The 57671-nt window shown below is 45.8% G+C and carries 45 protein-coding genes, 4 tRNA genes, 3 rRNA genes and 1 other annotated feature (2 of these 53 running past the window's edge); of the genes, 19 read left to right on the top strand and 33 right to left on the bottom strand.

All coding sequences use genetic code 11. From position 1 onward, the window contains the following. The 6 genes from secD to QMG91_RS14510 form a co-directional block, all read right to left on the bottom strand. On the bottom strand, nucleotides 1-1667 hold the 5' portion of the coding sequence (gene secD / locus QMG91_RS14485; protein ID WP_004407205.1) for a protein translocase subunit SecD. Its footprint begins 190 nt before the window's first position; 1667 of the gene's 1857 nt are visible here — the first part of the coding sequence; it begins with the start codon at nucleotides 1665-1667; its stop codon lies off the left edge, out of view. Nucleotides 1668-1688: 21 nt separating this feature from the next. Beyond that, nucleotides 1689-2021 (bottom strand): preprotein translocase subunit YajC, encoded by a 333-nt coding sequence (gene yajC, locus QMG91_RS14490; RefSeq protein ID WP_004407206.1) that lies wholly within the window; start codon nucleotides 2019-2021, stop codon nucleotides 1689-1691. An 87-nt stretch (nucleotides 2022-2108) separates the two neighbouring features. Continuing rightward, nucleotides 2109-3239, bottom strand: coding sequence for a tRNA guanosine(34) transglycosylase Tgt (gene tgt, locus QMG91_RS14495; RefSeq protein WP_004407209.1), 1131 nt, complete (start codon nucleotides 3237-3239; stop codon nucleotides 2109-2111). Nucleotides 3240-3427: 188 nt separating this feature from the next. Next, a complete protein-coding gene (queA, locus tag QMG91_RS14500; protein ID WP_281827312.1) occupies nucleotides 3428-4480 on the bottom strand; it encodes a tRNA preQ1(34) S-adenosylmethionine ribosyltransferase-isomerase QueA in 1053 nt (350 codons plus the stop codon). A gap of 175 nt (nucleotides 4481-4655) precedes the next feature. Next, entirely contained in the window at nucleotides 4656-5831 is a 1176-nt protein-coding gene (locus QMG91_RS14505) for a S1 family peptidase (protein ID WP_022602380.1), read from the bottom strand. 182 nt (nucleotides 5832-6013) lie between these two features. Then, the gene (locus QMG91_RS14510; protein ID WP_281827314.1) at nucleotides 6014-7534 is read right to left on the bottom strand and encodes an alpha/beta hydrolase; all 1521 of its coding nucleotides are present in this window, start codon (nucleotides 7532-7534) and stop codon (nucleotides 6014-6016) included. Between the two features lie 317 nt (nucleotides 7535-7851). On the opposite strand from QMG91_RS14510, the gene QMG91_RS14515 reads away from it, so the two are divergent. The 3 genes from QMG91_RS14515 to QMG91_RS14525 all read left to right on the top strand — a co-directional run bounded on the left by QMG91_RS14515 (nucleotide 7852) and on the right by QMG91_RS14525 (nucleotide 10005). Then, entirely contained in the window at nucleotides 7852-8295 is a 444-nt protein-coding gene (locus tag QMG91_RS14515; RefSeq protein WP_022549747.1) for a CBS domain-containing protein, read from the top strand. Between the two features lie 185 nt (nucleotides 8296-8480). Next, a complete protein-coding gene (locus tag QMG91_RS14520) occupies nucleotides 8481-9005 on the top strand; it encodes a PadR family transcriptional regulator (protein ID WP_281827315.1) in 525 nt (174 codons plus the stop codon). A gap of 4 nt (nucleotides 9006-9009) precedes the next feature. Further along, nucleotides 9010-10005 (top strand): BtrH N-terminal domain-containing protein, encoded by a 996-nt coding sequence (locus QMG91_RS14525; RefSeq protein WP_281827316.1) that lies wholly within the window; start codon nucleotides 9010-9012, stop codon nucleotides 10003-10005. A gap of 6 nt (nucleotides 10006-10011) precedes the next feature. Here QMG91_RS14525 and QMG91_RS14530 read toward each other — a convergent pair whose 3' ends face one another. Then, entirely contained in the window at nucleotides 10012-10917 is a 906-nt protein-coding gene (locus QMG91_RS14530; RefSeq protein WP_004407235.1) for a hydrogen peroxide-inducible genes activator, read from the bottom strand. 188 nt (nucleotides 10918-11105) lie between these two features. Here QMG91_RS14530 and QMG91_RS14535 point away from each other — a divergent pair, with 188 nt between their 5' ends. The 4 genes from QMG91_RS14535 (at nucleotide 11106) to QMG91_RS14550 (ending at nucleotide 14514) form a co-directional block, all read left to right on the top strand. After that, on the top strand, nucleotides 11106-11714 hold the full coding sequence (locus tag QMG91_RS14535) for a peroxiredoxin C (RefSeq protein ID WP_004407238.1): 609 nt from the start codon (nucleotides 11106-11108) through the stop codon (nucleotides 11712-11714). A gap of 217 nt (nucleotides 11715-11931) precedes the next feature. Beyond that, nucleotides 11932-12675 carry a copper homeostasis protein CutC gene (locus QMG91_RS14540; RefSeq protein WP_281827317.1) on the top strand — a complete coding sequence of 248 codons (744 nt, stop codon included), beginning with the start codon at nucleotides 11932-11934 and terminating at the stop codon, nucleotides 12673-12675. 64 nt (nucleotides 12676-12739) lie between these two features. After that, a complete protein-coding gene (locus QMG91_RS14545) occupies nucleotides 12740-13663 on the top strand; it encodes a LysR family transcriptional regulator (RefSeq protein ID WP_281827318.1) in 924 nt (307 codons plus the stop codon). A gap of 164 nt (nucleotides 13664-13827) precedes the next feature. Then, on the top strand, nucleotides 13828-14514 hold the full coding sequence (locus QMG91_RS14550) for a YadA C-terminal domain-containing protein (RefSeq protein ID WP_022600279.1): 687 nt from the start codon (nucleotides 13828-13830) through the stop codon (nucleotides 14512-14514). A 175-nt stretch (nucleotides 14515-14689) separates the two neighbouring features. Here the strand turns inward: QMG91_RS14550 and phoU are convergent, their stop codons facing one another. From phoU to QMG91_RS14570, 4 genes are all read right to left on the bottom strand, one after another. Next, nucleotides 14690-15388: a phosphate signaling complex protein PhoU gene (phoU, locus tag QMG91_RS14555; protein WP_004407244.1), complete on the bottom strand. Its 699-nt coding sequence runs from the start codon at nucleotides 15386-15388 to the stop codon at nucleotides 14690-14692. Nucleotides 15389-15454: 66 nt separating this feature from the next. Next, on the bottom strand, nucleotides 15455-16276 hold the full coding sequence (pstB, locus tag QMG91_RS14560; RefSeq protein ID WP_004407245.1) for a phosphate ABC transporter ATP-binding protein PstB: 822 nt from the start codon (nucleotides 16274-16276) through the stop codon (nucleotides 15455-15457). Between the two features lie 2 nt (nucleotides 16277-16278). Further along, a complete protein-coding gene (gene pstA / locus QMG91_RS14565) occupies nucleotides 16279-17922 on the bottom strand; it encodes a phosphate ABC transporter permease PstA (protein WP_281827321.1) in 1644 nt (547 codons plus the stop codon). 23 nt (nucleotides 17923-17945) lie between these two features. Continuing rightward, the gene (locus QMG91_RS14570) at nucleotides 17946-20135 is read right to left on the bottom strand and encodes an ABC transporter permease subunit (protein ID WP_281827323.1); all 2190 of its coding nucleotides are present in this window, start codon (nucleotides 20133-20135) and stop codon (nucleotides 17946-17948) included. 195 nt (nucleotides 20136-20330) lie between these two features. On the opposite strand from QMG91_RS14570, the gene ppk1 reads away from it, so the two are divergent. Both ppk1 and ppx read left to right on the top strand, forming a co-directional pair. After that, nucleotides 20331-22424 (top strand): polyphosphate kinase 1, encoded by a 2094-nt coding sequence (gene ppk1 / locus QMG91_RS14575; protein WP_022591020.1) that lies wholly within the window; start codon nucleotides 20331-20333, stop codon nucleotides 22422-22424. Continuing rightward, nucleotides 22417-23913: an exopolyphosphatase gene (ppx, locus tag QMG91_RS14580; RefSeq protein ID WP_022600283.1), complete on the top strand. Its 1497-nt coding sequence runs from the start codon at nucleotides 22417-22419 to the stop codon at nucleotides 23911-23913. The genes ppk1 and ppx overlap by 8 nt, the downstream gene beginning before the upstream one ends. 85 nt (nucleotides 23914-23998) lie before the next feature. Here the strand turns inward: ppx and QMG91_RS14585 are convergent, their stop codons facing one another. The 3 genes from QMG91_RS14585 to phoB are packed head-to-tail and all read right to left on the bottom strand — an operon-like array spanning nucleotide 23999 to nucleotide 26961. After that, complete coding sequence (locus QMG91_RS14585) at nucleotides 23999-24943, bottom strand: PstS family phosphate ABC transporter substrate-binding protein (protein ID WP_281827325.1); 945 nt, start codon at nucleotides 24941-24943, stop codon at nucleotides 23999-24001. Further along, nucleotides 24940-26247 (bottom strand): phosphate regulon sensor histidine kinase PhoR, encoded by a 1308-nt coding sequence (gene phoR, locus QMG91_RS14590; RefSeq protein WP_281827327.1) that lies wholly within the window; start codon nucleotides 26245-26247, stop codon nucleotides 24940-24942. The genes QMG91_RS14585 and phoR overlap by 4 nt, the downstream gene beginning before the upstream one ends. Before the next feature lie 24 nt (nucleotides 26248-26271). Beyond that, on the bottom strand, nucleotides 26272-26961 hold the full coding sequence (phoB, locus tag QMG91_RS14595; RefSeq protein ID WP_004400020.1) for a phosphate regulon transcriptional regulator PhoB: 690 nt from the start codon (nucleotides 26959-26961) through the stop codon (nucleotides 26272-26274). A gap of 182 nt (nucleotides 26962-27143) precedes the next feature. Here phoB and rdgC point away from each other — a divergent pair, with 182 nt between their 5' ends. The 4 genes from rdgC to QMG91_RS14615 all read left to right on the top strand — a co-directional run bounded on the left by rdgC (nucleotide 27144) and on the right by QMG91_RS14615 (nucleotide 30952). Next, nucleotides 27144-28055: a recombination-associated protein RdgC gene (gene rdgC, locus QMG91_RS14600; RefSeq protein WP_281827330.1), complete on the top strand. Its 912-nt coding sequence runs from the start codon at nucleotides 27144-27146 to the stop codon at nucleotides 28053-28055. Nucleotides 28056-28232: 177 nt separating this feature from the next. Next, nucleotides 28233-29186: a hypothetical protein gene (locus QMG91_RS14605; protein ID WP_281827331.1), complete on the top strand. Its 954-nt coding sequence runs from the start codon at nucleotides 28233-28235 to the stop codon at nucleotides 29184-29186. A 122-nt stretch (nucleotides 29187-29308) separates the two neighbouring features. Next, entirely contained in the window at nucleotides 29309-30694 is a 1386-nt protein-coding gene (gene trhP / locus QMG91_RS14610) for a prephenate-dependent tRNA uridine(34) hydroxylase TrhP (protein WP_223096005.1), read from the top strand. A 3-nt stretch (nucleotides 30695-30697) separates the two neighbouring features. Next, nucleotides 30698-30952 (top strand): YfhL family 4Fe-4S dicluster ferredoxin, encoded by a 255-nt coding sequence (locus tag QMG91_RS14615; RefSeq protein WP_004400024.1) that lies wholly within the window; start codon nucleotides 30698-30700, stop codon nucleotides 30950-30952. Nucleotides 30953-31036: 84 nt separating this feature from the next. Here QMG91_RS14615 and QMG91_RS14620 read toward each other — a convergent pair whose 3' ends face one another. The 17 genes from QMG91_RS14620 to rluD form a co-directional block, all read right to left on the bottom strand. Continuing rightward, nucleotides 31037-31369 carry a DUF1904 domain-containing protein gene (locus tag QMG91_RS14620; protein ID WP_004400025.1) on the bottom strand — a complete coding sequence of 111 codons (333 nt, stop codon included), beginning with the start codon at nucleotides 31367-31369 and terminating at the stop codon, nucleotides 31037-31039. Nucleotides 31370-31435: 66 nt separating this feature from the next. Beyond that, nucleotides 31436-32641, bottom strand: a complete 1206-nt coding sequence (locus tag QMG91_RS14625) for a tetratricopeptide repeat protein (RefSeq protein ID WP_281827334.1) — start codon at nucleotides 32639-32641, stop codon at nucleotides 31436-31438. Between the two features lie 2 nt (nucleotides 32642-32643). Next, entirely contained in the window at nucleotides 32644-33258 is a 615-nt protein-coding gene (locus QMG91_RS14630) for an energy transducer TonB (RefSeq protein WP_281827335.1), read from the bottom strand. 10 nt (nucleotides 33259-33268) lie between these two features. Next, nucleotides 33269-33676 (bottom strand): ExbD/TolR family protein, encoded by a 408-nt coding sequence (locus QMG91_RS14635; protein WP_004400028.1) that lies wholly within the window; start codon nucleotides 33674-33676, stop codon nucleotides 33269-33271. Then, nucleotides 33673-34218, bottom strand: coding sequence for a MotA/TolQ/ExbB proton channel family protein (locus tag QMG91_RS14640; RefSeq protein ID WP_281827338.1), 546 nt, complete (start codon nucleotides 34216-34218; stop codon nucleotides 33673-33675). Before QMG91_RS14640 ends, QMG91_RS14635 begins: the two co-directional genes overlap by 4 nt. A 2-nt stretch (nucleotides 34219-34220) precedes the next feature. Further along, the gene (locus tag QMG91_RS14645; protein ID WP_281827340.1) at nucleotides 34221-35552 is read right to left on the bottom strand and encodes a MotA/TolQ/ExbB proton channel family protein; all 1332 of its coding nucleotides are present in this window, start codon (nucleotides 35550-35552) and stop codon (nucleotides 34221-34223) included. A 1-nt stretch (nucleotide 35553) separates the two neighbouring features. After that, nucleotides 35554-36339, bottom strand: a complete 786-nt coding sequence (locus QMG91_RS14650; RefSeq protein WP_022600297.1) for a DUF3450 domain-containing protein — start codon at nucleotides 36337-36339, stop codon at nucleotides 35554-35556. A 421-nt stretch (nucleotides 36340-36760) separates the two neighbouring features. Continuing rightward, nucleotides 36761-36837, bottom strand: a tRNA-Trp gene (locus QMG91_RS14655). A 36-nt stretch (nucleotides 36838-36873) separates the two neighbouring features. Continuing rightward, nucleotides 36874-36950: transfer RNA gene (locus tag QMG91_RS14660), tRNA-Asp, on the bottom strand. A gap of 94 nt (nucleotides 36951-37044) precedes the next feature. Continuing rightward, nucleotides 37045-37160 (bottom strand): 5S ribosomal RNA (gene rrf / locus QMG91_RS14665). Nucleotides 37161-37251: 91 nt separating this feature from the next. Beyond that, nucleotides 37252-40137 (bottom strand): 23S ribosomal RNA (locus tag QMG91_RS14670). Between the two features lie 304 nt (nucleotides 40138-40441). Continuing rightward, nucleotides 40442-40517, bottom strand: a tRNA-Ala gene (locus tag QMG91_RS14675). Nucleotides 40518-40558: 41 nt separating this feature from the next. Continuing rightward, a tRNA-Ile gene (locus QMG91_RS14680) sits at nucleotides 40559-40635 on the bottom strand. Nucleotides 40636-40700: 65 nt separating this feature from the next. Next, nucleotides 40701-42242 (bottom strand): 16S ribosomal RNA (locus tag QMG91_RS14685). Together the 16S, 23S and 5S rRNA genes with 4 tRNA genes alongside form the textbook arrangement of a ribosomal RNA operon. Nucleotides 42243-42703: 461 nt before the next feature. Further along, complete coding sequence (clpB, locus tag QMG91_RS14690) at nucleotides 42704-45280, bottom strand: ATP-dependent chaperone ClpB (RefSeq protein ID WP_281827343.1); 2577 nt, start codon at nucleotides 45278-45280, stop codon at nucleotides 42704-42706. Between the two features lie 126 nt (nucleotides 45281-45406). Further along, the gene (pgeF, locus tag QMG91_RS14695; RefSeq protein ID WP_281827345.1) at nucleotides 45407-46132 is read right to left on the bottom strand and encodes a peptidoglycan editing factor PgeF; all 726 of its coding nucleotides are present in this window, start codon (nucleotides 46130-46132) and stop codon (nucleotides 45407-45409) included. Nucleotides 46133-46163: 31 nt separating this feature from the next. Next, nucleotides 46164-47138, bottom strand: a complete 975-nt coding sequence (gene rluD / locus QMG91_RS14700) for a 23S rRNA pseudouridine(1911/1915/1917) synthase RluD (protein ID WP_004397956.1) — start codon at nucleotides 47136-47138, stop codon at nucleotides 46164-46166. 137 nt (nucleotides 47139-47275) lie between these two features. Here rluD and QMG91_RS14705 point away from each other — a divergent pair, with 137 nt between their 5' ends. From QMG91_RS14705 to yjjX, 5 genes are all read left to right on the top strand, one after another. Next, on the top strand, nucleotides 47276-48001 hold the full coding sequence (locus QMG91_RS14705; RefSeq protein ID WP_004397955.1) for an outer membrane protein assembly factor BamD: 726 nt from the start codon (nucleotides 47276-47278) through the stop codon (nucleotides 47999-48001). 365 nt (nucleotides 48002-48366) lie between these two features. Then, nucleotides 48367-48699, top strand: a complete 333-nt coding sequence (gene hpf / locus QMG91_RS14710; protein WP_004397954.1) for a ribosome hibernation-promoting factor, HPF/YfiA family — start codon at nucleotides 48367-48369, stop codon at nucleotides 48697-48699. A gap of 113 nt (nucleotides 48700-48812) precedes the next feature. Next, nucleotides 48813-48936, top strand: a sequence feature (Phe leader region). Between the two features lie 15 nt (nucleotides 48937-48951). Then, nucleotides 48952-50121, top strand: coding sequence for a prephenate dehydratase (gene pheA / locus QMG91_RS14715; protein ID WP_004397953.1), 1170 nt, complete (start codon nucleotides 48952-48954; stop codon nucleotides 50119-50121). Between the two features lie 281 nt (nucleotides 50122-50402). Next, nucleotides 50403-52730 (top strand): putative bifunctional diguanylate cyclase/phosphodiesterase, encoded by a 2328-nt coding sequence (locus QMG91_RS14720; RefSeq protein ID WP_022610288.1) that lies wholly within the window; start codon nucleotides 50403-50405, stop codon nucleotides 52728-52730. Nucleotides 52731-52749: 19 nt separating this feature from the next. Then, nucleotides 52750-53277 (top strand): inosine/xanthosine triphosphatase, encoded by a 528-nt coding sequence (gene yjjX / locus QMG91_RS14725; RefSeq protein ID WP_281827359.1) that lies wholly within the window; start codon nucleotides 52750-52752, stop codon nucleotides 53275-53277. Between the two features lie 64 nt (nucleotides 53278-53341). Here the strand turns inward: yjjX and trpR are convergent, their stop codons facing one another. Next, the gene (gene trpR, locus QMG91_RS14730; RefSeq protein ID WP_004397943.1) at nucleotides 53342-53644 is read right to left on the bottom strand and encodes a trp operon repressor; all 303 of its coding nucleotides are present in this window, start codon (nucleotides 53642-53644) and stop codon (nucleotides 53342-53344) included. 104 nt (nucleotides 53645-53748) lie between these two features. Beyond that, nucleotides 53749-55680 carry a murein transglycosylase gene (sltY, locus tag QMG91_RS14735; RefSeq protein WP_281827361.1) on the bottom strand — a complete coding sequence of 644 codons (1932 nt, stop codon included), beginning with the start codon at nucleotides 55678-55680 and terminating at the stop codon, nucleotides 53749-53751. A 435-nt stretch (nucleotides 55681-56115) separates the two neighbouring features. Between sltY and ettA the strand changes: the two genes are divergently transcribed. Beyond that, nucleotides 56116-57671 carry the 5' portion of an energy-dependent translational throttle protein EttA gene (gene ettA / locus QMG91_RS14740; protein WP_281827362.1) on the top strand. The gene runs 112 nt beyond the window's last position, so 1556 of the gene's 1668 nt are visible here — the first part of the coding sequence; it begins with the start codon at nucleotides 56116-56118; the stop codon falls past the right edge of the window.

The following is a 57671-nucleotide window of genomic DNA, read 5'->3' on the forward strand; positions in this document are numbered from 1 at the left end:
ATGGTACTGAATGCGTTCGCATAGCCCTGATGAATCGCTTGCTGAGGGTTACGCCCATCTCGCAATTCTTCTCGGATACGTTCAAATATCAGTACGTTAGCATCCACCGCCATACCAACCGTCAGCACGATACCTGCGATACCCGGAAGCGTCATGGTTGCGCCTGGGATCATCGACATCACACCAATGATAAGGATGATGTTGGCAATCAGGGCTAGGTTGGCAAACACACCAAACTTACGGTAGTAAACCAGACAGAACAGCATTACAGCGACTAAGCCGAAGATACATGCCTGAATACCCATATCGATGTTTTGCTGACCCATTGAAGGACCAATTGTACGCTCTTCTACAATAGAGATAGGCGCAATCAGCGCACCCGCGCGAAGTAACAACGCCAGGTTGTGTGCTTCGGCAGCAGAATCGATACCAGTGATTCGGAAGCTACGACCCAGAGCAGTCTGGATTGTTGCCTGGTTGATGACTTCTTCGTGCTTATCCAGAATGACTTTGCCTTCTGGAGTACGGCGACCACTGTCTTTGTACTCTGCAAATACGGTAGCCATCAGCTTGCCCACGTTCTTCTTAGAGAAGCTGGACATCTTGCTGCCGCCTTCGCTGTCCAGGTTAATGTTAACCTGTGGACGACCATATTCATCAGCGCTGGAGCTTGCATCAGTAATGCTTGAACCACCAAGAATGATGCGTTTTTTCAGGACAACAGGTCTGCCATCACGATCAAACTTGATTTCACTGCCTGCTGGCGCACGACCACGTGCAGCGGCTGCAAGGTCAGCTTTGTCATCGACTTCACGGAATTCAAGCGTTGCGGTCGCACCCAGAATTTCTTTAGCACGTGCCGTGTCTTGAACACCCGGTAATTCAACCACGATGCGGCTTGCGCCCTGACGCTGAACCAATGGCTCAGCAACACCCAGTTCGTTTACACGGTTACGAAGGATAGTGATGTTCTGTTCAACGGCGTAGTTGCGGATTTCCTGCAAACGCTCTTCAGTAAAGGTCGCACGAAGAGAGAAGCGACTGCTTGTACTGGTATCAATGAAAATCATGTCCTGATGCGTTCGTTTAAGAAGACGCTCAGCCTGTTCTAACTGTTCTTCATCTCGCAGAACAATTTCAACAGCTTCATTGCCAGATTTTCGAATTGCACGATAACGAATACGTTCTTCACGAAGCTCACTACGGAAAGCTTCTTCTTGCTGACCGACCAGCTTTTCCATCGCTGCGTCCATATCCACTTCCATCAGGAAATGAACACCACCACGCAGGTCCAGACCCAGCTTCATTGGAGTCGCTCCAATGGCATCCAACCATTCTGGAGTCGCTGGTGCCAGGTTCAGTGCCACGATGGCATCTTTGCCTAGCTCAGAATTGATCGCGTCACGCGCACTGATTTGAGTATCGGTATCTAAAAAGCGAACAAGAATGGAACCATCTTCAAGCGCGATGGATTTCTTAGGGAGATTTTCTTTTTCAAGAACTTCGGTAACAGCATCCAGCGTTGACATATCGACTGAGGCACCACGTGCCCCAGTAATTTGAATAGCCGGATCTTCACCATAAATGTTTGGAAGTGCATACAATGCGCTGACGAGGATGACGAGCACCACCATCAGATACTTCCACAATGGATAACGGTTTAACACAGCGAGGATCCTTTAGCTGTTTTATAGAGATTTCAGTGTACCCTTTGGCAGCACAGCGGTAACAAAGTCTTTCTTGATGGTTACTTCGTTATTGTCGTTCAGTGCAATCGAGATGTAGTCGTTGTCTTCAGAGATTTTAGAAATCTTACCAACCAGACCGCCATTCGTTAGCACTTCATCACCTTTCTGCATACCAGCCATCAGGTTCTTGTGCTCTTTTGCACGTTTGGCTTGCGGGCGGTAAATCATGAAGTAGAAAATCACCGCAAACATACCCAACATGATGATCATTTCAAAACCACCACCTTGTGGAGCACCCTCACCCGCGGCGTGTGCAACAGAAATTAAACTCATTGAGAAACATCCTCTATATTATTTTATTTAGTAGTCAATAAATTGGGACACACTGCCTGACTTTCAAGAGCCAGGCAGCACGAACAACTATTTATTTAACGGTGGCACTTCGCGATTGCGACGTGCGTAAAATTCTTCAACAAACTGGTCGAAGCGATCTTCATCGATAGCGTTTCGAATGCTTTCCATTACGCGTTGGTAGTAACGCAGATTATGGATAGTATTCAGCCTTGCACCCAGAATCTCATTACAGCGATCTAAATGGTGCAGGTATGCCTTTGAATAATTTTTGCAAGTGTAACAGTCACACTCAGGATCCAAAGGTGTTGTATCCGTTTTATGTTTCGCATTACGGATCTTGATCACACCACCAGTGACAAACAAGTGTCCGTTACGCGCATTTCGTGTAGGCATCACACAGTCGAACATGTCGATACCACGGCGTACGCCTTCCACTAAATCCTCTGGTTTACCAACGCCCATCAGGTATCTAGGCTTATCTATCGGTAATTGAGGGCAAGTATGTTCAAGCACTCGGTGCATGTCTTCTTTTGGTTCGCCAACTGCCAAACCACCAACTGCATAACCGTCAAAGCCGATGTCCGTCAGCCCTTTAACGGAGACATCACGCAGGTCTTCGTAAACGCCACCCTGAACAATACCAAACAGTGAGTTCGGGTTTTCCAGCTTATCGAAGTGATCACGGCTGCGCTGTGCCCAGCGTAATGACATCTCCATCGATTTCTTAGCTTCGTCATGAGTCGCTGGGTACGGCGTACATTCGTCGAAAATCATCACGACGTCTGAACCCAAATCTTTTTGAATCTCCATGGATTTTTCTGCATCCATGAAAATCTTGTCACCGTTGACCGGGTTACGGAAATGCACCCCTTCTTCAGTAATTTTGCGAATATCACCCAGGCTGAATACCTGAAAACCGCCTGAATCGGTAAGAATAGGACCGTGCCAGTTCATGAAATCGTGCAGGTCACCATGCATTTTCATTACTTCCTGACCAGGGCGAAGCCATAAGTGGAAAGTGTTACCAAGCAGGATTTCAGCACCAGTTCCTTTCACTTCTTCCGGTGTCATCCCTTTCACAGTACCGTAGGTACCCACTGGCATGAATGCCGGGGTTTGTACTGAGCCACGTTCAAAGGTCAGTTGACCACGACGAGCATTGCCATTTGTTTTTTTTAGTTCGTACTTAAGTTTCACGAAGCCTCCAATACGCCAGAGAAACAATCTGACTATTTACTTACTGTGCGCCAATCAGCTTTAGCTGGTCGCGCTCCTTCATACTCTATGGACGGAGTATGACAGGATTATCCTTTCCTAATGAATTTCACTGGCTCCTTGAGTGAAACAAACGGGAGTATATCGAAATACTCCCGTTGAATGTCTGATTAGCCACGCTTTTTGGAAATAAACATCGCATCGCCGTAACTAAAGAAGCGATATTTTTCTTTCACAGCATGCTCGTAAGCTTTCATTACGTTGTCGTAGCCAGCAAAGGCACTTACCAACATGATGAGAGTGGATTCAGGTAAGTGGAAATTAGTAATAAGACAATCCACCAACTGGTATTCGTAACCCGGGTAAATGAAAATTTCCGTGTCACCAAAGAAAGGTGCGAGTTCTGTTCCTTTCCTGATGGACTCTTGAGCTGCACTTTCTAGTGAGCGAACCGATGTTGTCCCAACCGCGACAATGCGCCCGCCACGTGCTTTGGTTGCATTAATGGCATCCACCACTTCCTGCGGTACCTCTACATACTCCGCATGCATATGGTGGTCATTGATGTTCTCTACGCGAACAGGCTGGAAGGTTCCTGCGCCGACATGCAAAGTAACATACGCAAATTCGACGCCTTTTGCTTTGATTTGTTCCAGTAATTCTTCATCAAAATGCAAACCAGCGGTTGGCGCAGCAACAGCCCCCGGTTTTTCGTTGTAAACCGTCTGGTACCGCTCTTTATCTGCATCTTCATCCGGGCGGTCAATGTATGGTGGCAATGGCATGTGCCCGATATCGTTTAGGATATCCAGCACATTTTTCTCGGACTTGAACTTGATCTCGAACAGAGCGTCATGGCGAGCCACCATTTCTGCCAGATATTCGTCATTTTCACCCAAATACAATTCTGTACCTGGCTTTGGCGGTTTAGAGCAGCGAACGTGCGCAAGAATGCTGTGTTCGTCCAGTACACGCTCAACCAACGCTTCGAGTTTACCTCCCGATGCCTTGCGACCAAACATGCGTGCCGGAATCACACGGGTATTATTGAATACCAATAAGTCGCCTGGCTGTACCTGTTCAAGTACATTTTTGAAAGTGCCATCGGTGACTTGTCCGCTGTTTCCGTCGAGTTGAAGCAGTCGGCTAGCCGTACGTTCAGGCTGAGGGTAACGAGCAATAAGCTCATCTGGAAGTTCGAAGTGAAAATCGGATACTTGCATTGCTTTTGGTCTTTATAAAAATGACTGAGAATTACGCAGGACAGGTAGTATAGGCGTGATAAAGTCAATAGCAAGCTTTGCGCAGTGCTTTATTGTAAACGGGCGTATCCCGTCATTGACAGTGCGTTGATTGGTCGATGAAAAACGCCACTCCAGAGAGCGGCGTTATGACGAGTTATTTTCGGCGAATCCAGCCAAGAAGACCGATTGCCATCAGGAACCACAGCCCTGGAACAGAAGCCCCGTCCGGCTGTTTAAAATTGCAATTTGCTGTAGAGATGCTGTTGTTGCATTTCGATTCTTTGTCTGCCTGCTCTTCCGCTTCAATCACAATATTGGGTTTAGTAACGGCACTACCCGGCAGGCTTGTGGCATTGACGTAGCCGTAGATCCAAGAATAGTAGGTGCTGACTTTAGAGTAAAACGCAGGCTTGGTGAACGCCCCACATGTTGGCGTAACGAAAGGTCCGCCACTCACTATGCCGACCTGAACATCGTCACCGTTGTTTTTCTTCGCCATCAGAGGACCACCGCTATCACCTTTACAGGTATCATTGCCGTAAACAGTACCTACATCCTCATCCAGCGTGAATTTTTGTGTTGGAAGAGTACAAATCTTGGTTTGGTTAGCGCCTGAATCAATAATAAAGGCAAGCTCTGGAATGGTGAGCAGTCTGACAAAACACTCCGCCGTTGGGTAAAACGCCAGGCGGGTTGTTAACAGCTCATCCGTACGCTTGCTGGCACTTGGGTCGGTGTATCCCCATCCAAATGCATCGGTATTGGATGGTCGGTTATTATTGTTTGTTGTGTTTTCGGGCGTCTGAGCATCTTCCCATTCTTTATTTAAACGAGTTTCTATTTCACTCATTTCTGCAGAAGATGCCAGTTTAACTGGTGTAACATCGGCAACAGGCAACTGCAGACGAATCAAAGCGACATCGTTATCCAGCGCCAGGCGCTCTACAATGCTGCTCCCATCTGATTTTTTGATGATTTTCGCTGCATCGCTGTATTGCGGATGCACAACAACATGGCTCGCCATGTAAAAATCACGCGCTACAGCCCCTTTCAAGGACTTGGATCGGACCGTAACCGTAATGTCGCTGGGGTGGCTGACTTTATATTGCCCGTTATCCAGTGGAAAAACGACACAGTGGGCAGCGGTCAGAACCCAATGTTCAGCCACTAATGTACCACCACAAAACGGCATTTCTGCCATGTCACCAGAACGAATCGAAACACGGTTTCCCGATGTCGCATCGGCTACCACTGTACCTTCAACTATGGCAGACGCACTTGTGCTTAATAAACCAGACGCTATAGCCATACTTGCTAGAATTTTTTTCATGTTTATGCCTTGAACTAACCTTTCTGGCCACAGTGTGAAAGATTCATTTTGAGCAAAGAACCATCAAAAAATACTTATGCGAGACGTGACATATAATCGCTTGTTTATAAAAAGAAAAATTTTCACAAAACCGTTTTATGAGTCGCAAAAATGCCCTCCTTTGGAGGGCATTGAAGATTGGTCTATTTCAACCATTCAATCATGTCTTTCAGAGTCTGCCTGGCTGCCGCAACACCAACCTCTCCACCAACATCACAGAGCCCGTTACCACAGGTATCAAAGTGATGACCTGCTTTCTCCAGCAAGTGCAGCTCACTGCCATTTGCACACTGAATCACTTCTCTTTGATCAACAAATTGCAAACTGGCTTTCTGCGCTGGTCCGTTCTCAATATCTCCACTTACTGCGTTACATAGCCTCAATGCCTGACTCACCGACACAATTTCATCCGCCATCCCATGCGTAATGAACATTGCTGGTGTGTTTTTAGGATCCGCTTCAACGGCTTGCAGCAGGCTGTTTTTCGTAATGATTGGCTCTGATCCCGTTAATTCATCCCAATGAGTCTTACGCGTTAGCGTTGTAATCATCCAGCCAATGTAGTTACAGTCCAGCGTATTTTCATCTACTGAGTCACAACGAGACAGATACTCGTTGTTCTGAACTTCTTTCAACTGATGCGCGAAATCGGGAACTGGGAACATTGGCGCAACTTTCTCAATCACGCCAGGGAATTGCTGAGCAAGCCATACAGACATGTGACCACCAGCCGACTGCCCCATGACCCGAACAGATTTGTCACTCTGGGTGAATTTGTGATTGTTTGCCTGAACCCATTGAAACGCGTCTTTAATATCCTGTTTACTGTCTTCAATGGTGACCCCATTACACGCAGGTCCCGCATCTCCAAGTTCGTCAGCAATTCGGTAAAACGGCATGTAAACCACAAAACCAGCTTTGGTAAAGTGAGCAATCTGAGTTTCAGCAGAACGACCTGTTTCGAGCCTTTGTAGCCATCCACCACCGTGAATCATCACAAGAGGTGTACCATTTTGCAGATCTGCATTTTTATACACACGCATTTCCAGATGACAGGTTCCACGATCACCATAAGTGGTTTTGTAGGTATTGCGTTGCAATAAAGGAAGTTCAGTAAGATCGTGCTCAAGCGTTGAAATTGGGAGTGCGGCGTGATGACCTGGCATCCACGCATCCTGAACGTAGTTTAAATCATGACTGTTACCGTAATTTTCACCTCGGTAGTCAAAGTCTCTGACGCAGTAATTTACCGCAGCTTCATTCTTGTACTCCAAGCTGTTCTGGCATTGGCCGTCAGAGTAGTACCAGTCTCGACCTGCATTTGCTGTATCAACTGTCAGGCACTGACCATGTCTTTGGTACAATTTAGGCAAAAATTCAGGTCCATTTTGAGCGTACACCGCACGAAAACAGTACGCCGCGTTCTGTTTCAGGTACTCAAGTTCGGGGTTGTTATCGGGGTTCTGAAGTAGCTCCTGCAAACGAGCATCATGGTGTTTCAGGTATCCCATACTGGCATCCCAATGCTTTTCTGGTGCTGTCGGTTGTCCAGACAGGTAAAGGTTAAGCAGTACATCAGGCAGTTGAGGTTCTTGTTCATTAGCGTAGACAGGTAAGCTGCTAGCGAGCACTGAGAGTGCCGCCAGTGAGAGTATCTTTTTCATGTCAGTCCTTCATAGTTACTGGGAGAGGTATTCCTTGAATCCACTTATTGGTATTGAATACGTGCTTTGTAGCACGTAGCCCCACCCCTTCAGAGTCTGATTTATCCCGAAGAACGCATCGAAGCACTGATACAAAAATATGCGATCAACTGCATGAAATTAATTGGGCTAATTGATAGTTTTGTTCGGTAAATTGATCCCGATTATCCCTCCCCAATTCTTTTGAAAAATTAACCTAAAATAGAGATTCACCTCCCAGTTCATATGCAGATTCCTACCTATATTGAAGGTAGGAAGACAATAAGCAGGAGGTCGAGATGATCAAAATTGAAGATATGATGACTCGCAACCCTCATACTCTTTTGCGGTCTCATTCCTTACTAGATGCCAAAAACCTAATGGCAGAACATGATATTCGACATGTTCCGATAATCGATACCGACGCCAAACTTTTAGGCGTTGTTTCCCAACGTGATGTGCTTGCCGCTCAGGAATCGGTGCTGACCAAAAAAGCCACATCGGATTCCTACACACTGACAACACCGTTAGACAAAGTGATGGCGACAAATGTCATAACGGTCGCTCCTAAAGCAGGATTAAAAGAAAGTGCCATTTACATGCAAAAACACAAAATAGGATGCTTGCCTGTTGTAGAGCAAGGCATCTTGGTCGGTATCATTACCGATACGGATTTTGTAGGCATTGCCATTAACTTGCTGGAAATTGAGGAAGAAACAGAGCCAGAAGCAGCAGACTTTTAAGTGCTCTCTTATACCTAGGGGTTGTTGACCCTAAACAACCTGCGCTGACACATCGTCAGCGCTCTTATCAACTTCACTTCTTATAAATGAAACAGTAAATCTCCATTTAAATATTTCACTAGTGTTATATTTAAATAGTGTATTAGTGATAAATTACGTGTTTTATGATTTCCAATGCAGAGCTGATGCTCCTACATCTTTTAGAAAGTGAAGGTTCAATGTCCGGCTATGAGATAAACCGGCTAGTTGAGCAGCGTGGTTTTCGTGAGTGGGCAGACGTAGGCATGACCTCCATTTACGTCAGCTTAAACAAGCTACTGAAAAAGGAATACGTCAGCTTTCAACTGGATACCAACAAGAAAGGCAAAGGACCGGTTCCAAAGATTTATTCACTGGAAGAGCCCGGTATTCGAACCTTAACCGACGAAGTGTATTCAGCGGTAACTACAGTTTCTCAGCAAAAATCACGATTCCGGTTGGGGCTGGCTGCCATATCCCTGTTCACCCCCGAAGCCAGAATGGAACTATTAAATTCGAGAAAATCGGCATTGGAATCGCATTTATATCATCTTCAAAACGAGATATACCCTCAACAAGGGGGCGACTCTCTCCCATTAGAAGCACGTTGGCAGTTTCAATATTCATTCGACACTCTGCAAATGGAAATCGCATTCGCAGATAAACTATTACGTGATTTGAGCGAGGCTTGATCCCATGGCTATTCTCACCCCTTTTGAATCTTTTGATGGCGTTCACTGTGAAACCAATACGATAGGCAATTTATTAAAGCACATTGATATTGAGCTCTCTGAACCTATGCTTTTCGGGCTTGGAGAAGGGCTTGGGTACATATACTGGAATATGAAAGGCATGGATTTTCCTTTCATTGGTGGTCGTACTAAACCCGCTGAAATCACTCAACGACTTGCGAGAAACCTCGATTTGAATGTCGAGTTTAAAGAGACTGGTTCAACCAAAAAAGCGTGGAAGAATGTCCAACAAGCGTTGGAATCGGGGTCTGCGGTTGGATTACAACTGGACTGTTATCACCTCGACTACTTTGGTGCCAAAGTCCATTTTGCTGGTCATTTCGCGGCCATGTATGGCTTTGATGATGACTTCGCTTACATGATAGATACTCAGCCCAAGCACGGAAAAGTGAAGTGTACGTTAAGTAATTTAGAGAAAGCGCGAAACAAAAAGGGACCCATGTCGGCGAAAAATCGCATGTTCACCATCTCTGCCAGTGATAAGCCACTGAAGATAGATGAAGCGCTACAAGTCGCGATTACCAACAACGCCAATACGCATCTTTCACCTCCGATCAAAAATTTTGGTTATCAGGGCATATTAAAGACCAGCCATGAACTAAAAAAATGGTTCAGGCAGAGTGACAACCTGGAATATGAATTCACGACAACCGCCATGTTGATGGAAAAAGCTGGCACTGGTGGTGCTATCTTCCGAAACCTCTACCGTGATTTTTTGCTGGAAGCTTATGAGAGGACTGGCATTGCTGCTATCAAAGACGCGCATAATGCCTTTAAAATCATCGCTGAAAACTGGACAGAAGTTGCGTATCACATTGACAACACAGGAAGAGAGAAAGATGAGCACCACTTACTGAAAGCTTGTTCTTTACTCGAACAGCTTTCAGACATGGAATTTCGCGTAATGAATGATTTGAAAGATGCGTTTAAGGGCGATTGACTGGTTCTAAAGCATTTCAGATACAAGATCCGCCAGAACATGGAAGCTTTCCAGGCGTGAGGAACTTGGTCGCCAGACAAGCCCAATATCTCTATACGCATGCTGACCTGGCGGCTCAATCACAACAAGGTTCTGGTTCTCAAGCAAACCATGTTCAATCGCCATTTGAGGAATAAAAGTGGTGCCCAAACCATTGGCAACCATTTGAACCAGTGTATGCAAACTGGTCGCGGTAAACGGATTGATTTTCTCTTTCTTGGTTAACTTACACGCAGACACAGCGTGCTCAGTCAAGCAGTGTTCGTTTTCAAGCAAAAACACAAACTCATCGGGCAATTCATCGTAACGAATAGGAACGCGAATGTTGGAAGCCTGATTGGCGCTGATGACCATTCTAAATGGGTCTTTGCCGACAATTTTACTTTCCATTCCGCCAATATCGACTGGCAGAGCAAGTATCAATACATCCAGTTCTCCATGTCGAAGGGCAGTAAGCAGATTGGAGGTGGTATCTTCACGTAACAGAAGGTGGAGTTGCGGATAGCGCTGATTCACTTCTTGAACCAGATCACTCAGTAGAAAAGGCGCGATGGTTGGAATACACCCAACTCTAAGCTGCCCTTGCATTGACTCTCCCTGACACAAGCTGCCCAGTTCAACTAAATCTTGCCCTTTGGCTAAAAGCTCTCGCCCTTGTTGCACAACTTTGTCACCAACAGGAGTAAAAACCAGCGGGCTCTTTTTGTCTTTCTTTTCATACAGTGGGCAACCGATCAACTCTTCAAGGTTTTGAATCCCTTTACTCAGCGTTGATTGGCTTACAAAACACTTCTCTGCAGCTTCGCCGAAATGTCGGGTTTCAAAGAGTGTAATCAGGTAATGCAGCTGCTTTAAACTTGGCCACTTATTCATATGATATGTTTACGTTTTTATGAGAGTTTTATGAATTGATTACGAAATGAGCTCATCGTTTTTTTCGATTAACTTAATCTATTTATTTCGCTTTTTTCTATCCTACTTTATGTACTATAGTTTGTCTCGTTGAAACATGGAGCCAATTCACAATGGTTGGCAAATAACTCTATTTTAGGAGCAAAAAAATGGTACTAGTAGGTCGTCAAGCCCCGGATTTTACTGCTGCAGCTGTTCTAGGTAATGGTGAAATCGTTGAAAACTTCAACTTTGCAGAATTCACAAAAGGTAAGAAAGCAGTAGTATTCTTCTACCCTCTAGACTTCACATTCGTTTGCCCATCTGAGCTAATCGCTTTTGATAAGCGTTTCGAAGACTTCCAAGCGAAAGGCGTTGAAGTAATTGGTGTATCTATCGATTCTCAATTCTCTCACAACGCATGGCGTAACACTGCTATCGAAGATGGCGGTATCGGTCAAGTTAAATACCCTCTAATCGCTGACGTTAAGCACGAAATCTGTAAAGCTTACGACGTTGAGCACCCAGAAGCTGGCGTTGCTTTCCGTGGTTCTTTCCTAATCGATGCTGAAGGCGTTGTTCGTCACCAAGTAGTGAACGATCTTCCTCTAGGTCGTAACATCGACGAAATGCTACGTATGGTTGACGCACTGAACTTCCACGAGAAAAACGGTGAAGTTTGCCCAGCACAGTGGGAAGAAGGTAAATCTGGTATGGACGCATCTCCAAAAGGTGTTGCAGCATACCTGTCTGAGCACACTTCAGACCTAGAAAAGTAATTGCCACTTAACCTCACCAAGCTCAACGGTGAGTGTGGCTGGAAAATATAGCAAATAGCAATCAGCCAAATATAAAGTCGTAGTTAGCCTAATTTAAGCCCAGAGTGAGAACTCTGGGCTTTGTTTTTTATGACCATGAGCCCCAACTCACATCCTCAATATTTTGATTTGGCTATGCTAAAAATTCCAATCCTTAGCTATAGGTGCCTCTTCACTTATGACCTACCAACTTGAAGTCTGTATCGACAACCTGGAATCTCTTCAAAACGCTTTAGAAGGCGGAGCCACCCGAATTGAACTTTGCTCGTCGTTATCCCTTGGAGGCTTAACACCCAGTGCAGGACTTATGAAACAAGCTTCCCGCCTGTCGAGTGTTCCTGTATATGCCATGATTCGCCCCAGACAGGGGGACTTCTTATTTAACGAAGCTGACGTTGAGTGCATGTTGGATGACATCGAAATGGCAAAAGATGCAGGTATGGATGGCATAGTGATAGGAGCATTAACTGCCGATGGACAGATCGATATGGAGACGTGTGAAAAACTCGTCTCTGCAGCAGACCGGATGGGCATCACCTTCCATCGTGCAATTGACCAGTGTCGAGACGTGGAACAAGCTATTGAGCGCATTATCGAATTAGGATGCGAGCGAGTATTAACGTCCGGACAGGCTAAAGACGCGTTATCAGGCATTGATATGCTGCGAAAGATGAGAGACTTAGCCGGAGACAAGTTAAACATAATGGTTGGTGCTGGTGTGAATGCTCAAAACGTCAGTCAAATTCTCTATGAAACTGGCTCGTCTGAGGTTCACCTTTCAGGTAAATCCAGCCGTAAAAGCCATATGGAGTTTATCTCCAGTGCAGCGCAGATGGGAAGTGAAGAGGTCGACGATTTCGCTATCCCCGTTACCAGTATCGACGCGATACGTGCCGTATCGGAAATACTGCAATCGCGTTAGCCCTTTAATTTCTTGATTCGGCTGATACTATGAAGCCCAAGCAACGGTAAGGGCAGCGTTAGACATGGCAAAAGATTTATTCGCGTCTCTGGATCTCAATCTATTGAGAACCTTCCTGATATTGTCTCAGGAACTGAATATGCGCAAAGCGTCCGAGAGGCTTTTCGTTTCTCAACCCGCGATTAGTCAGGCACTTCAGAAGCTGCGTAACCATTTTGATGACGAACTGTTTGTAAAAAGTCGCAATGGCATGAAAGCAACGGCGTTTGCAGAAGAGCTGGCTGAGCGCATCACGCCACACCTAGATGGGCTGGCGAACGCAGTTAACCTTTCGCATGAGTTCAATCCTCGCGAACTTGACCACACCATAAAAATTGCGCTGTCTTCTCCTGTTTTGTTTTCAGTCGCAGGAAAGCTGTATCAAAAACTCAATGAAGAAGCCCCGAATGCCGATATCCAATTTCTAAACTGGGGTAAAAACACCTGTCAGGAAATAGAAAAAGGTGAGGTTCTTTTTGGGGTGAACTATCAAGATATAAAAACGTCCAAGACCATTTACTCACGGCATCTAGCGGACACAAAAGCAGTGCTTTTAGTTCGACAAGAACATCCTTTAAAAGCTTCAACAGTGACTCCGGAAGAAGCCGTCCAATATCCGCTTGCGTCATTGATCATTCCTGACGTCAGCGACAATGAAGCGGCATCATCGAGAATTCTTAAGGCTCGAGGTCTAAAGCACCATATTGCCTTCAGAAGCGAGTTCCCCTTTGCGGTCATTGATGTGGTCAGAAACACCGACATGTGCTTTCCATCTATTTCTCTTTTTCCGGTCGAGGAATACCCCTACCTTCGCGCTATTGAAATCGATATCGAGGACAAACACTTATATGGCTACCCTCTAGAGGGCTACTATCACCTAAAGAACCGCAACAACCCAATTGTTAACTGGCTGCAGGAGTGCCTGAAAACATTATTGTCAGAACGATAACTCACTTAATTAATAAGAAATACTTATTATCACAATAACACTTAGTGATTAGTGATAAGAGTTAGAACTCCTTAAGATTCATCCCATAGGAAAGACAACGACATACAAATGTCGCCAAGCAGGATGCTGATGACCTTTCACATGAATTTTAAGAGAGTTACATTATGAAAAAGACGATTCTGACCATCACTATTTCTGCCCTTTTCCCAGCGGTTGCCTTCGCAAGCCCTAGCCACTTGCCAGAGGTTGACTTGCCAAACAACGGAATTGAACTGCCTGTAGACAGACCCCAGCCAGCGGATCCTGATTTCGGTATTCAAGTTCCGGTGCACTTACCTGGAGATGAACCTTCTTTACCTGAAGTCGACAATACACCTGAGCGACCACATCCTGACACGTCGCCGGATCGCCCAGAACCAGCTGACCCAGATTTTGGTGTCGCAGTGCCTGAGCAACCACCAATAGACAATTCTCCTGAACGACCTCAGCCAGATTTCGGTGACACACCAGACTGGGGAGTGCCAGCTATCGGAGTGGGTGACTTAGAAGTTGCTTTCAACGAACTTGCTCAGGAGATGAACGAAAGATTTGATGAACAATCTGAGCAGATTCATGGTATTCGCGCTGGCTTGCACGCCGTAACCAATGCTCGTCCTTTTGTTACAACAGGTGAGTTTGCGATGGGTGCTGGTGTTGGATTCTCTGGAAGTAAAGAAGCAGTAGCGCTGGGTGGAGCTTACGGTTTGTCTGACAGAGTCAGCATTTCAGGCACCTTCCACTACGAGTCAGCAGGCAAACATTCTTCATCAGAAGTAGCAGGCGGAGTCGGCGTTCAATTCAAGTTTAACTGATTTATTTTGTAGCCTGGCTCGGAGGGGAGCCAGGTTTTATTTTCTGTATTTTGTGCTGTGACACCTTTGAGTATTTTACCTATGGTAGCTCTCGCCTCTGCCCTTCCAGAGGTTCTTTTTATTCTTCCCTACCCTCAGAACTCAACTTGCCAAGATCACTTAACCCGAGATCGGATTACTTAATAATATCGTCGATATCCTGTTCACTCAGATGACGAACATCTTTACCTTTCACGAAATAGATAATGTATTCACAGATATTCTGGCAACGATCACCAATTCGCTCGATAGCCCGAGCTGACCACATCACCTGAAGCACAGCAGGAATGCAGCGAGGATCTTCCATCATGTAGGTCATCAACTGGCGAATGACCGCCTCATACTCGGCGTCCAGTTTGTCATCTAGCTTGTAAACTTCTGCCGCTGAATCCACGTCCATTCGGGCAAAGGCATCCAGCACCTGATGGAGCATACTGATTGCCTGACGACTTAATGGTTCCAGAGAAACCTGCCAGGTTCTTTCTTTGCTCGATTCGGATTCCAGCGCGACACGGGCAATGCGGGTTGCGACATCACCAATGCGCTCAAGGTCGGTAATGGTTTTGATGATCGCCATAATCAAGCGTAGGTCTTTGGCGGTGGGTTGGCGCTTGGCGATGATGCGGGTGCACGCTTCATCTATTGCCACTTCCATGGAGTTTACTTTGTGGTCATCTTTTACCACTTTTCTCGCCAGCTCCAGGTCTTGTTTGTGCAACGCCTGCATTGCAAACGACAACTGCTGCTCGACCAAACCTCCCATGGTTAAAACGTGGGTACGGATGGACTCAAGCTCAACGTTAAACTGACCGGATATGTGGCGACCAAACTGCATAGATGTATGAATTCCTTTCTTGAATGACGTGTTTCAATTTTACGGCGAAAAGTGAGCAACCACCAATTAGCCGTAGCGACCTGTGATGTAGTCTTCGGTTTGCTTTTTAATTGGCGATGTAAAGATAGAATCTGTATCGCCATATTCCACCAGCTTACCCTGATGAATAAACGCGGTGTGATCACTGACTCGCGCTGCCTGTTGCATGTTATGAGTAACAATCACGACCGTGTATTTGGTTTTCAACTCGTTGATCAACTCTTCAATGGTCAGAGTCGAAATAGGGTCAAGTGCAGACGTGGGTTCATCGAGAAGGAGAACTTCAGGTTCGATAGCAATGGCACGCGCAATCACCAGCCTTTGTTGCTGACCACCAGACAAACCAAACGCATTTTCGTGCAGCCGGTCTTTAACTTCATCCCACAATGCAGCCGCGGTAAGGGCCTGCTCAACGGCATCATCCAGAGTCCGGCTGTTGCTGATGCCCTGAAGCCTCAGACCATAAACTACGTTCTCGTAAATGGATTTAGGGAACGGGTTAGGTCTCTGGAAGACCATTCCCACACGGCGGCGTAAAGTTGGGACATCCACCTGCGGATCATAGATGTTTTTGCCATGCAGCCTCACCTTACCATTTACCGCGCAACCTTCGACAAGGTCATTCATACGGTTAATGCAACGCAGCAAGGTCGATTTACCGCAGCCAGACGGTCCAATGAAAGCGGTGACCTGCCCCTTAGGGATGTTCATGGTGATATCAAACAGAGCCTGCTGGGTTTGCTGATAGAACAAGTTTAAAGACTCGATAGAAATGGCGGTTTGCTCCGGAGTCAGGTTGTTTACATCCAGAATATTCTCGTAACCAAATGTCGAGTTGATTGAAAGCATGTTTAATCTTGTCCTAAGGTGCGATATTTCTCGCGTAAGTTGTTACGTATACCAATAGCGGTTAAGTTTAGCCCGACAATCACCGTTACCAGCAGGAATGAAGTGGCGTAAACCAATGGTCTGGCAGCTTCAATATTTGGAGACTGAAAACCGACATCGTAAATATGAAATCCAAGATGCATGAACTTGCGATCCAGATGGATAAACGGAAACTCACCATCAATCGGTAAACTCGGTGCTAGCTTCACCACGCCCACCAGCATAAGGGGAGCGACTTCCCCGGCAGCTCGTGCTACCGCCAGAATCAGTCCAGTCATTATCGCCGGACTTGCCATAGGTAAAACGATACGCCACAAAGTCTCAAACTGGGTAGCCCCCAACGCGAGAGACCCTTGTCTTACGGAGCCGGGAATTCGAGCCAACCCTTCTTCAGTTGCGACTATCACCACTGGCAGTGTTAACAACGCTAATGTTAATGCAGACCACAACAGACCGGGTGTACCAAATGTCGGAGAAGGGAGTTTTTCTGAATAGAACAAGCTATCTATCGAACCACCAATGCTGTAGACAAAGAAGCCAAGCCCAAATACACCATAAACAATGGATGGAACGCCCGCCAAGTTTATCACGGCAATACGAATCGTTCTGGTCAGAGCGTTGTTTTTGGCATATTCATTCAGATAAATAGCGGCAATTACACCTAACGGCATGACGACAATCGACATAACGATCACAAGAAAAACCGTACCGAAAATAGCGGGGAAAACGCCCCCTTCTGAGTTGCCTTCTCGCGGATCTTCTGTCAGGAACTTTTTCACCTGCCCCAGCCAGTGAACAAACTTGTCAATCACTGACATATCATTTGGATACCAAACGTCTAAGATGTCTGTCAGTGGCAGTTTCACCTGAGTGCCATTCATGTCTTCGACAATCAGGGTTTCACCAACAAACTGATTTCTGAGCGTCGTCAGTTTTTCTTCAAGGTGAGTTAAGTGCGAATCGATACTCTGCATTCTTGCAGCGAGCTCAGCCGCTTTTTCATCGTCCAGTGTGCCGTTGAGCTCGAATTTTTTCTTCTCCAGACGCAGCTTTTCCAACTGAAGATTGTAGTACCTTAGCTGAGAATGAGTCAGCGACGCCACTTTACTGCGCACATCCTCAACGGCTGAAATGCCTTGTTCTAAGAAAGACTCAACAGACTGATTGGTAAACAGCTTGCTTTCAAAACCGACTGGGCGCCCATAGAAGTCTCCTTCCTGACTGCGCTCTATCACTGCCCAGCCAGCAGGTTTAACTGGCTCGCTCAGTTCGAAATCGAACACAGAAATGAAATCGAGTGTGTTTCGGTCTCGGTTGGCAATTTTTATGCTCAACCTTTCAACGGTATCTTGCTCATCAGGCAATAACTCTGCCTGAGCAGAGTACTGACTCAACCGCACGACTGACATCGACTCGCGCTGATACAACTGACCGATCAACTTCTGACCGTTTGGCGTACTCCACTCGTATAGAGGAGCGGGCCAGAAGTAACTTAACCCCTTCCAGCCAATCAATAACAGCACCGATAACACAGAAACCAGACTAACGCTAACAGCACCAGCCGTTAGCCATATCCATGGGGCTCCTGATTTAAACCAATTTGACACCAAAATCTCTCTTAAACGCACCTTTAAAGTGCGCTGTATTTGTCCCTCAATCGCTGTCTTACCCATTCAGCCAGAGAGTTAACAAAGAACGTAAACATAAACAGAATCAATGCCGCCAGGAATAGCAATCGGTAGTGGGAACTGCCCACATCCGATTCCGGCATTTCTATCGCAATGGTCGCGGACAAACTGCGCAACCCTTCAAAAATATTCCAGTCCATGACAGGGGTGTTACCCGTTGCCATCAGAACAATCATGGTTTCGCCTACCGCTCGCCCAAGCCCCATCATGACCGCTGAAAATATGCCTGGGCTTGCCGTCAGTAAGACCACGTAAATCAGCGTTTGCCATTTGGTGGCTCCTAACGCCAATGAACCATCCGACAAATGTTTGGGTACAGAAAATATCGCATCTTCCGCGATGGTGAAGATGGTCGGGATGACAGCGAATCCCATTGCCAAACCGACAACCAGTGCATTTCGCTGATCGTAATCGATCCCAATATTCGCCAGATAAACACGCACATCGCCACCAAACAATGCGCGCTCTAAGTCATGGCTGAATGAAATGATCACCAATGAAAGCGCCAGCAGTGCAGGAATCAATATCAGCCCATGCCAGCCGCTCGGCACTCGGTCTAACCACTTCGCAGGCAAATTATGCCAAATCCAGCCAATCAATATGGTCGAAGCAGGGAGCAGTACTATTAAAGCAATGGTCGATGGCAAATGTGTTTCAATGACAGGAGCCAGCCAGAGGCCCGCTAAGAATCCAATGATAACCGTTGGCAACGCTTCCATTATTTCGATGGCTGGCTTTACGACTTTGCGCATCGGAGCAGACATAAAGTAGGCGGTATAAATCGCTCCAAGAACGGCAATAGGAACGGCAAATAACATGGCAAAAAACGCCGCTTTCAACGTGCCAAACGCAATGGGTACCAGGCTGAACTTGGCTTCAAAATCATCGCTGCCCGATGTGGACTGCCAGACATACTGAGGTTCTGGATAGCCTTCATACCAAACCGATTGCCACAAGGCAGACAAAGAAATTTCTGGGTATTCGTTATCAACAGTAAATACTTGTAGTGAGTGTTCACCCACCGTAAGCAGTCTGTCCTCGTTGCTGGAAACAGCCGCTATCACTGGCGCTTGCTTCAACAACAATTGTGTCAAGGTACGCTCTTCACTGGTGGTGTAAAAGCTGTCTACCTGCCCTCTATCAGAGAAAACGTAAAACCCTTTTCTGTAGTATTCCGGGACAATTAATGAAGTAGCATCAGGTAGTGAGAATTCGCGTATGTAGGAAAGGGTTCTCTGGCGTTCTTTCAACACATCAAACCATTGAGAAACCGTATTGTTCTGATGATGAACCAATAGTGATTGCGCACCCGCTAATAGAGTCATGCTTTTTGCTAGCGCACTTTCATCGCCCTGCGTGATGTCCACCACTTCCCGAACCACAAACCCTTGATTGTGCTTCCACACCATGACGGCAAGGTCATTCTCAGACAACAGGAATAACTGCCTGCCATCTGGCGTCATATTCATGCCAATGAGGTTTTCAAAAGGTCCCTGAATCACCTTACTGGTGTATAAACCATCAAACTCCTGCCACGTAACCAGCTGATTTTGCTCATTCACAAAAGCAAATGTGGCACTTTCATTATTGATAGCAAACGCAAATTGCTGAACACTCAATGGTGCTGCTGCCAAATTCTCTGGCATCCGATATTCGCGTGACTCTACCCTTGGAGAAATACTTCTTCCCTGACCATTAAATTGCACCGCAAAGTTGGGCTTAACCGACTGAATTTCGCCATCTGAATTCAAAAACGCAAACCAACCAGAACTTGCGGGCATTCTGGCGTGTGCTAAAGGAGAAATTTGGATTGAGCGCGACTGCTCGGTAATACCACTTTTCAGGTCTACATAAGTCAGCGTACCTGATTCAGAAAGCACGTACCCAAGCTGACCGTAGTCATCAACACCTGAAGCAAACGTCTGGCTTGGAGCATCAAAAGGAACTGAGGAGATTTGTTCAATTTTCGCGGAGGAAAAAACAGGCAGAACCATGAGTAAAAGATAGAAAAATATCAATAACAGGGCGACTAATACACTGATGCCACCAGCTTTCACTACGTATCGCATAAAACGGTCTTTTATCAACCGTTTACGATCACGTTCTTTTAATGAAAATTCGGTGTGGAGCATCTCTTTGTTCTACCTTTTTATAGTCAATGCCATAATATGTCGATTGGATGACAAAAATATTACAGAAATCCGATAAATCCTTGAAATCTGCTAAATCGCGCCTAATGCAATTGTATGCTGAAATAAAAATGTCATAAAAACATTTTACTTTCATTGAGTTCATTCTCAACACGACGTCAACGTTGGAACAGTACTATGAGTGCGGAAAAACTGTATATAGAAAAGGAACTTAGCTGGCTTTCGTTCAACGAGCGTGTCCTTCAGGAAGCCGCAGACAAAACTGTACCTTTAATAGAACGGGTACGCTTTCTTGGGATCTTCTCCAACAATTTGGATGAATTCTACAAAGTCCGTTTTGCTGACGTTAAACGCCGAATTCTCATCAACCAGGAGCGCGGCGGCAACGACAACTCGCGCCACCTGCTCAGCAAAATGCAGTCGAAAGCCCTCAAGCTTAATCAAGACTTTGATGAACTGTACAACGAACTGATTCTCGAAATGGCGCGCCGCCGGATTTTCTTAGTCAATGAAACTCAACTGAATGAACATCAGGAAAAATGGATTCGAAAGTATTTCCTCAAAGACGTTCTTCCGCACATCACTCCGCTTCTGATTACTGAAGAAATCGATGTCCTGCAGTTTTTAAAAGATGAATACTCTTATTTAAGCGTCGAAATGAAGCGGGATGAATCTTCCCTTTATGCTTTGTTAGAAATCCCAACCGACATTCTTCCTCGCTTTGTGATGGTGCCTGAGCAGAAAGGAAAACGCCGCAAAACCATAATCCTACTCGACAACATCATTCGCTTTTGTCTGGACGACATATTCCGAGGATTTTTTGAATATCAGGAACTGAACTGCTATGCGATGAAGATGACGCGAGATGCAGAGTACGACCTAAGCCACGAGCTTGAACACAGCTTGCTGGAACAAATGTCAGAAGGCTTAAGTCAGCGCCTGACTGCAATGCCAGTACGATTTGTTTATCAGAGAGACATGCCGGAAGAGATGCTGAGCATCTTGTGTAAAAAGCTACAAATGTCGAGCTTCGACAGCCTTATTCCTGGTGGACGCTACCATAATTTCAGAGACTTTATCGGTTTCCCGAACGTGGGTCGTGAGTATTTAGAAAACAAAACGTTACCGCCACTCCGTTGCACGGATTTCGACCGCTTCCCTAACGCATTTGAAGCCATTCGCGCTCAGGATATTTTGCTCTACTACCCTTACCATACGTTTGACCACATGACTGAGCTGGTCAGGCAAGCATCCTTCGACCCGAAAGTGCTGTCCATCAAAATCAATATCTATCGGGTAGCCAAGAACTCCAAGCTCATGAACTCGCTGATCGATGCGGTTCATAACGGCAAGCAAGTTACGGTAGTGGTAGAACTTCAGGCTCGCTTTGATGAGGAAGCTAATATTGAATGGTCTCGGGTACTCACCGAAGCCGGTGTACACGTGGTGTTTGGTGCACCAGGTTTGAAGATTCACTCCAAGCTGCTGCTTATTAGTCGCCGGGAAGGTGAAGACATCACCCGTTATGCTCACATCGGCACAGGCAATTTCCACGAGAAGACAGCCCGAATTTACACCGACTTTTCTTTGCTTACGGCGCAAAAAGAAATCACCAATGAAGTTCGCAACGTATTCGGCTACATAGAGAACCCTTATCGTCCAGTGAAGTTTACAGAACTGATTGTGTCGCCGCGAAACTCTCGCCAGCAACTTTATCGTCTGATCGATGGTGAGATTGCCAATGCCAAGATGGGCAAAAAAGCAGGTATCACCTTAAAAGTGAACAATCTGGTCGATAAAGGTTTAGTCAATAAACTCTATGGCGCAAACAACGCAGGTGTAAACATTCGAATGGTCATACGAGGTATGTGTTCGCTGGTTCCAGGAATAGAAGGGGTTAGTGAAAACATTAAGATCATTAGCATTGTCGATAGGTTTCTAGAGCACCCGAGAGTATTCATCACTGAGAATGATGGCGATCCTTTGGTATACATTTCGTCGGCAGACTGGATGACCCGAAACATTGATCATCGCATTGAGGTTGCAGCCCCAGTTCAGGACCCAAGGCTGAAACAAAGAATTATCGATATAGTGAATATACATTTCACCGATACGGTGAAAGCACGGTGGTTCGATAAAGAAATGAGTAATGCCTACGTACCGCGCGGAAATAAGAGAAAAGTCCGCTCACAAATTGCTATTTATGAATATTTGAAGCACATTGAAAAACAGGAAAGGAAAAAATGGCAATCAACAATAAGTCATGACTGAGATTGAATCACGCGATATCGCAGCAATAGACCTTGGCTCAAATAGTTTTCATATGGTCGTCGCCAAGGTTGTCGGGCAAGACCTGCAAATAGTCAGCCGACACAAACAAAGAGTACGACTGGCATCTGGCTTAGATAGCCTCAACAACCTTGACAACAGCGCCATCCAACGAGGATTAGACTGCCTCAAAATCTTTGCGGAACGTTTGCAGGGGTTTGAACCAGAAAACGTTCGGATAGCCGCCACTCACACACTTCGGCAAGCCAATAACGCTCACATTTTCATTCAGCGAGCGGCTGAAATACTCCCTTTTCCCATTGAAGTGATCTCTGGTCTTGAAGAAGGACGTCTTATCTATACAGGTGTCGCCCATACTCAACCTGAATCGGAAACCAAGCTGGTTATTGATATTGGCGGTGGCAGTACAGAGATGATCATCGGAACCGGGTTTGAACCTAAGATGATCAACAGTAAGCGAATGGGTTGCGTGAGCTTTACCGACAAATATTTTGCAAACGGTAAGCTAAATCGGAAGAACTTCAACAAAGCTGAAATTGCCGTTGAGCAGCGGCTAGAGTCTCTCACCAACAAATACATAAAACACGGATGGGATGTCGCCATTGGCTCTTCTGGCACCACAAAAGCAATCCGTGAAGTACTGATCAATATGGGCTTTGAAGATGGCATCATCACCCTTAAACGCCTACAAAAGCTGATTGATGAGCTGCTTCAGTTTGAGCAAATTGATGATGTGTCGCTGCCCGGTCTGACTGAAGAGCGGCAACCCGTCTTTGCAGCTGGCGTGGTTATCTTAGAAGGTATTTTCAAAGCGCTGTCCATAGACAAACTTCACTTCTCTCCGGGCGCTTTGCGTGAAGGGTTGCTCTATGAGATGGAAGAGCGTTTCGAGCGCAGTGACATTCGAATGCGTACCACTGAAAACCTCGCCCGCAAGCACTTAGTGGATCTGGAACACGCGGATAAGGTGCGCAAACAAGCCCGAAAATTTCTAGAGCAGTTAGCTCCCGATTTAGGTATTAAGAAGTCTAGCGAGTTGTTTGACCTTCTGGAATGGAGCGCCATGCTTCATGAAGTCGGTCTCAGCATTAGCTATCAGGGGTTTCATCGCCACTCTGAGTACATTCTGAAGAACACCAATATGCCAGGGTTCAATCAGGAGCAACAATTGGTATTGGCTTCATTAGCTCGTTTTCAGAGAAAAGCACTAAAGCTTCATGAACTGCCGGAATTCGCACTCTTCAAAACCAAACATATCTTGCCGCTTATTCGAATTATGCGCTTAGCTGTTCTCATTAATGGGCAGCGCAATGACACGCCATTACCTGACATTCAAATACAAGTGAATGACGATACGTGGACATTGAGCTGTGATGAGGAAAACTGGCTAGAGGACAATAAACTCCTTGAGGCAGACTTAGAGTTAGAAAGAGACATATGGAAAACGGCAGACTGGACTCTGAAATTCTGACTCTTTCAGAATCAAAAACGCCGAGTGGTTAGTGTCTGTTGACCTTAGACTCGGCGTTTTTCTATTTCATACTGGGGTTTTGACTCTAAAGCCCAACTTTCTCTAATTCTCGCTCAGCCATTTCTGGAGAGATAGGAACGTAGCCATCCTTAGAGACCAGAGCTTGCCCTTCTTCTGAAAAAATAAAGCGAATGAATTCTGCTTCCAGTGGGCTGAGCGGCTTAGTGGGGTGTTTATTCACGTACACGTAGAGGAAACGAGATAACGGGTAGACCCCAGACAAAATATTGCTTCGGCTAGCAGAGATGTATTCTCCACCGTTTCCTGAAATCGGTAATAATCGAACACCGGATACCAAATACCCTACACCAGAGTAACCAATGGTATTGATTGAAGATGCGACTGACTGAACAACGGATGCACTGCCGGGCTGTTCATTCACATTGCGTTTGAAGTCACCGCCACACAAAGCATTTTGCTTAAAGTACCCATATGTCCCTGAAACCGAGTTTCGCCCGAACAATTGTAGCCTTCTCTTTGCCCAGTCTTGCTCAATACCCAACTGCTTCCAGTTCTCTATAGATTCATTTGAACCACAACGAAGGGTAGAAGAAAAGATGCTGTCTATCTGTGTGAAATTCAGCCCTTCAATAGGATTGTCTTTATGGACAAAGATTCCGATAGCGTCAATCGCGATTCTCAGTGCCGTTGGTTTGTAACCATGCTGACGCTCAAACGCCTCTTCCTCTCGCGCTCGCATCGGACGGCTCATAGGACCAAACTGCGCCGTTTCTTCCACCAGAGCGGGCGTTGCTGTGGAGGAACCTGAAGCCTGAACCTGAACGTTTATGTTGGGGTAAATGTCGTTAAACTCTTCGACCCAGAGCGTCATCATGCTGGCTAGTGTATCCGACCCTACAGACGAAAGGTTACCCGAGATACCATTGACCTTTTGGTAGGGTTCGAGTTTTTCCTCGGCTTGAGCAAATGGCATGAAGAATCCAAGTAAAACGAATATCAGAAACTTCATAGTCTAGACTCTACCGACAGCCTTTTAGGCAGAACAAACGAGAAGCAACTGCCTTTGCCTACTTCACTTTGAATATTCAGATGCGAATCGTGATGGCTTAGAGCGTGTTTTACGATGGCGAGCCCTAATCCGCTGCCGCCTGTTTCGCGAGAACGTGCTTTGTCTACCCGATAGAATCGTTCGGTCAGTCGATGGATATGTTGCGGTTCGATACCATCACCTGTGTCTGCCACTTTCAATTCCGGTCCTTCCAGAGTTTGATGCCAGAGCACAGACACCTCTGCACCCGGAGGGGTGTACTTCACTGCATTGTAAACCAGATTAGAAATGGCACTGCGAAGCTGATCTTCATCGCCATACACATGGAGCTTGTCATCCACTTCAAATTTAAATACATGTCCATCTTCACCGCTGAGCGTGGTTGCCTCTTTCTCTAACACTTCCAGCATGCCGGGCACATTCACCACTTCATCCAATTCGTGCATTGGTGCAGCTTCAATTTTGGATAGAGTCAGTAATTGGTTAACCAGGCTATTCATTCTGTTGAGTTGCTCGGTCATTACTCCGTGCGCTTTACCCCACATCGGACCCACCAGCATCTCAGGGTCTTGAGTCATTTCCAGATAACCCTGAAGCACGGTCATTGGTGTGCGCAGCTCATGGGAAACATTGGCAAAGAAATTACGACGCATACCCTCTAGCTGCTTAACCTGAGAAACATCACGCACCACCATCAGGTGCTCACCTTCGGTGTAAGGCACAATACGAAGTTCCAGAATACGCTCCACATTAAGCGGAGAGCGCATTTCTAAAGGCTCTGAAAAATCTTGCTTATTGAGATATTTGATGAAATCAGGGGTTCGGATCAGATTCGAAATAGGCTGTCCAGAATCGTCTGGCCAACGAAAACCCAAAAGGTGCTGAGCCAACTTGTTGCACCAGACAATGTTACCTTCACCTCGAAATACAACAACCGCATCGGGTAAGGATTCCGCACCATTTCGGAAACGGCGAATCAGGTTGGTCAACTCTTTGCGTTTTTTTCGCTGACGTTGCTGAATGCGGTAAATGCCGTTGAATAACGACTCCCACATTCCTGTACCAGCAGGAGGGGTGAGCCTCTTATCATCCCAGAGCCAGGTCGACAGTCTTACCTGGTTATGTAACTGCCACCCAAGCTGAATCGCCGTGGCTGCTAACAGCAACCACGGCATGTATCCGAATATCCACCCTATCACTACCCAAGGGAGGTAAAAAAAAGCCAGCGACCAGGCTAGCTTTTTCCAGGTTAACCTTTCTACCATTCGCTCTCCACGTGTCTTTTGACCTTATGCTCGTGTAGAGAATCGATAACCCGCGCCACGCACGGTCTGTACTAATTTGTCATGACCCGCACCTTCTAACGCCTTTCGCAGGCGACGAATGTGAACATCTACCGTGCGGTCTTCTACATAAACGTTGGTTCCCCAAACATTATTTAGAAGCTGTTCCCGGCTGTAAACACGTTCTTGGTGGGTCATAAAGAAATGCAGCATCTTGAATTCAGTTGGTCCCATATCCAACGCCTGTTCATTGGCAGTTACTCGGTGAGAAACCGGGTCTAACTTCAGACCCTGAACATCGATTACGTCTTCTAAGGCAGTTGGAGTGACGCGGCGAATAACCGCTTTCAGACGAGCGATAAGCTCTTTCGGGGAGAAAGGCTTGGTGATGTAGTCATCCGCACCGACTTCCAGACCGCGAACTTTGTCTTCCTCTTCACCGCGAGCGGTAAGCATCACAACTGGAATATTCTTAGTCAGCTCTTCACGTTTCAGATGCTTGATAAAGTTAATGCCAGAACCGCCTGGCAGCATCCAATCCAGTAAAATCAGATCTGGGTAGGGTTCGCAAAGTTTGCTGATAGCAGTATCGTAATCTTCTGCTTCGACAGCTTGGTAACCTTTTTGCTCAAGTACGAAACACAACATCTCTCTGATAGGTGCTTCATCTTCAACAACCAGAATCCTTCTAGACATAATTGAATTACCTTTAAATTTAATCAACGTCATGCATTATCGTGATTAATTATGACACTTTTGTGACCCTTGAAAACAAATTTTCACATAAGTTTCATTGTGCAATTTCCAGTTTCGTTCAGGACAAACTCGGAAAAATCCCCTATCATCAGCCCCCTAAACAGAATAAGACGAGAATGGATATGTGGTTTAAAAACTGCCTGGTATATCGCTTTAATCGCGATATCGAATTTAACGCCGAAAAATTAGAAGAACAGCTGCAAGAGTTTCGCTTCACACCGTGTGGCAGCCAGGACAAACAAAAGTTTGGCTGGACAACAGCCATGGGCAGACACGGCGATATGATGACCCACGTGTCTGACAATCAGATCCTTATCTGTGCCAAAAAAGAAGAAAAGATGCTGCCCGCTTCTGTCATTAAAGAATCGCTCAATGCCAAAGTTGAAGCGATGGAAGCCGAAGAAGGTCGCCCTCTTAAAAAGAAAGAGAAGGACACGCTAAAAGAAGACATCATCATCGATCTTCTTCCGCGAGCGTTCAGCCGCAGTAATGTCACGTTTGTACTTATTATGCCTAAGGATGGCTTTATCCTTGTTGATGCAAGCAGCTACAAGAAAGCAGAAGATGTGCTGGCATTACTGCGTAAAACCATGGGCAGTTTGCCCGTTGTTCCAGCCATTCCAGAGCAGGCGGTTGAATCCACCATGACTGAATGGGTGAAAACATCGAACACCGCGACAGGCTTCACTATGCTAGATGAAGCTGAGTTAAAATCCGTACTGGAAGATGGTGGTGTGATTCGCTGTAAGAAGCAAGAATTGTCCGCAGATGAAATCCTGTCTCACATTGAAGCCAACAAGCTGGTGACCAAGCTTGCACTGAACTGGGAAGACAGAATCGAGTTCATTCTCGCCGATGATGGCAGTATCAAGCGCCTGAAATTCAGTGATGAGCTCAAAGACCAGAACGAAGACATTCCAAGAGAAGATCAGGCGGCACGATTCGATGCAGACTTCTCACTGATGTGCGGAGAATTCAGTGCTTTCCTTCCATCACTTTATGACGCTTTGGGCGGCCTGCCACATAGTGAGTAACAAGCAAACTTTCTAGGTATAAGGTGCTTGCAACTATCTGTTTTAATATGAGTAGCTTGCACCTGCTTTTCAAATGTGAATCAAGTCGAGTGTTTATGTAACTATTCTAGAACAGACATCTCATTACATGTAGCTTACGCGCCCTCTGACTTTCGCAAAGCTATAAAGGGAATGAATGTGAAAATAAAAGTTGCATTGGCGTGTATTACTACACTTGTACTATCTGGTTGTGGTGGCGGTAACAACGGGGATAATAATGTCGAGGCAACAATCTCTGAACCTGTTTCATCACGTATATCTAAGAAGTTTGTAGATTTTGATAGTGATGGTGTACCTGAGTTTGAAACTCTATATACCTACAATAGCGACGGATACGTTACTTCAGAGCTCACCCGTCGGCTCACAACCGACAAGGATCTATCGTATGGTTCATTACGTACAAAGCAAGATACATTCGAGGTTGTAACAAACTTTGATGACCAGAACTTTCCCACATACATAGAAGAAATCATAGATGGAGTAAGTAGATCGAAAGCTGTGTTTACATTTAGTGGTTCAAATAGAATAGGTGATATCGTCGAGGGAGATAAAACATATCGTTTTTTCTATGACTCAGAAGGGAAAGCACAAAAAGCTGAGCTTTATGATTCTGATAACAATGTGTCAGATACCTACACATATACTTACAATGAACTTGGCCAGCTAATTAAAACTCAATCTAATAATATGAGTTTGGATTTCAACTGGAACAAAAATAACTTAGTCAGTGAATTACATTTGTCTTTTAACACTAATCATCTGAAGGTTTCCCAAGATAGGTACTACACATACGAAAGTGGAAGACTTAAAACGGAAAGCATTGACAGTTCCACTTCTCTCGGTAGTCAAAAAACTGAAAAACATTCCACTCTTGTTGAGTTTATAATTGATGAAAAAGCGGGCAAGACTGTCGGAGAAAAACGGACATCTAAAGATGAAAAAGGTGACATTAATAGTCCCTTTTCATACGAAACTTCTTATGAAACAGAGGAAGGTGAATGCATGGAAGTCGGAAGATTACACTCACAACTGTATAAGTCTCCAATTAAAAGCGGTAAGACCACACAACTGCTTAACAACTGTAGCCTTTAACTTCTCGGCTAATACCCACACAAATTTACTGGTAAGAACCTTCCAGAAAGCGTAAAATTTGCGCCCTCCGATGCCACTGGGTGGCATCGGTCTGACTTGAAATCAGAAATAGAGAAGAAGCAATGTTCAAACCAGAATTACTGTCGCCGGCAGGAAGCCTTAAAAATATGCGTTACGCATTTGCCTATGGAGCCGATGCGGTATATGCCGGTCAACCCCGTTACAGCCTTCGTGTTCGTAACAATGAATTCAATCATGAGAACCTGAAAATAGGCATCGACGAAGCCCATGCTCAAGGCAAAAAGCTTTATGTCGTCTGCAACATTCAGCCTCACAACTCTAAGCTCAAAACCTTTATCCGCGATTTAAAACCAGTTGTGGAGATGAATCCCGATGCGCTTATCATGTCGGACCCTGGTCTTATTATGATGGTGCGTGAAGCGTTTCCTGATATGCCAATCCATCTGTCGGTTCAGGCTAACGCGGTAAACTGGGCAACGGTAAAATTCTGGGCAGCAAATGGCGTTGAACGCGTGATTGTATCTCGTGAGTTGTCGTTAGAAGAAATTGAAGAAATTCGTGAACATTGCCCTGAAACAGAATTAGAAGTCTTCGTCCATGGTGCATTATGCATGGCATATTCCGGACGCTGCCTGCTGTCTGGCTACATGAACAAACGTGATCCTAATCAAGGTACCTGTACTAATGCGTGCCGATGGGAATACAACGTAGAGCAAGGAAAAGAAGACGAATCTGGTCAGATCGTAGAAAAATTTGACCCTACAGAAGCGCAAAGCATTGAAGTACAGGATGAACGCCCAGACAACACTCTAGGCCTAGGTAAGCCAACGGATGAAGTAGTTCTTTTATCTGAAAGCCATCGTCCGGAAGAAAAAATGGCGGCATTCGAAGATGAACACGGCACCTACATCATGAACTCGAAAGATTTACGTGCGGTTCAGCATGTCGAGAGATTGACTAAAATGGGTGTACACTCACTGAAAATCGAAGGTCGTACTAAGTCTTTCTACTACTGTGCGCGCACCGCTCAGGTATACCGCAAAGCAATCGATGACGCCGTCGCGGGTAAACCGTTCGATGAAACACTGATGGGCACATTGGAAAGTCTTGCTCATCGTGGTTACACAGAGGGTTTTCTTCGCAGGCACACTCACGATAGATACCAAAATTATGACTACGGATACTCAGTCTCTGATTCTCAGCAATTTGTGGGAGAGTTTACGGGTAAGCGTCGTGGCGATCTGGCTGAAGTCGAAGTGAAGAATAAATTTGTACTCGGCGATACGTTAGAGCTAATGACACCGCAAGGAAACGTTACCTTCACGCTCGAAGCGATGGAAAACCGTAAATCCCAAGCTGTTGATGACGCCAAAGGTAATGGGCACTTCGTATTTATTCCGGTTCCGGAAGAAGTGGACCTGGACTATGCACTGCTTATGCGTAATCTAAACTCAGGACAAGATACCCGTAACCCAACAGGTAAGTAAGCAATGGCGTTGCTGATTAAAGACAGCTGCATCAACTGCGATATGTGTGACCCGGAATGCCCGAATGGTGCTATTTCCATGGGTGACAGTATTTACGAGATCGACCCTGACTTGTGTACTGAATGCAAAGGGCACTATGAAAAGCCAACGTGTCAGTCCGTTTGCCCAATCACTAAATGTATCGTGGTAGACCCCAATCATGTCGAAACGGATGAGCAGTTACTTGAAAAGTTTGTCATCATTCAAGGATTGGCGTAACCGCTATTGAAACAAGCTAAATAATAAAAAATAGCCCGGATTTAACCGGGCTATTTTTTTGTGTCCATTAAATAAAGTAAACGCTTAATAGTGTTCTGCGTTGTCGTAATATTCATTTGACTTCAATGCTGTAAATATCACCGCAACATCCACATCACTTCCAACAACTTGACGCAGACGTTCAGTAACGACTTTAGCCACTTTATCTTGCGTTTCCTGACCACGATCGAACCATAAAATTTCTACAAATGGATAAGCAGGTTCAACTTTGCCACTGTGGAAGAAAGTTGAGTAGATGTATTCGAAGGTAAAATCTTCGTTTGGGCAATCCATTAGAGGTTGTAGGTCCTCTAATAAGACTTCGGAAAGTGTTTGTACAGTTTGTGGCTCTACAGCTCGAAAACGCAAATGCGGCATGACATGCTTCCTATTATTAATTTGGTAGAAAGCATATCACGGTTCTATTCATGAGTTATCAGATTGTTATGAAGAAACCTTGTTACTGAGATAACTGATCCAACCCTTGGCGGAATCGGAAGGAATTTTTTCATTCAGCCTTTTGGCTTCTGCTAAGGCGTCTTGGAATCGGTTTAATTTGTACAATAAACGAATCTTTGCCAGAGAAAAGTCGCGTCTATCTGCGTAAGGTCTCGCTTTATCTATAATCCCGATTGCCTGTTGGTAACGAGATTGCTGAATCAGCAATTGCGCTAATCGCCAGTGGTACTTCGGATTTATTTTCGAAACCGTCTGCCATGCACTGATGGCATTATCCCACTCTTTGGCCACTTGCCAGTAATTTGCCTGCATCCTCAAGTTTTTTTCACTCTTCGACTTCGGATACTTAGCAAACATTTCTTTTAGGATTCGTGCAGCTTTCTCAGGCATTCTATGTTGCCCGTAGAGCTGCGCCATCACGATGTATTCATTTATGGTGAAATGAATACCCTGATACTTACTTAAAGCGTAAGTTTCGAGCGCGCTTTGCTGTTTTCCTTGCTGCAATTGTGTCGAGACTAATTGTTGCCACCAAGACTTTTGATTCGGTTCGAATCGGAGTATTCGATTCACCGTTTTCTCGGCGTCTTTCCATCTCTCTAACTGAAGCTCGGAAACGACTCGAATCTTAAGTGCTTGTAATGTTTCACGCGAGTTGCTCGGCTTGTACTGCTTAATTCTAGCAAGTGAAGACTTCCAGTTTTGCTGCTGGTAGTACGCCATAGACATTCTGAGCTGAATGGCATTTTTATCTTTTATTAACTGTTTTTTTACGTTGTTATCTGACGCTGGATAATCCGTTTTCAACAACACCAGATAATGCGGTATGGCTTGTTTAAATTTTTGCTCTGAGAACAAAATATCAGCCAACATTTGACGTGTCTTCCACTGGTCTACAGGTTGCAAAGCATTCACTTTTACAGACACATCCAGTGACTTTATTGCTTTAGCCGCATTTTCAGCTTGCCAGTAATATACACCCAGAATTCGCTTGGTGAATGCTTTGTCGTAATCAGATTTTAAGGACATACCTTCCAGAAGAACAATAGCTTCATTAAGCTTGTCCTCCTGTTGAAGTTCGCTGGCCTGATGCAGTTTTTTACCGGCATAATTAGAGAGCTTACTGGCTTGAACACTAAGGCTCGAGAACAGTAAACAGGTTCCTAATGTCACTGCAAGAATGCGTTTCATACCTATTTGCTCATCTTAAATTCAATTTTCACACGCTGATCAAGCTGCTTGACGGCTTTCCCACCCTCGAGCTTAGGTTGATATTTCCAACGTTTTAGGGCGTTCATTGCCTCACGTACAAAAATTTTGTTCGGGTGGACTTCAACCAAATTGATGTCTTCTGGTCGTCCTTGTTCGTCAATGGTAAAACTCAGGACAACATAACCTTCCATTCTGCGCTTTTGAGCTCTAGGCGGATATCTAGGCTCAACCCTGTATAAAGGTAGAGCTTGCTGATCCTGACCGATTCCATCCAAAGAAGGCATAGATACCGCGACACCTAAATTAGCCAGAGCCAGTTTGGGGGCGGTTAATGTTTGGGGAACCTGAGCCTTTGCTACATTCGGTGTAGAGGTTGGTAAAGGTTTAGGTTGGTCAGGTAACTTAGGCGGCTCAGGAAGCTCTCTCTGACGTCTCTGAACATTAGCCTCCGGCTCCTGCATGACAAGATCAAACATGACCGAAGGTTTGGATTCCTCTAGCTTTCCGTTCTGGCTGCTGACCATCCATGCCATAAAGTAAAAAAGCGACGCTGAAACGACGAAAGCAAGAGGTAATGCGAGAAACAGTCTTTTCATGACTTCGAACTTACCTTTTCTCTTCTGTCGCCAAAGCAATTTTATCGACACCCGCTCCTTTGGCGGCATCCATCACTTCCACAACCGTGCCGTTATAAGAGTGCTTATCAGCCTGAATCACTAAACTTGCGTCAGGCTTATCTAAAAGAAGCGTTTCCAAAGCAGCCTGAACTCGTTCAACATCGACTCGACGTTTATCAATAAAGACGTCGTTGGATGCCGTAATAGCGATAAAGATACCCGCATCTTTCTGGCTGCTGGCGTGCGCTGCCTGTGGTCGATTGACTTCAACCCCAGACTCTTTTACAAACGAACTGGTTACAATGAAGAAGATCAGCATGATGAACACGATGTCCAACATAGACGTTAAGTCGACCGTTGCTTCTTCTTTTGCTTTAGCGGGACGAACCAATCTCATTCGCCACTCCTTAATTGTTGTTCAAGTTTTAATGCTTTTTTGTTTGCCATCTTAACCAAACGCGAATGGGCAAACATCCCTGCTAATGCGGCTACCATTCCGGCCATTGTTGGCAATGTAGCCATCGAAATGCCGGAAGCCATAAGCTTTGGCTCACTGCTGCCCGCCAGAGCCATAAGATCAAAAACGGCGATCATTCCAGTAACGGTTCCTAACAAGCCGAGCATAGGACATAAGCTCACTAATGCTTTGATGAAATCCAAATGCTGATTCAACTGGAGCGAGGCCTTATGCATAACACCATCTTTATGAGCTAATGCGTACCAAGACTCATGTTCAACACGTTCATTCCAATCCTGAATCCACTTCTGCTTTTGTTTGCCAAAACTGAAACTGAGAAACAAAACGCGTTCGATGATCAGTAACCAACATAGGAATACAACGCCCGCCAGCCACCACAGAACCTGACCACCTCTTGCCATAAATTCAGCAAGGGTGTTGACTTCGGTCTGGTGATAAACGAGTGCTAGGTTCTCAATCATACCTATGCTGCCTCGGCTAGCGTCTCTGATTCTGCACGTTGAGCAACCAGGCTTACACCTTGTTTCTCTAATGTGCCTTTAATCGCTTCAGCGCGGCTAGAAAGAATGTTATGTGCCAGCAGTAATGGCATTGCGGCTACCAACCCCATGACTGTCGTGACAAGTGCCATAGAAATACCACCGGCCATCACTTTAGGGTCACTATTGCCGAATTGAGTAATGACCTGGAATGTTTCGATCATTCCCGTCACTGTACCCAGCAAGCCAAGCATTGGTGCCAGCGCAGCCATCAACTTAAGCATTGACAACCCACGCTCCAGACCATGTTGCTCATCCAGAATACGCTCCAATAGCCGCAGCTCAATAGAGTCAATCGACTGTTGTTTGTCGCTTTCAAACGCCTGAAGGATACGCCCCATAGGGTTGTTACCCGGTTGATCAGGTTTCTTCAATTGACTAGAAATCTTAGCTTGAGTAATAAGAAGAACAATGCCTCGATAGAGCGCAATAATTAGACCCGATGCTAGTAAAGCAATAATAATCTTACCGACAACGCCACCTTGTTCAATGCGTTGCCACAAGTTGGGCTGATTGGCATACTGCTCAAGTAACAAGCCACGGGTAGGATCAAGCAAAACATCTGAACCTTGAGTCACTTGGGAGGCCACAGTCGAGTTCTTTGGAAGAACTTGATATTGAGTAGCAAACTGGTTTTGTGAGTCCCACTTAAGATGACCAAACTCGGAAACTAGTGCCATATCACCCAGTTGGATCGCTGTTTCCTGAGATTGGCTACCATCCCCATTAACAAATGGCACTTTGACTTCAGAAATATAACCACTGGCTGAAATCTTGTATTCAACCGCTTTCCAAAACCCTTCAAGCATATTGAGCGATGGCAAAGCTTCCGTGCTGATTACTCGCTCAATCAGAGCGAGCTCTTCAGAAGCTTCAGGAATAAAGGAGTTCTGATAGTCTTGCTTCACTTCTTTCGCAGATTGTCTGACAACTCCAAACAATTCGCCTAGGCTGCCTGTTTCAATCTGGAGCTGTTTTTCCTTTTCAGAAAGCAGCCGCTCGTTTTCACTAAACTGCTCACTTAAGGCTTGGTTTTCTTTTTCCAAAGCAGCCAGCGCTTTTTCGAGCTGTAATTTCTTCTTGGTAAGTGCTGCTTTCTGTTCCTTGGTAAGTTGTACCCTCTCAGCACTGTTAGCACGCTCAGCTTGATACACCTTATTCGCAGTATTATCGATCTGAGATAAGCTTTGCTCCGCATTAACTGATAATGTCACTGACAGTGTTGCAATCGCTAGGGCATTAAATAAGTGCTTCATATTACAGCTCCTTCTCAGACGTAGTGATAGACAGAGGTAATGTCACCACAGAAGGTGCCTGCTGTTTTGCAGCCATCGCAAATGCTTTATTGATTTCTATACCCTTTTCTTTTGGAAGTTCTTCCCACGTTTTATTTTGTTGTCTCCACACCCAATATTTTTGGTTGTCGAGACTACGGGAAACCAAGCTAACCCGACCAAAGTAGAGTTGCTCGACCTGACGAATCCCATCGTTGAGTTCGATTTCTGCCGGATAAGCGCCAAGCTTTGTTCCGTAATCAATCTCGATTTGGTACGCCTCTAGGATCCTACGGTATTTTTCTGCTTCGGCTACATCAGCCCTTCCCATAAGAAGTTTGATATCGTCCAGGCGTTTTTGGCGGGCTTCATGTCGAAGGGGAACATCGCTAGTCAGTACAGACTCAAGCCCATCAATCATTCGGTACATTAGCGGTACAATGCCCTGACGAGTGTCTTCAATGTCTTTTAACTGCTGCTCAAGGCTATCCAATTCAGTGTTCTGACTTGTTACTAGTTTGCGAAGATGATTTCTATAAAGCGTTAGGTTTTCAATCTGAGTTTCCAACTGCTCTATTTCCGATTGCAAGGTAAACGATGCTTCAACATTGGCATCAACATTTGCCTGAGCCTTTTGCATAGTCTTGTTGGTTTTTTTCTCAATTGCTCTGGCTTTATCTAGATCATCAGCCAGCGATGTAGTGGAAACACTCATAGCAGCAATAGTGACTGCCAAAGCTTTAACCCCTTTAGAAACGATATCTTTCATTAGTAACTCTTAGACGAATCCATGTCGTCTACCACATATGATATGAATGGATAACAATTCCAAGCTCACAGCAATTTCCTGAACAGGTCATTGAGTTTAAGAATTGGTGTATAACAATAAGGCGATTATTAAATCAAAGATGGGAATAATTTTCATTAACTTTCTAAAGTTTTACATTTGACAGATTTGTAAAGATAACTTCCAGAGATATGGACAGTTTTTCAGAGCTCTGTAAAACACTAAGTTTTTGGGAATGTAGAGGTATAGAGAAAAACTTCTGATGTGTTCTTATTAAAGACTCACTTGATTACAAAAGTGACTAAGCGACAAAGATTGGCTGATATCGTCTATTGTCAGAAGAGAAGTATACAAAAGCAATAGATGCAAAAAAGCCCCAGCATTTCTGCTGAGGCTTTCTATATGGCAGGGGTGGAGAGATTCGAACTCCCAACACGCGGATTTGGAATCCGCTGCTCTGCCAATTGGAGCTACACCCCTATAGTTCGATTTTAAAGAGTCGACACTCTGAATAAATGGCGGAGTGGACGGGACTCGAACCCGCGACCCCCGGCGTGACAGGCCGGTATTCTAACCAACTGAACTACCACTCCGCAGTGGTATCTCTTACTAAATAAAGTCTTATGGTTAGATTGCTTTATCTAGTTTTGCCTTCAGATTTTTCAAAATCTGAAAACAAGGAAACAAGCCTGGCGATGTCCTACTCTCACATGGGGAAACCCCACACTACCATCGGCGCTATTGCGTTTCACTTCTGAGTTCGGCATGGAATCAGGTGGGTCCACAACGCTATGGTCGCCAAGCAAATTCTTAATTCGGAAAGCTGTTTTTTTAGTTCTGATTCTTACACATTCAATGTTCTTATCTGAGCCCACAAAACCCCTTGGGTGTTGTATGGTTAAGCCTCACGGGCAATTAGTACAGGTTAGCTCAACGCCTCACAACGCTTACACACCCTGCCTATCAACGTTCTGGTCTCGAACAACCCTTTAGGATACTTAAAGTATCAGGGAAGACTCATCTCAGGGCTCGCTTCCCGCTTAGATGCTTTCAGCGGTTATCGATTCCGAACTTAGCTACCGGGCAATGCCATTGGCATGACAACCCGAACACCAGAGGTTCGTCCACTCCGGTCCTCTCGTACTAGGAGCAGCCCCCTTCAATCTTCCAACGCCCACGGCAGATAGGGACCGAACTGTCTCACGACGTTCTAAACCCAGCTCGCGTACCACTTTAAATGGCGAACAGCCATACCCTTGGGACCGACTTCAGCCCCAGGATGTGATGAGCCGACATCGAGGTGCCAAACACCGCCGTCGATATGAACTCTTGGGCGGTATCAGCCTGTTATCCCCGGAGTACCTTTTATCCGTTGAGCGATGGTACCTTCCATTCAGAACCACCGGATCACTATGACCTGCTTTCGCACCTGCTCGAATTGTCATTCTCGCAGTCAAGCGGGCTTATGCCATTGCACTAACCACACGATGTCCAACCGTGTTTAGCCCACCTTCGTGCTCCTCCGTTACTCTTTGGGAGGAGACCGCCCCAGTCAAACTACCCACCAGGCACTGTCCTCACTCCCGATAAGGGAGCCAAGTTAGAACATCAAAGCTACAAGGGTGGTATTTCAAGGACGGCTCCACGCAATCTGGCGACTGCGTTTCAAAGCCTCCCACCTATCCTACACATGTAGGTTCAATGTTCAGTGCCAAGCTGTAGTAAAGGTTCACGGGGTCTTTCCGTCTAGCCGCGGGTACACTGCATCTTCACAGCGATTTCAATTTCACTGAGTCTCGGGTGGAGACAGCGTGGTCATCATTACGCCATTCGTGCAGGTCGGAACTTACCCGACAAGGAATTTCGCTACCTTAGGACCGTTATAGTTACTACGCCGTTTACCGGGGCTTCGATCAAGAGCTTCGTCCAAAGACTAACCCCATCAATTAACCTTCCGGCACCGGGCAGGCGTCACACCGTATACGTCATCTTACGATTTTGCACAGTGCTGTGTTTTTAATAAACAGTTGCAGCCACCTGGTATCTGCGACTCTCGTCAGCTCCATCCGCGAGGGACTTCACCGATAAGAGCGTACCTTCTCCCGAAGTTACGGTACCATTTTGCCTAGTTCCTTCACCCGAGTTCTCTCAAGCGCCTTGGTATTCTCTACCCGACCACCTGTGTCGGTTTGGGGTACGATTCCTTACAATCTGAAGCTTAGAGGCTTTTCCTGGAAGCATGGCATCAATGACTTCATCACCGTAGTGACTCGACATCGTGTCTCAGCCTTAAAGAGAGCCGGATTTACCTAACTCTCAAGCCTACGCACTTGAACCTGGACAACCGTCGCCAGTACCACCTAGCCTTCTCCGTCCCCCCATCGCAATTGTAAGAAGTACGGGAATATTAACCCGTTTCCCATCGACTACGCTTTTCAGCCTCGCCTTAGGGGTCGACTTACCCTGCCCCGATTAACGTTGGACAGGAACCCTTGGTCTTCCGGCGAGGGAGTTTTTCACTCCCTTTATCGTTACTCATGTCAGCATTCGCACTTCTGATACCTCCAGCAGCCCTTACAGACCACCTTCAACGGCTTACAGAACGCTCCCCTACCCCGCATACAAAGTATGCAGCCGCAGCTTCGGTGTATTGCTTAGCCCCGTTACATCTTCCGCGCAGAGCGACTCGACCAGTGAGCTATTACGCTTTCTTTAAATGATGGCTGCTTCTAAGCCAACATCCTGGCTGTCTGAGCCTTCCCACATCGTTTCCCACTTAGCAATACTTTGGGACCTTAGCTGGCGGTCTGGGTTGTTTCCCTCTCCACGACGGACGTTAGCACCCGCCGTGTGTCTCCCGGATAGTACTTACTGGTATTCGGAGTTTGCAAAGGGTTGGTAAGTCGGGATGACCCCCTAGCCTTAACAGTGCTCTACCCCCAGTAGTATTCGTCCGAGGCGCTACCTAAATAGCTTTCGGGGAGAACCAGCTATCTCCAGGTTTGATTGGTGCTTTCACCCCTAGCCACAAGTCATCCGCTAATTTTTCAACATTAGTCGGTTCGGTCCTCCAGTTGATGTTACTCAACCTTCAACCTGCCCATGGCTAGATCACCTGGTTTCGGGTCTATATCCGAGACTGAGCGCCCAGTTAAGACTCGGTTTCCCTACGGCTCCCCTAGATGGTTAACCTTGCCACTGAATATAAGTCGCTGACCCATTATACAAAAGGTACGCAGTCACCCCGAAGGGCTCCTACTGCTTGTACGTACACGGTTTCAGGTTCTATTTCACTCCCCTCACAGGGGTTCTTTTCGCCTTTCCCTCACGGTACTGGTTCACTATCGGTCAGTCAGTAGTATTTAGCCTTGGAGGATGGTCCCCCCATATTCAGACAGGATATCACGTGTCCCGCCTTACTCGATTTCACTTGAAATGCGCTGCCGGTTACGGGGCTATCACCCTGTATCGCGCTCCTTTCCAGAAGCTTCACCTGACGCATAAAAAGCTTAAGGGCTAATCCAATTTCGCTCGCCGCTACTTTCGGAATCTCGGTTGATTTCTCTTCCTTCGGGTACTTAGATGTTTCAGTTCCCCGAGTTCGCTTCACTGAGCTATGTATTCACTCAGCAATACTTACTTATGTAAGTGGGTTTCCCCATTCGGAAATCCCAGACTCAAATGACTCTTACTGTCTTATCTGGGCTTATCGCAAGTTAGTACGTCCTTCATCGCCTCTGACTGCCAAGGCATCCACCGTGTACGCTTAGTCACTTAACCATACAACCCCAAGAGGTTTCGTATGTTCAAACAACCAAGGTTTGTGTCTCTCATTATTGAATGAGCGAGAGACATTCGATTTTGCCGGACTCAAATATAAACATCACAAGGATGTTTCCAAGAACACTTGAATGTGTGTTGGTACCTAAAACAAAGTTTTAGGATTTGAGAACTTTTAATTGAATAACAACGCTTATCCGTAGATAAGGGGATGGTTGTTATTCGTCAGCTTTCCAAATTGTTAAAGAGCGTGATTCGTTAAGAACCATTTTTAAATATTCTGTATCAAGAAAATACTTAAAGATGGTGGAGCTAAGCAGGATCGAACTGCTGACCTCCTGCGTGCAAGGCAGGCGCTCTCCCAGCTGAGCTATAGCCCCATAAAGATTCAATGTCTGACCCGCTATCTTTGGGAAGATAGTGGTGGGTCTGAGTGGACTTGAACCACCGACCTCCCGCTTATCAGGCGAGCGCTCTAACCAGCTGAGCTACAGACCCAACATTGCTCTTAACGTTATAAACCGTACCAATCTGTGTGAACACTCATCGCAATAATCATCGTATAAGGAGGTGATCCAGCCCCAGGTTCCCCTAGGGCTACCTTGTTACGACTTCACCCCAGTCATGAACCACAAAGTGGCAAGCGTCCTCCCGAAGGTTAAACTACCTGCTTCTTTTGCAGCCCACTCCCATGGTGTGACGGGCGGTGTGTACAAGGCCCGGGAACGTATTCACCGTGGCATTCTGATCCACGATTACTAGCGATTCCGACTTCATGGAGTCGAGTTGCAGACTCCAATCCGGACTACGACGCACTTTTTGGGATTCGCTCACTCTCGCAAGTTGGCCGCCCTCTGTATGCGCCATTGTAGCACGTGTGTAGCCCTACTCGTAAGTATGATGACTTGACGTCGTCCCCACCTTCCTCCGGTTTATCACCGGCAGTCTCCCTGGAGTTCCCACCCGAAGTGCTGGCAAACAAGGATAAGGGTTGCGCTCGTTGCGGGACTTAACCCAACATTTCACAACACGAGCTGACGACAGCCATGCAGCACCTGTCTCATAGTTCCCGAAGGCACCAAAGCATCTCTGCTAAGTTCTATGGATGTCAAGAGTAGGTAAGGTTCTTCGCGTTGCATCGAATTAAACCACATGCTCCACCGCTTGTGCGGCCCCGTCAATTCATTTGAGTTTTAATCTTGCGACCGTACTCCCCAGGCGGTCTACTTAACGCGTTAGCTCCGAAAGCCACGGCTCAAGTCACAACCTCCAAGTAGACATCGTTTACGGCGTGGACTACCAGGGTATCTAATCCTGTTTGCTCCCCACGCTTTCGCATCTGAGTGTCAGTATCTGTCCAGGGTCGCCTTCGCCACCGGTATTCCTTCAGATCTCTACGCATTTCACCGCTACACCTGAAATTCTACCCCCTCTACAGTACTCTAGCCTGCCAGTTTCAAATGCAGTTCCGAGGTTGAGCCCCGGGCTTTCACATCTGACTTAACAAACCACCTGCATGCGCTTTACGCCCAGTAATTCCGATTAACGCTCGCACCCTCCGTATTACCGCGGCTGCTGGCACGGAGTTAGCCGGTGCTTCTTCTGCAGCTAACGTCAAAATGCGCATCTATTAAATACACACCCTTCCTCACTGCTGAAAGTGCTTTACAACCCGAAGGCCTTCTTCACACACGCGGCATGGCTGCATCAGGCTTGCGCCCATTGTGCAATATTCCCCACTGCTGCCTCCCGTAGGAGTCTGGACCGTGTCTCAGTTCCAGTGTGGCTGATCATCCTCTCAGACCAGCTAGGGATCGTCGCCTTGGTGAGCCTTTACCTCACCAACTAGCTAATCCCACCTGGGCATATCCTGACGCGAGAGGCCGAAGGTCCCCCTCTTTGAGCCGAAGCTATTATGCGGTATTAGCCATCGTTTCCAATGGTTATCCCCCACATCAGGGCAATTTCCCAGGCATTACTCACCCGTCCGCCGCTCGACGCCGTTGTCGTTCCCCGAAGGTTCAGACAACTCGTTTCCGCTCGACTTGCATGTGTTAGGCCTGCCGCCAGCGTTCAATCTGAGCCATGATCAAACTCTTCAATTTAAGATTTTGGTCGGCTCAATGAATACTGAACATTACATAAAGTAATGTTTTGAATTGACTGTGCTGAATCCGAAGATTCAATGGTCACTTCGTATCATTGAAACCTAATTTGAAACCGAAGTTTCTAATTGGATTATCATCAACGAGTGCCCACACAGATTGATAGGTCTATATTGTTAAAGAACTTGGCTTTTCGAGAAACTTTTCTCTCAAAGCGGACGGACATTTTAGCCAGTTAAGTTGTTGTGTCAAACACTTTTTTCAACTCAGTTAGTTTGCCCTGTTATCGCGATTAATCCGTGACAACGAGGCGGCATTATAGGGACTTCGTTTAATGGCGCAACCCCAAATTTGAAAAAAGTTCATGCCGAGCGTTTGATTGCTCAGAATTACATCAAAGCGCGCTGCAAATAAGCAAAAAGAGGGATAAATCCCTCTTTTACTAATCACACTTTTCGAATCTAAGCTTGGTGGGCAATGATTCTGTCCTTATTCACTAATAGCTGGACTTTCTTATCTGGATTCACCTTTCCAGCGAGAATTGCTTTAGCTAGTGGGTTTTCGACACTCTGCTGAATCGCTCTCTTAAGAGGTCTCGCACCATAAACCGGGTCAAAGCCGACTTCTGAAATAAGATCCAACGCCTTCTCCGATACTTCTAACTCATACCCCTTATCAGCCATTCGGTTGCCTAAACGAGTGAGCTGTATAGAAGCAATCGACTTGATATGCTCTTTACCCAGAGGATGGAACACCACACTTTCATCAACACGATTTAAGAATTCAGGTCTGAAGTGCTTGCTGACCACTTCCATTACTTCTTCTTTCATTCCATCGTAATCCAAGGTCGCGAAGTTCTCCTGAATACGAGAGGAACCAAGATTCGATGTCATGATGACTACGGTATTGCGGAAATCGACAGTTCTTCCCTGTCCATCCGTTAGTCGACCGTCGTCGAGAACCTGAAGCAGGATATTAAATACATCTGGATGTGCTTTTTCGACTTCGTCCAGAAGAATAACGGAATAAGGCTTACGGCGAACGGCTTCTGTTAAATAGCCACCTTCTTCATAACCGACGTAACCGGGAGGTGCACCCACCAATCTTGCAACCGAGTGTTTTTCCATAAATTCCGACATATCGATACGAACCATCGCATCTTCACTGTCGAACATGAAACTTGCCAAGGTTTTACAAAGTTCGGTTTTACCCACACCAGTCGGACCTAAGAATAAGAAGGAACCGATCGGTTTATTTGGGTCCGATAAACCCGCACGGCTGCGTCGAATGGCATTGGACACCACTTCAACGGCTTCTTGTTGACCAATCACACGTTTATGAAGCACTTCTTCCATTCGAAGTAACTTCTCTTTTTCCGCTTCCAACATTTTGGATACCGGAATCCCGGTTTGCTTGGAGAGCACTTCTGCTATTTCAGCGTCTGACACTTTGTTCTTCAACAGCGTCATTTCTTGCATTTCTGCTTGGGTTGCCAGATCCAGCTGTTTCTCTAGTTCAGGAATACGCCCGTATTGCAACTCAGACATACGGTTCAAGTCGCCAGCTCGGCGAGCAAAGTCCATATCCATGCGCGCTTGTTCTAACTCACTCTTTATATGTTGAGTACCAGAAAGCGCCGCTTTTTCTGCTTTCCAGATTTCTTCTAGCTCAGAGTAATCCCGTTCTTTTTCTTCCAGTTCTGAATTCAAGGCTTTTAAGCGCTTTGAGCTGGCATCGTCGTGTTCATTGACCAGTGCTTGCTGCTCTATCTTAAGCTGGATGATTTTTCGTTCCAGCTTATCCAATGACTCAGGCTTGGAATCTATTTGCATTCGAATGCTCGAAGCCGCTTCATCAATCAAATCGATCGCTTTGTCAGGCAGCTGTCGGTCCGATACGTAGCGGTGTGACAAACTTGCAGCCGCAACGATAGCCGGATCAGTAATTTCCACGTGGTGGTGTAATTCGTACCTTTCTTTTAACCCACGAAGAATGGCAACGGTGTCTTCCACCGAAGGTTCGTCCACCAGCACTTTTTGGAAACGGCGTTCAAGTGCGGGATCTTTTTCGATGTACTGCCGATATTCATCCAGAGTAGTCGCGCCTACGCAATGCAATTCTCCGCGAGCTAAAGCAGGCTTCAACATATTTCCTGCATCCATAGATCCTTCACCTTTTCCGGCTCCTACCATGGTATGCAGTTCATCGATGAAAAGAATGATATTGCCTTCTTCTTTGGAAAGTTCGTTGAGAACAGACTTCAGCCTTTCTTCAAATTCACCACGATATTTGGCACCAGCAACTAGAGAGCCCATGTCCAGAGACAAAACTCTACGTCCGCGAAGCCCTTCCGGAACTTCATTATTGATGATGCGCTGAGCAAGCCCCTCAACAATAGCCGTTTTACCGACACCAGGTTCACCGATAATTACAGGGTTATTCTTGGTGCGGCGTTGAAGCACCTGAATAGTTCGACGAATCTCATCATCCCGACCAATTACCGGGTCTAGCTTGCCCTGTTCCGCACGTTCAGTCAGATCAATGGTAAATTTTTCGAGTGCTTGGCGTTTATCTTCGGCGTGAGGATCTTCTACTTTCTGACCTCCACGCACTTTTTCAATTGCCCCCGAGATTTTTGGCTCGGTTAAGCCCAGCTCTTTCAAAAGGATCCCTAAAGGACCTTTGTCTTCGATAGCTGCGAGAAGGAAAATTTCAGAGGAGATATAGGCGTCTTGCCGCTTCTGTGCCACTTTGTCGCACATGTTGAAGAGCGTACCCATTCCCGATGACAGTTGAACGTCACCACCAATTCCACTGACTTTGGGTAGGCGATCCATCATTTCGCTTAACTTTGAGCGAAGCTGAACCACATCCACATTTAGCATAGTTAACAGTGGACGAATGGTACTGCCATCCTGATTAAGTAGTGACACCATAAGATGGACAGGCTCGATGTACTGATGATCGCGACCGAGTGCTAAGGATTGTGCGTCAGAAATAGCAACCTGGAATTTGCTGGTAAAACGATCGAGACGCATAACAACCTCCAACCTTTTATTGTTCTTTAACTAGGTTAGGAGATAGGTACGCCATTCGACAATTTCAAGGGGGCAAACTAAGTAAGTGGATGCACATCCATTCCTTAGCTAAATAAGAGAGGTTTTTTATTCAAGCCAGATAAAACTAGCCATTCGACCAGTAATACCATCGCGACGATAGGAGTAAAAACGTTGAGGATCGCTGTAAGTACAAAGTTCAGATTTAAAGATTCGTGAAACGCCTTCTTTATTTAACCTTTGTGTTGCCAGTTGGTTCATGTCAGCAAACCACTTACCTTCTAGCTCTCCTGCAGAAAAAGCATCAACCGCTCGAGGGAGTACATCGCTAAACGCGCTCCGAACATCTTCACCTACTTCAAAGGCATTTTGCCCGATTGCGGGTCCCAGCCACGCCATCACATTGCCAGAGAAATGCGATAACGCTTCTTCTAGAATGCCATCTGCCAATCCGCGCCAACCAGCATGAACTGCAGCAACTTGTGTTCCTTGGCTGTCAGTTAATAGAACAGGTAAGCAATCGGCTGTCATGGCTGAGCATACGATACCTGATTGATTGGTGACTGCACCGTCGCCATCTAGGATATTATCGGTGGGTTCCACTAAATTTACGATTAGAGTGGAATGGGTCTGATTCAACCAAACGGGAGACGTCGGCATCGATGCCTTTGATATAAGCCTATTTCGATTTTCTTCGACCAAACGCTCGTCATCACCCACATGAGTACCCAGGTTAAGCCCTCGGTAAGGTGAAGACGATACACCGCCGACGCGAGTCGAGCTTACAGCTTTGACGTTTAAAGGGGCATCCCAGTTTGGATAAATCAGTTCCATACTTTTAGTCTCTTACTACTATCAATTCTTACTAATAGTCGTCTAGAGGATTCTCTTTAGTATCTATGCGCAGTGCTTCCGCCATTGCGACCATGTCATCAGGAACGGGAGCATGGAATTCCAGCTCTTCACCTGTCACCGGGTGAGCGAATCGAAGCATCACTGCGTGCAGCGCTTGTCTGTCAAAAGCACGGATCATCTCCGTTAACTCTTCAGATGCACCTTTTGGAATTCGCGCGCGACCACCATATGGTGTATCTCCGAGAAGCGGGTGCTGAAGATAAGACATGTGCACACGAATCTGGTGGGTACGACCCGTTTCAAGACGAAGTCGAATACGCGTATGTTCACGGAAATGTTCCGCAACACGATAATGGGTTACCGCAGGTTTACCCAATTCATTCACTGCCATTAAGGTACGTTTTGTTGAGTGACGACCAATTGGCTTTTCAATCATACCGCCAGCAGTCATACGGCCAATGGCAATTGCTTCGTACTCACGCGTGATGTTGCGTTTTTGTAGTTCACGAACCAGACGAGTCTGGGCAGGAACCGTTTTCGCAACCACCATCAGACCGGTGGTGTCTTTATCAAGACGGTGCACAATACCAGCACGAGGCACTTCGGCGATGTCTGGGTAATGGTGCAGCAATGCATTTAAAACCGTGCCATCAGGCGTACCCGCCCCTGGGTGAACGACAAAATCTCTCGGTTTGTTGATGACCAGAATGTCGTCATCTTCATAAACGATATTCAGAGGAATGTCTTGCGCTTCCCAGCGCTCTTCATCTTCTAACTCTGCGTGGAGAATGATTTCCTCGCCGCCCATCACCTTCAAACGAGGTTTGGTGACAACTTCGCCATCCACTTGAATCTTTCCTTCTTTCAGCCATTCCTTAAGTCGAGAACGAGAAAAATCGGAGAAGAGTTCTGCAACCGCCTGGTCTAAACGCTGACCTAATTGGTTGTCTTTTACTGTACTTGTTAATTCAATCTGCTGAGCCATATCGAACTTTTTTAAAAACCGTGAGACTAATACCCACTAGTATGGATAAAATAATAGAATTGCGTCATTGTATCCGTTAACAGAAAAGAAAGTAACGGACACTAAGAAATATTTACTGTAAGGAACGAAGTGCGGACATGAAAAAGCATACATTGTCGGGCTTATTGGCTTTAGGGCTTCTGGTTGGATGCTCTAGCAGCAAAGAGGTTGTGCCTGATGTGCCACCAGCAGAATTGTACTCTGATGCGAAAGTATCGCTTCAAACAGGTAACTGGCGGACCGCAATAGACAAACTGGAAGCCCTCGATTCACGCTACCCGTTTGGACCTTACTCAGAGCAAGTGCAGCTAGATTTGATCTATGCGTACTATAAAAACAACGATCTGGCTTTAGGGCTGGCGACTATCGCTCGTTTTACCCGTTTAAACCCAACACATGAAAAATCAGATTGGGTTTTGTACATGCGCGGTTTAACTCACATGGCGCAGGATCGGAACTTCATGCACGATATATTCAACGTAGATCGTTCTGACCGAGATCCTGAACCGGTAAAATCGGCATTCACAGATTTCAAACGTTTATTGCAACGTTACCCGAACAGCCCATATGCAGAAGATGCGCAGCAGCGTATGTTTGCGCTTAAAAACCGTTTGGCTGAATACGATTTAGCAACAGCAGACTTTTATCTGCGTCGAGAAGCGTGGATCGCCGCCATCAACCGTTGTCAGGAATTGCAGAAGACCTTCCCTGATACAGAAGCTGCGCGTAAGTCTTTGCTTATTCAGTTAGAGGCATACAAGATGCTGGGGCTGCAAGATGCGATTGACCGTACACAGCAACTCATCGAATTGAACCCTGTTTAGGGCAGCACAATTTTAGAAAGCAGCTTCGGCTGCTTTTTTTGTATTCACTGGAAATTAAGCACAAGATTATAAAGTGACACACTTCACAAAATAACTTAGAACAAAGATTAATCAGGTAGGTTTTGAGAATCGTACTGAGCCCCTAAAAATAGAGTATTTTTAGCGTGCTGACTCTTACCAATCTACTCACTTTTCTCTGTTCAACAAGCATTTTTTTCAGAATTTAATCAGCCTTTTGCCTGAGATCACATTCGTATTCGAAGTTGAATTTCCTCAAACAGAAATTGATCTTAATCACATTCTTTTCGAGCCCAATAAGTAATCTGGAGTTAACCCATGAGGGACGAAACAGAGGAAAAACAAATATGAAAGTAAACATCACTGGTAAAAACATCGACATCACCTCTGCCATCCGTAATCACATTGAGGGTAAATTTAAAAAACTAGAGAAGTGGCAAGTTGAATTCATTGGTTGCCAGGCAACCATCAGCGAAGAGCCAAATAAGCAGAAGAAGATTGAAGCCGTTATTTCAGTACCAAAAGGTCAGCTTATTGCTTCTGCAACGCACGAAGATCTGTACATCGCAGTCAATGAAGTAGAACAAAAACTAGAGAGACAACTGAATAAACTGCGCCATAAACCAGACGCAAGGCGTGCAAGCCATTCGAATAAGCCTGAATTGGAAGAGGCAGAATAAACCCAACTTAGATTCATGAAGAAGTGGCACCAATAGGTGTCACTTTTTTTACTTGACGATAGATAGCCGCTTTGCTTATTGTGTATAAACACTCACCAATGAAAAGTATTTATGCGTTCAACTAACCTGTTCTTTTTTGACTTCTTTTTTATCTCCTAGCATTGGGGGCAGAAGTCGTTTACTGAAAGAAAAGTCAAAAACGAACAGAAAGCCTCCCAAACGGGAGGCTTTTTTAATAAGGATAATAATCAAATGACAGACAGATTAGACGCTATCAGATTACGTCTTAACCAACTGGATGACCAACTTCTTAAGCTGCTTTCGGAAAGACGTGAACTCAGCATTGAAGTGGCAAAGAGCAAAGTCGAAACTTCAAAGCCCGTGCGAGACGCGAAACGTGAGCAACAACTGCTGGTCAAGCTCATCAATAACGGCAAAGACAAATATCAATTGGATGCACCCTACATCACCAAAATTTTTCACACCATTATTGAAGATTCGGTGCTCCTTCAGCAGGCATACTTACAGAACCTGCTTAACCCAAGTGAAAGCCGTAAACCATTAGCTCGCGTCGCATTCTTGGGAGCAAAAGGTTCATATTCACACCTAGCCAGTCATCAGTATTTCAGCCGTAAGAATACTGAGTTGATTGAGCTTAACTGCGAACACTTCAAAGAAGTGGCTTCGACGGTAGAGTCTGGTCACGCGGACTATGGTGTATTACCAATTGAAAACACCAGTTCGGGTTCCATCAATGAAGTCTACGACTTACTACAACACACTACTCTTTATATCGTTGGTGAACTTACTCTGCCAATTGAGCACTGTCTTGTGGCGACTTCTGATGTTCGATTAGAAGACATAAAAACCCTGTATTCGCACCCGCAACCACATCAGCAATGCAGTGAATTTTTATCCAGAATGAAAGGCGTTGCACTTGAATCTTGTGTCAGTACTGCCGATGCCATGCAGAAAGTAAAAGAATTGGATCGCAAAGACGTCGCCGCAATAGGCAACGCATCAAGTGGCAAGCTATACGGGTTACAGCCAATTCAGGGAAATATTGCAAATCAAACCGAAAACCACACTCGCTTTATCGTTGTTGCACGTAAACCCGTGGAAGTTTCGACCCAAATTCCTGCGAAGACGACATTGATTATGTCTACTTCCCAGAAAGCTGGCTCTCTGGTTGAAAGCTTGTTGGTACTTCAACGCTATGGCATCAACATGACCAAGTTGGAATCTCGCCCAATCATGGGTAACCCGTGGGAAGAAATGTTTTATGTCGATTTAGAAGCGCACCTTGATTCCGATGAAATGGACAGCGCCATCACAGAGTTGATCAAGTTGACCACTCATCTGAAAGTGCTGGGTTGCTATCCAATTGAAAATGTCGAAGCCACTCAGGTTTCTCTGGGTTAATTGTAAAACTGAACCCATTTAACCCCCTAAATTCTATGTAATTTCACTTTCGCTCACTCTTTTCATATAAGAGTGAGCTTACTTCCATTTACACGCATATTCCGCGAATAACGCCCCCAAATTCTTAAAGTTAAGTCATTTCTCACACTACAAAGCCAGTAAATTAAGGTAAGTTGCTCCTAAAATTCAGCGTCCGCATTGCGTGAAAACCCAACCTTATTCAGCGCGCATTACCTCAGTTTGGGTAGGTCGTATTCATTGATGAAACGTAAAAATAAAGAATGAAGTTAAGCAAACGAACCTTACTCTTAATAATTCCCGTCGTTGTACTCAGTGCCGCAATATCAAGTTATATCATTTACCTCGGGCAGCACACGGCATTAATCAAGCTTGAGAAAAGCTCCATCCAGCTCAATATGGAGAAGCTTGCCAGCCATTATTCAAGAGCCGCCAACTTTCTCAATAGTTATACCTACACACTCAGCCACAGTGATGTACTTCGAAGCTTTTTCAACGACACCCACAACCCCTATCGAGAATTCGAACTCAGCCGAAGCCTGCACCAGACCCTTACCGACCTCACTGTACACAATGGGAATTTTGCTGCGTTAGGCATCTTGGATAATCAGTTTCGCACTACCTATTACGTTGAAAATCAGGTCGACCCCTATTCCTGGCTGGATAAAAAGATTGCCTCTTTTGTAAAGCAAGGCGTTCAAAATGGAATCTGGTCTCAGACGGAGTACCTGTTTAACAAGGAAGCGGGGGGAGTATTAGTAAAGTATGATATATACAACAGACAGACATTTTCCTCAGCAAAACAAGCCATTATCCCTGAAAACTTCTTTGTCGTTGTTGCCATGATAGAAACCACGGAATACGACAACTTAAGGCACGCACTGGAAAGAGAGCACCTGACTGTACTGACATACGCACCAGAACCCCCGACACACACTCGAGAGCTCACTCATAGCGTCCAGCTCTCTCCAACTCGATGGGCAACGCTAGACCCTTCCAGCTTCGTTGTAGAAAACAAACTCGGTGAAATCCTCTTCAAACTGCTTATCGCTTTTAGCATGTCCTCTTTCATCACCGTTTCCTTGCTCATCCTGCTTTTCTATCGCTACGTTATTTTCCCTATTACCCGATTAGCCAAGCAGCTCAGGGAAGTTGAAAATCGCCAGCGTGCAAACATTCAACGTCTGGACACTGACGACGAAATTGGTCATCTATCTCATAAGTTTTATGAGATGTATCAGAGCCTGGCAGACAACTATCAGAAGACCAAACAGCTGGCTGAGATGGATCAGCTTACCAAACTCGCTAACCGACGTTATTTCCAATCTCAGGTGGCGAAAGCCTTGGCACTTACGCAGGATACCGATGAAGAAGAAAAGCACTGTATCCTCTATATCGATCTCGATAACTTCAAGTTTGTGAACGACAAATACGGTCACAAGATCGGTGATGCACTGCTTGTGCAGTTTGCTAAGAACTTAAACCAGCTGGAAGAACGAATGGCTACCAAGCATCAGGTCAGAATTCTGTCCTCTCGGCTGTCGGGCGATGAGTTTGCCGTTTATATTTCAGGCTCGGAGCTGGAAACCTCCATCATTCATCATTTCTGCCAGAGCATACTTCAGCCATTGCAGTCTGGCTTTATTTCTCCGGTTGGAACATTCCCCATTACTGTGAGTATTGGTGTTGCCACCTACCCTATGGACGGGGACAACATCGAACACCTGCTTTCTAATGCTGATACCGCCATGTACCAGGCTAAGCGAGCAGGTAAGAATCAATACACCTTCTACTCCAAAGCACTTGATAAAGAAGTTCAACGCATTAGCAGTATTGAGCGAGCATTGCGCCGAGCGGATTATCAAGACGAATTTTCTTTGGTGTATATGCCGTATATGAATTCTAGTGGCACCAAAGTGGTGGGAGTCGAAGCCTTGTTGAGGTGGAACTCTCAAAAACTAGGAACGGTAGAGCCATCTGAATTCATACCCTTGGCAGAACAGACGGGGCTTTTTGAAACTATAGATCGTTGGGTTATTGAAAAAGCCTTTTCCAACTTCCATCAGATACAAAGCTTGTTTGATCAACCAGTACAGCTTTCCGTTAACTTGTCTTCTGCTGAGCTGGACTCCTGCCAGCTTGCCACGTTCATTGAACAGAAAGCTCAGCAATACCAAATCCCTTATCATCAGGTTGATTTTGAAATCACTGAAACCTTTGCAGCAGAAAGTCAGGGCTACCCACTGCTTCATGAGCTTTCCTCTCAAGGGTTTGAACTGGCAATCGACGACTTTGGCTCAGGTTACACCTCCTTTACCCAGTTAGTTCAGTACCCGGTCCAGAAAATTAAATTCGATCGCGGTTTCCTGCTGGCTATGCTGGAGTCCAATAAGCAGCATATAATCAAGCCTTTGATAGAACTTTGCCACTCGCAAAATATCTCTGTCACTGCAGAAGGTGTTGAAAGCCAGCAAATGCATACCTGGCTTCTTCAAAGCGGATGCGATTATATGCAGGGATACTATTTCGGTCAGCCGATGTCTCTTGACCAGTTAAAGGGATGGAAAGCAGACCTGTATGCGTCTGGCTAGAAGCATGGAATAACTAAAAATGAAAAAAGTCGTCGTCGCCTCTTTGAACCCAGCAAAAATCAACGCGGTAAAAAGTGCGTTTGCAGAAGCGTTGCCAGAAGAACATTTCGAATTCGAAGGAATCTCTGTTCCCAGCGAAGTTGCCGATCAGCCCATGTCGAATCAGGAAACCAAAACAGGCGCGCTGAACCGGGTCAAGAATGCAAGAGTTGCTCAGCCTAACGCGCATTTTTACGTAGGGTTAGAAGCGGGTAACGAAGGGAATGACACCTTTGCCTGGATGGTGATTGAATCTGGGAATAAGCGTGGGGAGTCTCGTTCATCTAGCCTTCCGCTCCCTCCAAAAGTTGTGGAACAGGTGCATGCTGGAAAAGAACTTGGGGATGTCATGGATAGCACTTTCGGAACGGATAACATCAAACAAAAAGGCGGGGCGATCAGCTTGCTAACTGGTAATGTTCTGACTCGAAGCTCGGTCTACCACCAGGCATTAATTCTTGCGCTGATCCCATTCATCAATCCTGAGCTTTTCCCTGACAATATATAGCTTTCTGTATATTACTTCCCGTGAAAAACAAAAGGCAGCATCTGCTGCCTGATATATGTAACGTTTAGCTTTTCACTTCTTTAAGCAAGTTTTCTAACGACGCTTTTTCTTTGTCTGATTTGTTTTTCAGTTCGTTAGAACCGCGGGTGATGGTTGCGATACCGACCCCTAACATTTGGCTAATTTGCCGTTGAGACAGTTCACCTTTTAGCAGCTCATTAAAGATATTCACTCGGGCTTGAATGGCTTCTCTTTCATCAGGAGTCATTAACATGGTCAACAACATGCCATGTTTGTCTTCTTCCGTTGCTCTCGCAACCAAATCAATAACGTCCTGCCACTCCTGATACTCTGGCTCTGGCGACATAAATTTCTCTCAGTGACTTTTTCCTCATCATTTTATACTCAAGTGGCTAGAAGGTGCAGTAAAGAAGCGCAAATTTTATTGCGCTTCAATGCTTCTTGCTGCTCTTAGTATCGCTCTTCCTTTTCATTCTTAGTGAGGAAATCGCCTTTCGTGCCGCTTAAGAAACGGTAATACGATTCAAACATTAAGATATTCTGAACATACCCGCGGGTTTCTTTGAATGGAATTGCTTCAATAAAGGCAAAAACATCCAGTTTCTGTGCGCTGTTTTCTCGCCAGCGTTTTACGCGGTGAGGTCCTGCGTTGTATGCAGCAAACGCGTAGATACGGTTGCCGTCGTATTGGTCGAGCAGGTAGCTCAGATACTGGCTGCCGATTTCGATATTCTTCTTCACATCATTCAGTTCTTTCGGCGTTTTGTAAGGAATACCGAACTTTCTGGCAGTGTATTTTGCTGTGGCAGGCATAATTTGCATAATGCCTCGTGCCCCAACAGGAGAGCGAGCCTGTACATCCAGCGCACTTTCCTGGCGTGCCAGAGACATTAGGGTAATGGGCTCTATGTTGTACTTGTCGCCATAAAACTCAAACCACCAGCGGTGAGCGATCGGGAAGCGCAGATGAATTTCATCCCATACTTTTGCTGCAATGGAAGCTTTAACTGTTAGGTGAGACCACTTCTGGTTGGAAGCGTAATGAGCCAGTGCTTTTTTCTCCTGTGCAGAAGAACGCAGCAACAACCACTGCCACTCACTTTTTGCAGCAGCAATTTTATCTAAAGCGATCAACTCATGTACTCTGTCCAACGTCGCCTGATGTTGAGTTACCAAAGTGGAGTCTGGCTCACTCTTACTGATGTCATATTTGATTGGTGTACCCAAGGTTTGAGCAGCCACCACACTGTAGAAATGGCGCTTACCAAGCAAGGATTCTAAACGTTGCTCACCTGAAGCTGTTTCGCCCAACTCAATCTCAGAACGAGCCAGCCAATACTGCCAACGTAATCCGGACTTTTTATCGTCTGGTAACTTAGCTATCCAATTTTTTACACCTTTCCAGTCTGCATGTTGCAACGCTAAGCGCACTCTTCTCTCAATAAGAGCACTATTGCTGGACTTGGCAATAGCCTTGTCGCGCCACACAATGAGTTCTTCGAAATCGGTATTGATTAATCTGAACGCGGTGTAATCCGCAAGTTGTTGTCTCTGCTCAGAAGTCAGTTTCTGTCCAGACACGACCAGATTGAGCTGCTTAACCGCTTCCTCGGCATTGGCTCTCGCCAGCTTTCGGTAGCCATGCCAGGCAAGCTTTTGATTTCTTGGAGTAACATACGACTTTTTAGCGAAGCGTCCTATCTCTTGTGGAGCACGGTAAAGCTTGGCAATTTTCTCCGCTTCTGCTTTGGCTTTTTTGCTTTCAGGCAGCTTCTTCAAATAGGTCAACATGCGCCCTTTTCGCGCTTCGTACGCCAGCACCATTCGGTCTAAAACTTTGTCGTCGGTTCTTAGCCCTGCTTTTTGCCAGGCTTCAAACAAATCATCACAAGCTGAAGAAACACTGCTACCGCTCAGCCATAGAGACTCAGCGCCCTTTAAAGCCTGATTCTTATCGCCATGAATCAACTGAGAGTAGTAGTAATAACACTGATAGGTTTCACCACGCGGTTTGGTTGTCTGGTAGCGAAAAATGGTTTCCCAGTCTTTTTCTTTTGCCAGACCATCCAAGTAGGAAGCGCGAATGCGCTTTGAAAAAGGTAGAGTGTAATGTTGCTTTTGAAAATAACTGACTTCTTCAATGCTTCGTTTGCCAATATCGATTAGAAAGGCCCGATAGTCGGTATAAGGAGTGAGTACATAGTCAGCGATGTCTGGTCTTATCGATTGGTATTCTTCCACTTTTCTTGCATCAAGTAACGACTGAGCCTGAGCGTACTTCAGCCGCTTTTGTATCAACGTATCTGAGTTTTCTTCTGCTACAGAAAAGGCAGAGAAAATGCCCAGATACGCTACACATATCCGTTTGGAAATGTTTCGCATGAATACCTGTCCTTTTGAATGCTTTACCTGGGGATTAGGTTCTGACGACCTAGTTTATCCATGGCAATCTTAATACGACTTTATGAACAAAGTTTTATAGTGATACTTTATATTCAGGTCAGAGACAACCTGACTGTTCAGAATAATTTTAGGTTTGTTTTTCCCTTGTTGAGAACAAATTCGGCGTATTGTTATGAAAGCACCGAAAAACAAGGGTATACCACTAGACTTCTATCTAAACAGCCAGTTCCGGAAAAGTCCTATCTATTCTGTAAAATTTCTTTTCCCATCCCAAATGCCAGACACGCTTTGCCCCATTAACGCTGGTAAGCGCACAAATTGACAAACAAAGCATCGCCTTCGCAACCTAGCATCTTGAGGTTACTTGGGTATAAAATACAGCCCTAAATTTTTGAACGACAGGAAAGATCGGCAATGGCTGAATACGTATATACCATGTCGCGGGTGAGCAAGATTGTGCCACCTAAGCGTCAAATTCTTAAAGACATCTCTTTAAGCTTCTTCCCAGGAGCAAAAATCGGTGTTTTGGGTCTGAACGGTGCTGGTAAATCTACGCTTCTACGCATCATGGCTGGTATCGATACCGATATTGATGGTGAAGCACGCCCACAACCTGGTCTTAACGTAGGCTATCTTCCACAGGAACCTGTACTGGATGAATCCAAAACAGTACGCGAAGTGGTTGAAGAAGCCGTTGCTAACGTTGCTGACGCGCTAAAACGTCTGGATGCGGTTTACGCGGCATACGCGGAAGAAGGTGCGGACTTTGATGCACTGGCGAAAGAACAAGGTGAACTGGAAGCGTTAATTCAGGCGAAAGACGGTCACAACCTTGAAAACTCACTAGAACGTGCCGCGAACGCACTTCGTCTTCCTGAATGGGATCAGAAAATCGAGCACCTGTCCGGTGGTGAGCGTCGCCGTGTGGCCATTTGTCGTCTGCTTCTTGAGAAGCCAGATATGCTGCTTCTCGACGAACCAACCAACCACCTGGATGCAGAATCTGTAGCTTGGCTGGAACGTTTCCTTGTCGATTACACGGGTACTGTTGTGGCAATTACCCACGACCGTTACTTCCTTGACAACGCAGCAGGCTGGATCTTGGAACTTGACCGTGGTGAAGGTATCCCATGGGAAGGTAACTACACCTCCTGGCTAGAGCAAAAAGATGCTCGTCTGAAGCAAGAAGCGGCTCAAGAAAAAGCGCGTCAGAAAACCATTGAGAAAGAGCTGGAGTGGGTTCGTCAAAACCCGAAAGGTCGTCAGGCGAAATCCAAAGCACGTATGGCTCGTTTTGAAGAACTGCAAAGCGGCGATCACCAGAAGCGTAACGAAACTAACGAGCTCTTCATTCCGCCAGGTGAGCGTCTGGGTGACAAGGTTATTGAAGTCAACAACCTTACCAAATCATTCGGCGATCGCGTTCTGATTGATGACCTGTCGTTCAGTGTTCCTAAGGGTGCCATCGTTGGTATCATCGGTGCGAACGGTGCAGGTAAATCTACCCTGTTTAAGATGCTGAGTGGTTCAGAGCAACCGGATTCTGGTTCTATCGAACTGGGCGATACAGTCAGCCTTGCTTCTGTTGAGCAGTTCCGTGACAGCATGAACGACAGCAAAACCGTGTTCCAGGAAATTTCTGAAGGTTCTGACATCATCAAGATCAACAACTTCGAAATTCCTGCGCGTGCTTACTGTTCTCGCTTTAACTTCAAAGGCGTTGACCAGCAAAAAATCATTGGTGAGCTGTCTGGTGGTGAACGCAACCGTGTCCACCTTGCGAAACTGCTTAAAGCAGGTGGTAACGTATTGCTACTCGATGAACCGACCAACGACCTGGACGTAGAAACTCTTCGTGCATTGGAAGAAGCGCTGCTTGAATTCCCAGGCTGTGCCATGGTTATCTCGCACGACCGTTGGTTCCTGGACCGTATCGCTACTCACATTCTTGATTACCGCGACGAAGGTCA

It is taken from the genome of Vibrio nigripulchritudo, from assembly GCF_027924785.1.
In the GTDB taxonomy this organism is placed as follows: Bacteria; Pseudomonadota; Gammaproteobacteria; order Enterobacterales; family Vibrionaceae; genus Vibrio; species Vibrio nigripulchritudo.

Coding starts and splice junctions, on each gene's coding strand:
- QMG91_RS14640 (WP_281827338.1), bottom strand. CDS start 34,218: ATGATTGAGAACCTAGCACTCGTTTATCACCAGACCGAAGTCAACACC.
- pgeF (WP_281827345.1), bottom strand. CDS start 46,132: ATGGAACTGATTTATCCAAACTGGGATGCCCCTTTAAACGTCAAAGCT.
- clpB (WP_281827343.1), bottom strand. CDS start 45,280: ATGCGTCTCGATCGTTTTACCAGCAAATTCCAGGTTGCTATTTCTGAC.
- QMG91_RS14510 (WP_281827314.1), bottom strand. CDS start 7,534: ATGAAAAAGATACTCTCACTGGCGGCACTCTCAGTGCTCGCTAGCAGC.
- QMG91_RS14540 (WP_281827317.1), top strand. CDS start 11,932: ATGACCTACCAACTTGAAGTCTGTATCGACAACCTGGAATCTCTTCAA.
- hpf (WP_004397954.1), top strand. CDS start 48,367: ATGAAAGTAAACATCACTGGTAAAAACATCGACATCACCTCTGCCATC.
- QMG91_RS14525 (WP_281827316.1), top strand. CDS start 9,010: ATGGCTATTCTCACCCCTTTTGAATCTTTTGATGGCGTTCACTGTGAA.
- QMG91_RS14550 (WP_022600279.1), top strand. CDS start 13,828: ATGAAAAAGACGATTCTGACCATCACTATTTCTGCCCTTTTCCCAGCG.
- sltY (WP_281827361.1), bottom strand. CDS start 55,680: ATGCGAAACATTTCCAAACGGATATGTGTAGCGTATCTGGGCATTTTC.
- yajC (WP_004407206.1), bottom strand. CDS start 2,021: ATGAGTTTAATTTCTGTTGCACACGCCGCGGGTGAGGGTGCTCCACAA.
- phoR (WP_281827327.1), bottom strand. CDS start 26,247: ATGGTAGAAAGGTTAACCTGGAAAAAGCTAGCCTGGTCGCTGGCTTTT.
- ppk1 (WP_022591020.1), top strand. CDS start 20,331: ATGAGTGCGGAAAAACTGTATATAGAAAAGGAACTTAGCTGGCTTTCG.
- QMG91_RS14535 (WP_004407238.1), top strand. CDS start 11,106: ATGGTACTAGTAGGTCGTCAAGCCCCGGATTTTACTGCTGCAGCTGTT.
- QMG91_RS14520 (WP_281827315.1), top strand. CDS start 8,481: ATGCTCCTACATCTTTTAGAAAGTGAAGGTTCAATGTCCGGCTATGAG.
- pstB (WP_004407245.1), bottom strand. CDS start 16,276: ATGCTTTCAATCAACTCGACATTTGGTTACGAGAATATTCTGGATGTA.
- queA (WP_281827312.1), bottom strand. CDS start 4,480: ATGCAAGTATCCGATTTTCACTTCGAACTTCCAGATGAGCTTATTGCT.
- phoU (WP_004407244.1), bottom strand. CDS start 15,388: ATGCAGTTTGGTCGCCACATATCCGGTCAGTTTAACGTTGAGCTTGAG.
- QMG91_RS14585 (WP_281827325.1), bottom strand. CDS start 24,943: ATGAAGTTTCTGATATTCGTTTTACTTGGATTCTTCATGCCATTTGCT.
- rluD (WP_004397956.1), bottom strand. CDS start 47,138: ATGGCTCAGCAGATTGAATTAACAAGTACAGTAAAAGACAACCAATTA.
- yjjX (WP_281827359.1), top strand. CDS start 52,750: ATGAAAAAAGTCGTCGTCGCCTCTTTGAACCCAGCAAAAATCAACGCG.
- QMG91_RS14515 (WP_022549747.1), top strand. CDS start 7,852: ATGATCAAAATTGAAGATATGATGACTCGCAACCCTCATACTCTTTTG.
- QMG91_RS14630 (WP_281827335.1), bottom strand. CDS start 33,258: ATGAAAAGACTGTTTCTCGCATTACCTCTTGCTTTCGTCGTTTCAGCG.
- QMG91_RS14650 (WP_022600297.1), bottom strand. CDS start 36,339: ATGAAAGATATCGTTTCTAAAGGGGTTAAAGCTTTGGCAGTCACTATT.
- phoB (WP_004400020.1), bottom strand. CDS start 26,961: ATGTCTAGAAGGATTCTGGTTGTTGAAGATGAAGCACCTATCAGAGAG.
- QMG91_RS14720 (WP_022610288.1), top strand. CDS start 50,403: ATGAAGTTAAGCAAACGAACCTTACTCTTAATAATTCCCGTCGTTGTA.
- rdgC (WP_281827330.1), top strand. CDS start 27,144: ATGTGGTTTAAAAACTGCCTGGTATATCGCTTTAATCGCGATATCGAA.
- QMG91_RS14615 (WP_004400024.1), top strand. CDS start 30,698: ATGGCGTTGCTGATTAAAGACAGCTGCATCAACTGCGATATGTGTGAC.
- pheA (WP_004397953.1), top strand. CDS start 48,952: ATGACAGACAGATTAGACGCTATCAGATTACGTCTTAACCAACTGGAT.
- QMG91_RS14620 (WP_004400025.1), bottom strand. CDS start 31,369: ATGCCGCATTTGCGTTTTCGAGCTGTAGAGCCACAAACTGTACAAACA.
- QMG91_RS14705 (WP_004397955.1), top strand. CDS start 47,276: ATGAAAAAGCATACATTGTCGGGCTTATTGGCTTTAGGGCTTCTGGTT.
- QMG91_RS14635 (WP_004400028.1), bottom strand. CDS start 33,676: ATGAGATTGGTTCGTCCCGCTAAAGCAAAAGAAGAAGCAACGGTCGAC.
- QMG91_RS14625 (WP_281827334.1), bottom strand. CDS start 32,641: ATGAAACGCATTCTTGCAGTGACATTAGGAACCTGTTTACTGTTCTCG.
- trpR (WP_004397943.1), bottom strand. CDS start 53,644: ATGTCGCCAGAGCCAGAGTATCAGGAGTGGCAGGACGTTATTGATTTG.
- ppx (WP_022600283.1), top strand. CDS start 22,417: ATGACTGAGATTGAATCACGCGATATCGCAGCAATAGACCTTGGCTCA.
- trhP (WP_223096005.1), top strand. CDS start 29,309: ATGTTCAAACCAGAATTACTGTCGCCGGCAGGAAGCCTTAAAAATATG.
- QMG91_RS14645 (WP_281827340.1), bottom strand. CDS start 35,552: ATGAAGCACTTATTTAATGCCCTAGCGATTGCAACACTGTCAGTGACA.
- QMG91_RS14505 (WP_022602380.1), bottom strand. CDS start 5,831: ATGAAAAAAATTCTAGCAAGTATGGCTATAGCGTCTGGTTTATTAAGC.
- QMG91_RS14545 (WP_281827318.1), top strand. CDS start 12,740: ATGGCAAAAGATTTATTCGCGTCTCTGGATCTCAATCTATTGAGAACC.
- QMG91_RS14570 (WP_281827323.1), bottom strand. CDS start 20,135: ATGCTCCACACCGAATTTTCATTAAAAGAACGTGATCGTAAACGGTTG.
- QMG91_RS14530 (WP_004407235.1), bottom strand. CDS start 10,917: ATGAATAAGTGGCCAAGTTTAAAGCAGCTGCATTACCTGATTACACTC.